Annotated in this window: 56 protein-coding genes, 1 tRNA gene and 1 other RNA gene (1 of these 58 running past the window's edge); 20 read left to right on the top strand and 38 right to left on the bottom strand. The window is 70.6% G+C overall.

The annotated features are described in order from the left end of the window. The 4 genes in view from ACE3TE_RS09310 to ACE3TE_RS09295 are tightly spaced (at most 28 nt apart) and all read left to right on the top strand, a layout consistent with a single transcriptional unit that may run on beyond the window. A protein-coding gene (locus ACE3TE_RS09310) for a penicillin-binding protein activator (RefSeq protein WP_374604308.1) crosses the window boundary here: on the top strand, positions 1-74 show its 3' portion. The gene continues 1,708 nt to the left of window position 1, outside the view; 74 of the gene's 1,782 nt are visible here — the last part of the coding sequence; its start codon lies beyond the left edge, outside the window; it ends in the stop codon at positions 72-74. Continuing rightward, positions 58-426: a YraN family protein gene (locus ACE3TE_RS09305; RefSeq protein WP_374604306.1), complete on the top strand. Its 369-nt coding sequence runs from the start codon at positions 58-60 to the stop codon at positions 424-426. The genes ACE3TE_RS09310 and ACE3TE_RS09305 overlap by 17 nt, the downstream gene beginning before the upstream one ends. A gap of 28 nt (positions 427-454) precedes the next feature. Beyond that, complete coding sequence (locus tag ACE3TE_RS09300) at positions 455-1,855, top strand: FAD-binding oxidoreductase (RefSeq protein ID WP_374604304.1); 1,401 nt, start codon at positions 455-457, stop codon at positions 1,853-1,855. After that, positions 1,855-2,457 (top strand): uracil-DNA glycosylase family protein, encoded by a 603-nt coding sequence (locus tag ACE3TE_RS09295; RefSeq protein ID WP_374604302.1) that lies wholly within the window; start codon positions 1,855-1,857, stop codon positions 2,455-2,457. The genes ACE3TE_RS09300 and ACE3TE_RS09295 overlap by 1 nt, the downstream gene beginning before the upstream one ends. Here the strand turns inward: ACE3TE_RS09295 and ACE3TE_RS09290 are convergent. The 11 genes from ACE3TE_RS09290 to creD all read right to left on the bottom strand — a co-directional run bounded on the left by ACE3TE_RS09290 (position 2,454) and on the right by creD (position 11,581). Then, positions 2,454-2,942, bottom strand: coding sequence for a phosphatidylglycerophosphatase A (locus ACE3TE_RS09290; RefSeq protein WP_374604300.1), 489 nt, complete (start codon positions 2,940-2,942; stop codon positions 2,454-2,456). The two genes, ACE3TE_RS09295 and ACE3TE_RS09290, sit on opposite strands and share 4 nt — an antisense overlap. Further along, a complete protein-coding gene (thiL, locus tag ACE3TE_RS09285; protein ID WP_374604298.1) occupies positions 2,939-3,901 on the bottom strand; it encodes a thiamine-phosphate kinase in 963 nt (320 codons plus the stop codon). Before thiL ends, ACE3TE_RS09290 begins: the two co-directional genes overlap by 4 nt. Next, positions 3,901-4,362, bottom strand: coding sequence for a transcription antitermination factor NusB (gene nusB / locus ACE3TE_RS09280; protein WP_374604297.1), 462 nt, complete (start codon positions 4,360-4,362; stop codon positions 3,901-3,903). The genes thiL and nusB overlap by 1 nt, the downstream gene beginning before the upstream one ends. Continuing rightward, a complete protein-coding gene (gene ribH / locus ACE3TE_RS09275) occupies positions 4,359-4,826 on the bottom strand; it encodes a 6,7-dimethyl-8-ribityllumazine synthase (RefSeq protein WP_374604295.1) in 468 nt (155 codons plus the stop codon). Before ribH ends, nusB begins: the two co-directional genes overlap by 4 nt. 101 nt (positions 4,827-4,927) lie before the next feature. After that, positions 4,928-6,025 carry a 3,4-dihydroxy-2-butanone-4-phosphate synthase gene (ribB, locus tag ACE3TE_RS09270; protein ID WP_374604293.1) on the bottom strand — a complete coding sequence of 366 codons (1,098 nt, stop codon included), beginning with the start codon at positions 6,023-6,025 and terminating at the stop codon, positions 4,928-4,930. Beyond that, on the bottom strand, positions 6,022-6,627 hold the full coding sequence (locus ACE3TE_RS09265; RefSeq protein WP_374604291.1) for a riboflavin synthase: 606 nt from the start codon (positions 6,625-6,627) through the stop codon (positions 6,022-6,024). Before ACE3TE_RS09265 ends, ribB begins: the two co-directional genes overlap by 4 nt. A gap of 147 nt (positions 6,628-6,774) precedes the next feature. Next, complete coding sequence (gene ribD / locus ACE3TE_RS09260) at positions 6,775-7,863, bottom strand: bifunctional diaminohydroxyphosphoribosylaminopyrimidine deaminase/5-amino-6-(5-phosphoribosylamino)uracil reductase RibD (RefSeq protein ID WP_374604289.1); 1,089 nt, start codon at positions 7,861-7,863, stop codon at positions 6,775-6,777. Further along, positions 7,860-8,339, bottom strand: a complete 480-nt coding sequence (locus tag ACE3TE_RS09255) for a GNAT family N-acetyltransferase (RefSeq protein WP_374604287.1) — start codon at positions 8,337-8,339, stop codon at positions 7,860-7,862. The genes ribD and ACE3TE_RS09255 overlap by 4 nt, the downstream gene beginning before the upstream one ends. Further along, the gene (nrdR, locus tag ACE3TE_RS09250; RefSeq protein ID WP_374604286.1) at positions 8,336-8,851 is read right to left on the bottom strand and encodes a transcriptional regulator NrdR; all 516 of its coding nucleotides are present in this window, start codon (positions 8,849-8,851) and stop codon (positions 8,336-8,338) included. The genes ACE3TE_RS09255 and nrdR overlap by 4 nt, the downstream gene beginning before the upstream one ends. A 10-nt stretch (positions 8,852-8,861) precedes the next feature. Next, the gene (gene glyA / locus ACE3TE_RS09245; protein ID WP_374604284.1) at positions 8,862-10,112 is read right to left on the bottom strand and encodes a serine hydroxymethyltransferase; all 1,251 of its coding nucleotides are present in this window, start codon (positions 10,110-10,112) and stop codon (positions 8,862-8,864) included. A gap of 110 nt (positions 10,113-10,222) precedes the next feature. After that, positions 10,223-11,581, bottom strand: a complete 1,359-nt coding sequence (gene creD, locus ACE3TE_RS09240; RefSeq protein WP_374604283.1) for a cell envelope integrity protein CreD — start codon at positions 11,579-11,581, stop codon at positions 10,223-10,225. A 188-nt stretch (positions 11,582-11,769) separates the two neighbouring features. Between creD and ettA the strand changes: the two genes are divergently transcribed. Beyond that, positions 11,770-13,434 carry an energy-dependent translational throttle protein EttA gene (ettA, locus tag ACE3TE_RS09235; protein WP_374604281.1) on the top strand — a complete coding sequence of 555 codons (1,665 nt, stop codon included), beginning with the start codon at positions 11,770-11,772 and terminating at the stop codon, positions 13,432-13,434. Positions 13,435-13,559: 125 nt separating this feature from the next. On the opposite strand, the gene ACE3TE_RS09230 is transcribed toward ettA, so the two are convergent. Genes ACE3TE_RS09230 through gspE form a run of 16 tightly spaced genes read right to left on the bottom strand, consistent with a single transcriptional unit; the run spans position 13,560 to position 28,592 of the window. Next, positions 13,560-14,465, bottom strand: coding sequence for a glycosyltransferase family 2 protein (locus tag ACE3TE_RS09230; protein ID WP_374604279.1), 906 nt, complete (start codon positions 14,463-14,465; stop codon positions 13,560-13,562). Next, positions 14,462-15,301, bottom strand: coding sequence for a class I SAM-dependent methyltransferase (locus ACE3TE_RS09225; protein ID WP_374604278.1), 840 nt, complete (start codon positions 15,299-15,301; stop codon positions 14,462-14,464). The genes ACE3TE_RS09230 and ACE3TE_RS09225 overlap by 4 nt, the downstream gene beginning before the upstream one ends. A gap of 9 nt (positions 15,302-15,310) precedes the next feature. Beyond that, complete coding sequence (locus ACE3TE_RS09220; RefSeq protein WP_374604276.1) at positions 15,311-16,168, bottom strand: glycosyltransferase family 2 protein; 858 nt, start codon at positions 16,166-16,168, stop codon at positions 15,311-15,313. Beyond that, the gene (locus ACE3TE_RS09215; RefSeq protein WP_374604275.1) at positions 16,165-17,355 is read right to left on the bottom strand and encodes an ABC transporter ATP-binding protein; all 1,191 of its coding nucleotides are present in this window, start codon (positions 17,353-17,355) and stop codon (positions 16,165-16,167) included. Before ACE3TE_RS09215 ends, ACE3TE_RS09220 begins: the two co-directional genes overlap by 4 nt. Then, positions 17,352-18,125 (bottom strand): ABC transporter permease, encoded by a 774-nt coding sequence (locus ACE3TE_RS09210; RefSeq protein ID WP_374604274.1) that lies wholly within the window; start codon positions 18,123-18,125, stop codon positions 17,352-17,354. Before ACE3TE_RS09210 ends, ACE3TE_RS09215 begins: the two co-directional genes overlap by 4 nt. 1 nt (position 18,126) lies before the next feature. Next, positions 18,127-20,346 carry a type II secretion system secretin GspD gene (gene gspD / locus ACE3TE_RS09205; RefSeq protein ID WP_374604272.1) on the bottom strand — a complete coding sequence of 740 codons (2,220 nt, stop codon included), beginning with the start codon at positions 20,344-20,346 and terminating at the stop codon, positions 18,127-18,129. A gap of 4 nt (positions 20,347-20,350) precedes the next feature. Continuing rightward, positions 20,351-21,037, bottom strand: coding sequence for a hypothetical protein (locus ACE3TE_RS09200; protein ID WP_374604270.1), 687 nt, complete (start codon positions 21,035-21,037; stop codon positions 20,351-20,353). 13 nt (positions 21,038-21,050) lie between these two features. Next, on the bottom strand, positions 21,051-21,644 hold the full coding sequence (gspM, locus tag ACE3TE_RS09195) for a type II secretion system protein GspM (RefSeq protein WP_374604268.1): 594 nt from the start codon (positions 21,642-21,644) through the stop codon (positions 21,051-21,053). Then, positions 21,628-22,761, bottom strand: a complete 1,134-nt coding sequence (locus ACE3TE_RS09190; protein WP_374604266.1) for a PilN domain-containing protein — start codon at positions 22,759-22,761, stop codon at positions 21,628-21,630. The genes gspM and ACE3TE_RS09190 overlap by 17 nt, the downstream gene beginning before the upstream one ends. Continuing rightward, on the bottom strand, positions 22,761-23,639 hold the full coding sequence (locus ACE3TE_RS09185; RefSeq protein ID WP_374604264.1) for a general secretion pathway protein GspK: 879 nt from the start codon (positions 23,637-23,639) through the stop codon (positions 22,761-22,763). The genes ACE3TE_RS09190 and ACE3TE_RS09185 overlap by 1 nt, the downstream gene beginning before the upstream one ends. Continuing rightward, on the bottom strand, positions 23,636-24,316 hold the full coding sequence (locus ACE3TE_RS09180; protein WP_374604262.1) for a prepilin-type N-terminal cleavage/methylation domain-containing protein: 681 nt from the start codon (positions 24,314-24,316) through the stop codon (positions 23,636-23,638). Before ACE3TE_RS09180 ends, ACE3TE_RS09185 begins: the two co-directional genes overlap by 4 nt. Then, positions 24,313-24,768 carry a prepilin-type N-terminal cleavage/methylation domain-containing protein gene (locus ACE3TE_RS09175; protein WP_374604260.1) on the bottom strand — a complete coding sequence of 152 codons (456 nt, stop codon included), beginning with the start codon at positions 24,766-24,768 and terminating at the stop codon, positions 24,313-24,315. Before ACE3TE_RS09175 ends, ACE3TE_RS09180 begins: the two co-directional genes overlap by 4 nt. Next, entirely contained in the window at positions 24,765-25,217 is a 453-nt protein-coding gene (locus ACE3TE_RS09170) for a GspH/FimT family pseudopilin (RefSeq protein ID WP_374604258.1), read from the bottom strand. The genes ACE3TE_RS09175 and ACE3TE_RS09170 overlap by 4 nt, the downstream gene beginning before the upstream one ends. 20 nt (positions 25,218-25,237) lie before the next feature. Further along, entirely contained in the window at positions 25,238-25,654 is a 417-nt protein-coding gene (gene gspG, locus ACE3TE_RS09165) for a type II secretion system major pseudopilin GspG (protein ID WP_374604256.1), read from the bottom strand. Positions 25,655-25,657: 3 nt separating this feature from the next. Next, complete coding sequence (locus ACE3TE_RS09160; protein ID WP_374604255.1) at positions 25,658-26,875, bottom strand: type II secretion system F family protein; 1,218 nt, start codon at positions 26,873-26,875, stop codon at positions 25,658-25,660. A gap of 4 nt (positions 26,876-26,879) precedes the next feature. After that, complete coding sequence (gene gspE, locus ACE3TE_RS09155; protein ID WP_374604253.1) at positions 26,880-28,592, bottom strand: type II secretion system ATPase GspE; 1,713 nt, start codon at positions 28,590-28,592, stop codon at positions 26,880-26,882. Between the two features lie 143 nt (positions 28,593-28,735). Between gspE and ACE3TE_RS09150 the strand changes: the two genes are divergently transcribed. From ACE3TE_RS09150 to ACE3TE_RS09140, 3 genes are all read left to right on the top strand, one after another. Continuing rightward, positions 28,736-29,797 carry a hypothetical protein gene (locus tag ACE3TE_RS09150; protein ID WP_374604251.1) on the top strand — a complete coding sequence of 354 codons (1,062 nt, stop codon included), beginning with the start codon at positions 28,736-28,738 and terminating at the stop codon, positions 29,795-29,797. Positions 29,798-29,964: 167 nt separating this feature from the next. Then, positions 29,965-30,834, top strand: coding sequence for a hypothetical protein (locus ACE3TE_RS09145; RefSeq protein ID WP_374604250.1), 870 nt, complete (start codon positions 29,965-29,967; stop codon positions 30,832-30,834). Between the two features lie 122 nt (positions 30,835-30,956). Next, positions 30,957-31,973, top strand: coding sequence for an NAD(P)-dependent alcohol dehydrogenase (locus tag ACE3TE_RS09140; RefSeq protein ID WP_374604248.1), 1,017 nt, complete (start codon positions 30,957-30,959; stop codon positions 31,971-31,973). A 58-nt stretch (positions 31,974-32,031) separates the two neighbouring features. Here the strand turns inward: ACE3TE_RS09140 and purL are convergent, their stop codons facing one another. From purL to xerD, 3 genes are all read right to left on the bottom strand, one after another. Continuing rightward, positions 32,032-35,886: a phosphoribosylformylglycinamidine synthase gene (gene purL, locus ACE3TE_RS09135; protein ID WP_374604247.1), complete on the bottom strand. Its 3,855-nt coding sequence runs from the start codon at positions 35,884-35,886 to the stop codon at positions 32,032-32,034. Positions 35,887-35,960: 74 nt separating this feature from the next. Then, positions 35,961-36,752 carry a DsbC family protein gene (locus tag ACE3TE_RS09130; RefSeq protein WP_374604245.1) on the bottom strand — a complete coding sequence of 264 codons (792 nt, stop codon included), beginning with the start codon at positions 36,750-36,752 and terminating at the stop codon, positions 35,961-35,963. Positions 36,753-36,835: 83 nt separating this feature from the next. Beyond that, the gene (gene xerD, locus ACE3TE_RS09125; RefSeq protein WP_374604243.1) at positions 36,836-37,789 is read right to left on the bottom strand and encodes a site-specific tyrosine recombinase XerD; all 954 of its coding nucleotides are present in this window, start codon (positions 37,787-37,789) and stop codon (positions 36,836-36,838) included. 45 nt (positions 37,790-37,834) lie between these two features. On the opposite strand from xerD, the gene ACE3TE_RS09120 reads away from it, so the two are divergent. Continuing rightward, on the top strand, positions 37,835-38,299 hold the full coding sequence (locus tag ACE3TE_RS09120) for an RDD family protein (RefSeq protein ID WP_374604241.1): 465 nt from the start codon (positions 37,835-37,837) through the stop codon (positions 38,297-38,299). 21 nt (positions 38,300-38,320) lie between these two features. Here the strand turns inward: ACE3TE_RS09120 and lptG are convergent, their stop codons facing one another. Together lptG and lptF are read right to left on the bottom strand one after the other, a co-directional pair. Further along, on the bottom strand, positions 38,321-39,421 hold the full coding sequence (gene lptG, locus ACE3TE_RS09115) for an LPS export ABC transporter permease LptG (protein ID WP_374604239.1): 1,101 nt from the start codon (positions 39,419-39,421) through the stop codon (positions 38,321-38,323). After that, complete coding sequence (gene lptF, locus ACE3TE_RS09110; RefSeq protein ID WP_374604237.1) at positions 39,418-40,497, bottom strand: LPS export ABC transporter permease LptF; 1,080 nt, start codon at positions 40,495-40,497, stop codon at positions 39,418-39,420. The genes lptG and lptF overlap by 4 nt, the downstream gene beginning before the upstream one ends. 72 nt (positions 40,498-40,569) lie before the next feature. On the opposite strand from lptF, the gene ACE3TE_RS09105 reads away from it, so the two are divergent. Together ACE3TE_RS09105 and ACE3TE_RS09100 are read left to right on the top strand one after the other, a co-directional pair. Continuing rightward, a complete protein-coding gene (locus ACE3TE_RS09105) occupies positions 40,570-42,045 on the top strand; it encodes a leucyl aminopeptidase (RefSeq protein WP_374604235.1) in 1,476 nt (491 codons plus the stop codon). A gap of 1 nt (position 42,046) precedes the next feature. Continuing rightward, a complete protein-coding gene (locus ACE3TE_RS09100) occupies positions 42,047-42,472 on the top strand; it encodes a DNA polymerase III subunit chi (RefSeq protein WP_374604233.1) in 426 nt (141 codons plus the stop codon). A 69-nt stretch (positions 42,473-42,541) separates the two neighbouring features. Here the strand turns inward: ACE3TE_RS09100 and ACE3TE_RS09095 are convergent, their stop codons facing one another. Then, a complete protein-coding gene (locus ACE3TE_RS09095; protein WP_374604231.1) occupies positions 42,542-43,855 on the bottom strand; it encodes an aminopeptidase P N-terminal domain-containing protein in 1,314 nt (437 codons plus the stop codon). Between the two features lie 7 nt (positions 43,856-43,862). Beyond that, the gene (locus tag ACE3TE_RS09090; protein ID WP_374604229.1) at positions 43,863-44,414 is read right to left on the bottom strand and encodes a UPF0149 family protein; all 552 of its coding nucleotides are present in this window, start codon (positions 44,412-44,414) and stop codon (positions 43,863-43,865) included. 122 nt (positions 44,415-44,536) lie between these two features. Here ACE3TE_RS09090 and ACE3TE_RS09085 point away from each other — a divergent pair, with 122 nt between their 5' ends. From ACE3TE_RS09085 to rpiA, 7 genes are all read left to right on the top strand, one after another. Then, positions 44,537-46,783, top strand: coding sequence for a putative bifunctional diguanylate cyclase/phosphodiesterase (locus tag ACE3TE_RS09085; RefSeq protein WP_374604227.1), 2,247 nt, complete (start codon positions 44,537-44,539; stop codon positions 46,781-46,783). 32 nt (positions 46,784-46,815) lie between these two features. Next, entirely contained in the window at positions 46,816-47,037 is a 222-nt protein-coding gene (locus tag ACE3TE_RS09080) for a TIGR02449 family protein (protein WP_188664449.1), read from the top strand. Continuing rightward, positions 47,034-47,327 carry a cell division protein ZapA gene (locus ACE3TE_RS09075; RefSeq protein ID WP_374604225.1) on the top strand — a complete coding sequence of 98 codons (294 nt, stop codon included), beginning with the start codon at positions 47,034-47,036 and terminating at the stop codon, positions 47,325-47,327. Before ACE3TE_RS09080 ends, ACE3TE_RS09075 begins: the two co-directional genes overlap by 4 nt. 41 nt (positions 47,328-47,368) lie before the next feature. Continuing rightward, positions 47,369-47,552, top strand: a non-coding RNA gene (ssrS, locus tag ACE3TE_RS09070) — 6S RNA. Between the two features lie 3 nt (positions 47,553-47,555). Further along, the gene (locus tag ACE3TE_RS09065) at positions 47,556-48,137 is read left to right on the top strand and encodes a 5-formyltetrahydrofolate cyclo-ligase (RefSeq protein ID WP_374604223.1); all 582 of its coding nucleotides are present in this window, start codon (positions 47,556-47,558) and stop codon (positions 48,135-48,137) included. Next, positions 48,137-48,616, top strand: coding sequence for an EVE domain-containing protein (locus ACE3TE_RS09060; RefSeq protein ID WP_374604221.1), 480 nt, complete (start codon positions 48,137-48,139; stop codon positions 48,614-48,616). Before ACE3TE_RS09065 ends, ACE3TE_RS09060 begins: the two co-directional genes overlap by 1 nt. After that, positions 48,617-49,276 carry a ribose-5-phosphate isomerase RpiA gene (rpiA, locus tag ACE3TE_RS09055; protein ID WP_374604220.1) on the top strand — a complete coding sequence of 220 codons (660 nt, stop codon included), beginning with the start codon at positions 48,617-48,619 and terminating at the stop codon, positions 49,274-49,276. It abuts the gene before it with no gap. A gap of 428 nt (positions 49,277-49,704) precedes the next feature. On the opposite strand, the gene ACE3TE_RS09050 is transcribed toward rpiA, so the two are convergent. From ACE3TE_RS09050 to rplM, 4 genes are all read right to left on the bottom strand, one after another. Further along, complete coding sequence (locus ACE3TE_RS09050) at positions 49,705-50,766, bottom strand: cyclic nucleotide-binding domain-containing protein (protein ID WP_374604218.1); 1,062 nt, start codon at positions 50,764-50,766, stop codon at positions 49,705-49,707. A gap of 103 nt (positions 50,767-50,869) precedes the next feature. Continuing rightward, positions 50,870-50,943, bottom strand: a tRNA-Gln gene (locus tag ACE3TE_RS09045). Between the two features lie 30 nt (positions 50,944-50,973). Beyond that, a complete protein-coding gene (rpsI, locus tag ACE3TE_RS09040; protein ID WP_374604216.1) occupies positions 50,974-51,366 on the bottom strand; it encodes a 30S ribosomal protein S9 in 393 nt (130 codons plus the stop codon). A gap of 9 nt (positions 51,367-51,375) precedes the next feature. Next, a complete protein-coding gene (gene rplM / locus ACE3TE_RS09035) occupies positions 51,376-51,807 on the bottom strand; it encodes a 50S ribosomal protein L13 (RefSeq protein ID WP_374604338.1) in 432 nt (143 codons plus the stop codon). 108 nt (positions 51,808-51,915) lie between these two features. Here rplM and ACE3TE_RS09030 point away from each other — a divergent pair, with 108 nt between their 5' ends. Together ACE3TE_RS09030 and coq7 are read left to right on the top strand one after the other, a co-directional pair. Beyond that, the gene (locus ACE3TE_RS09030; RefSeq protein WP_374604215.1) at positions 51,916-53,097 is read left to right on the top strand and encodes a (Fe-S)-binding protein; all 1,182 of its coding nucleotides are present in this window, start codon (positions 51,916-51,918) and stop codon (positions 53,095-53,097) included. Then, positions 53,094-53,738: a 2-polyprenyl-3-methyl-6-methoxy-1,4-benzoquinone monooxygenase gene (gene coq7, locus ACE3TE_RS09025; RefSeq protein WP_374604213.1), complete on the top strand. Its 645-nt coding sequence runs from the start codon at positions 53,094-53,096 to the stop codon at positions 53,736-53,738. The genes ACE3TE_RS09030 and coq7 overlap by 4 nt, the downstream gene beginning before the upstream one ends. Positions 53,739-53,828 lie beyond the last annotated feature (90 nt).

The following is a 53,828-nucleotide window of genomic DNA, read 5'->3' as shown; positions in this document are numbered from 1 at the left end:
GCCCGCGTCCGGCGCCCGATGGCGCGCTTTACCCCGACGACGGGGCCGCGGCGGCCGATGGCGGCACGCCCTGACCGGCGCGCCCGCGGCGACGCCGCCGAGGACGCGGCGCGCCAGCTGCTCGAGGGCGAGGGCCTGCGCACGCTGGCCCGGAACGTCAATTACCGCTTCGGCGAACTCGACCTGGTGATGCGCGAAGGCGACACGATCGTCTTCGTCGAAGTGCGCTACCGGCAGGATGATCGATTCGGCGGCGGCCTCGCCTCGGTCGACCGCCGCAAATGCCGCCGCATCGTGCTCGCCGCCCGCGCCTGGCTGGCCCGGCAGCCCGCGCTGGCGGACGCGCCCTGCCGCTTCGACATCGTCGCCGCCTCGCCCGCCGGCCTCGACTGGCACCGCGCGGCCTTCACGCTCGACGACCTGTGAACGCCGGCGTTTGCCCTACACTCGCGCGATGACCGGACTGCCCGCACCGCTGGCCGAGGAACTGCGGAACCTGCTGGGGCCGGACGGCCTGCTGGTCGACGAGGCCGAGCGGCTGGTCTACGGCTACGACAACTCGCGGCGGCAGGGTTTGCCGCTGGCGGTGGCGCTGCCGACCGATGCGGCGCAGGTGCAGGCCCTGGTCGGACTTTGCCGCGACCACGGCCTGCCGGTCGTCGCGCGCGGGCGCGGCACCAACACCACCGGCGCCACCGTGCCCGGCGAAGACGCGCTGGTGATCTCCTTCGAACGCATGGACCGGGTGCTGGCGATCCGGCCGGGCGATCGCGTGGCCGTGGTGCAGCCGGGCCTGCTCAACGGCGACCTGCAGGCCGCGCTGGCGCCGCACGGCCTGTTCTGGCCGCCCGACCCGACCAGTGCCGCGTTCAGCACCATTGGCGGCAACCTGGCCTGCAATGCCGGCGGCCCGCGCGCGGTGAAATACGGCGCCACCCGCGACAACGTCCTGGCGCTCAAGGCCGTCACCGGCACCGGCGCGCTGGTGGAGTTCGGCGCGGCGACGACCAAGGGCGCCAGCGGCTACGACCTCTCGCGCCTGCTGATCGGCTCGGAAGGCACGCTGGCGCTGATCGTCGAGGCCACGCTGAAACTGACGCCGGTGGCGACGCATCGTCGCGCGCTGCGCGCGCTGTACGCCGACGTCGAATCGGCCGCCGCCGCGGTCGCGCGCCTGATGGCCCAGCCGGTGACGCCGTCGATGCTGGAATTCATGGACGGCGACTGCGTGCGCCTGGCACGCGAGGTCGGCGGCGCCGACCTGCCCGCGGACGCCGGCGCGCTGCTGATGATCGAAGCCGACGGCGACGAGGCCGTGCTCGACGCAGCCGTCGCCGCGCTTGTGCAGGCTGCCGGCGGCCCCGGCTGCCTGTCGGTCGAAGCCGCGCCCGACGAGGCCGCGCGCGCGCGCCTGTGGGCCGCGCGCAAGGCGCTTTCGCCGGCGCTGCGCACGCTGGCGCCGGGCAAGATCAACGAAGACGTGGTGGTGCCGGTTTCGCGCATCCCGGCACTGGTGGCCGCGGTGCGGGCGGCGGCGCAGGCGCAGTCGCTGCCGATCGTGTGTTTCGGCCACGCCGGCAACGGCAACCTGCACGTCAATATCCTCTACGACCCTGCCGACGCCGGCCAATCCGCGCGCGCCGCGGCAGCGCTGGAATCGGTGTTCGACGCCGTCATCGCGCTCGGTGGCCTGGTGTCGGGCGAACACGGCATCGGCCTGGCCAAGCGCGACCTGCTGGCGCGGTCGCTCGACCAGGGCACGCTGGCGCTGATGCACGCGATCAAGTCGCAGTTCGATCCGGACGGCATCCTCAATCCGGGCAAGGTCCTGCCCGCGCCGGGCGGGAGCCCGTGATGGCCCGGCCGCGCAGCGAACTCGAACAGCTGCTGGGCGAGATCCGCGCCTGCCGGATCTGCGAAGCCAGCCTGCCGCTTGGCCCGCGGCCGGTGCTGCGCGCCAGCGACACGGCGAAGCTGCTCGTGGTCGGGCAGGCTCCCGGCACCCTGGTGCACGGCAGCGGCATTCCCTGGGACGACGCCAGCGGCGTGCGCCTGCGCGGCTGGCTGGGCCTGGACAAGGCCGTGTTCTACGACGAATCGAAGCTGGCGATCGTGCCGATGGGATTTTGTTACCCCGGCCGCGGCGCCTCCGGCGACCTGCCGCCGCGCCCCGAGTGCCGCGCCACCTGGCATCCGCGGCTGCTGCCGCTGCTGCCGCGGGTGGAGCTGGTGCTGGCGATCGGCCAGTACGCGCAGGCGTATTTCCTGGGCGATAGCCGCCGAAAGACGCTGACCGACACCGTGCAGGCCTGGCGCGACTACGCGCCGCGGATTTTCCCCCTGCCCCACCCCAGCCCGCGCAACACCGGCTGGTTCAAGCACAACCCCTGGTTCGACGCCGAGGTCGTTCCCGCGCTGCGCTCACGCGTTGCGTCGGTGATGGAAAGCCGGTCCTAGAAGAGCCACACCAGCAGCTGCAGCACGGCCAGGGCATACAGACCGGCCAGTGCGTCGTCGAGCATCGCGCCGAAACCGCCGTGCAGCTTGCGGTCGGCCCAGCTGACCGGCCAGGGCTTGGTGATGTCGAAGATCCGGAACAGCACCAGGCCCGCGAGCATCCACGGCCAGCCGGCCGGCGCCGCCAGCAGCGTGATCCAGACGCCGACGTATTCGTCCCAGACCACCAGGCCCGGGTCTTCGATCTTCGTCTCGTGGATGACCCAGTGCGCCGCCCACCAGCCCAGCGCGAAACCCGCGGCGACCACGGCCAGGTAGGCGGGCAGCGGCAGGTCCTTCATGAAAAACCACCAGGGCAGTAGAGCGACGACGCTGCCCACGGTGCCCGGTGCCTTCGGCGAGAAGCCGCTGCCGAAGCCCGAGGCGATCCAGCCCAGCGGGTGTTTCATCAGGCGGCGACGGGTGCCTTCGGGAAGCTGGTTCACGCGTGGCCGCCTTCGAAGTGCTGGTAACCGGTGGCCGGCAGCGTCCAGGCGCCGCCTTCGGGCGTGAGCAGGCGCAGGCCGGGTTCGGCCTCGACCTGGCCGACCACGGTCGCCGGCAGGTCCAGCGCCGCCAGGGCCTGCTCGATCTCCAGCGCGTTCGCGGCCGGGGCGGTGAAACACAGCTCGTAGTCGTCGCCGCCGCTGAGCTGGAGCTGCCAGCGGCGGTCTTCGTCGAAATGGTCGGCCAGGGTGCGCGAACACGGCAGCCGGCCCAGGTCGAGGCGGGCGCCGACGCCGCTGGCGGCGAGCACGTGGCCCAGGTCCGCGGCCAGGCCGTCGCTCAGGTCCACCGCGGCGCTGGCCAGGCCGCGCAGCGCCAGGCCGGCCTGCACGCGCGGCGTCGGGCGGTCCAGCCGGTAGCGCAGCTTGGCCGAGGCGGGACCGCGCTGGCGCCACTGCGCGAGGCCGCCGGCGGCGTCGCCCAGGGTACCGGTGACCCAGATGTCCTCGCCGGCGCGCGCGCCGCTGCGCAGCAGGGCCTGCCCGGCCGGCACCAGGCCGTGGGCGGTGACCGTCATCGCCAGCGGGCCGCGGGTGGTGTCGCCGCCGACCAGGGAGACGCCGTGTTCGTCGGCCAGTTCCAGGAAACCGTCCAGGAAATTTTCCAGCCAGGCCTCGTCGCCTTCGGGCAGGGTCAGCGCCAGCGTGCACCAGGCCGGCGCGGCGGCCATCGCGGCCAGGTCGCTCAGGTTCACCGCCAGGGCCTTGTAGCCGACGTCGGCGGGCGCGGTGCCGTCGGGGAAATGCACGCCGGCGACCAAGGTGTCGCAGGAGACTACGAGTTCATGGTCGGGCGGAACCGCCAGCACCGCCGCGTCGTCGCCGATGCCGCGGACCACGTCGTCACGCCGCGCCGCGCGTGCGCGGATGCGGTCGATCAGGGCGAACTCGCCCGGCATCAGGACCGGCGCGGCGCCTGGGCTTCGGCCGCGCGCCAGTCGGCGGCGGCGTGGTCGAGCACGCCGTTGACGAAGGTGTGGCCGTGTTCGGAGCCAAAGCGCTTGGTGGTTTCGATGGCCTCGTTGATCACCACGCGATAGGGCACGTCGATGCGGTGCCGCAGTTCGTAGGCGGCGATGCGCAACACCGCGCGTTCGATCGGGTCGACCTGGTCGATTTCGCGATCGAGGAACACCGACAGCGCATCGTCCAGCGAGGCCAGGTTGGCATGCACGCCGCGCACCAGGTCCTCGAAGTACTCGATATCGGCGACTTCCATGTCCTGCTCGTTGCGGAACTGGTCTAGCACCTTGGTGATGGCGGTGTCGGACATCTGCCAGGCGTAGACCGCCTGCAGCGCGCGGCGCCGGGCGCGCGAACGCGCCTGCGGGTCGACGCCGTCGAGTCGGGGATGTTTCATGCCAGTTTTCCAATCAGGTTGGCCATTTCGATCACCACCAGCGCGGCCTCTTCGCCCTTGTTGCCATGGGTGCCGTCGGCGCGCGCCTCGGCGTGGGCGTAATCGTCCACCGCCAGCACGCCGTTGGCGACCGGCACGCCGGTGTCCAGGGCGACGCGCATCAGGCCGCGCGCGCATTCATCGGCGACCTGTTCGAAGTGGCGGGTGTCGCCGCGCACGACGCAGCCCAGCGCGACCACGCCGGCGTAGCCCACCCGGTCGAGCGCATGCGCCGTGGCGACCGGGAGTTCCCAGGCGCCGGGAACCCGGATCAGGTCCAGGGCTTCTTCCGGCACCCCGTTGGCGCCGAAGGCACGGCGCGCGCCGTCGACCAGCGCATCGGTGATGCGCGGGTTCCAGCGGCTGGCGATGATCGCGTAGCGGGCGCCGGCAGGGCTGCGGACGTCGCCTTCGTAATGGGCCATGGGAAAGGGCTGGGCGTAAGGGCCGCCAGTTTACCGCGCCCGGGATGGGGACGGAGGTAATTTCCCCGGCCGCGGTCGGGAGGGCCTAAAGACGGAGGAAATTACCTCCGTCCCCCGTCGACGTATTCGATGACTTCCAGGCCGTAACCGGCCAGGCCGACCTGGCGACGCGGGGTGCCGAGCACCCGCAGCTTGCCCAGGCCCAGGTCGTGCAGGATCTGGGCGCCGGCGCCGTTGCGGCGCCATTCGCGCGCTCGCGGGGCGTCGGGGCTGGCGGTTTCGGTGATGCGGGCCAGCAGGTCGTCGGGCGTCAGCGGCTCGGACAGCACGACCACCACGCCCTCGCCCGCCGCCGCGACGGCGGCCAGCGCGTCGCCGGTGGCCACGCCGAAATCGGCGCGCCGCCAGTGCAGGGCGTCGGCCAGCGGGTTCTTGACGTGCACGCGCACCAGCGTGGGCGTGTCGGCGCGCGGCTGGCCCAGAACCAGGGCGTAGTGCAGGTCGCGGCTGAGGCGGTCGCGATAGGTGACCAGTCGGAAGTCGCCGTAGGCGGTCGGGATGTCGCGTTCGTCCACGCGCTCGACCGTGTGTTCGGTTTCCAGGCGGTGGCGGATGAGGTCTTCGATCGAGCCGATCTTCAGGCCGTGTTCGGCGGCGAATTGTTCCAGCTCGGGGCGGCGCGCCATCGAGCCGTCGGGATTGAGTATCTCGACCAGCACGCCGGCAGGCTCGAGGCCCGCCAGCAGCGCCAGGTCGCTGGCGGCCTCGGTGTGGCCGCTGCGGGTGAGCACGCCGCCGGGCTGGGCCATCAGCGGGAAGATGTGGCCGGGCTGGGTGAGGTCCTCGACCGCGGCATCGGGACGCACGGCGGTGCGGATGGTGTGTGCGCGGTCGTAGGCGCTGATGCCTGTGGTGACGCCTTCGGCAGCCTCGATGCTGACGGTGAAGTTGGTGTGGTATGGCGAGTTGTTGTCGCGCACCATCGGGCCCAGGCCCAGCTGGCGGCAGCGTTCGCGGGTGAGCGAGAGGCAGACCAGGCCGCGCGCGTGGGTGACCATGAAGTTGATGTCGGCCGGCTTGACCAGCTCGGCGGCCATGATCAGGTCGCCTTCGTTTTCGCGGTCCTCGTCGTCCACCACGACGACCATGCGGCCCTGGCGGATTTCTTCCAGCAGTTCGGGGACGGTGGCGAAGCTCATGCGTTTTCCTCGCGGGCGGCCAGAAGCCGCTCGACGTAGCGGGCGACGGTGTCGACCTCGAGATTGACGGCGCCGCCGACGGCGGTTTCGCCGAAGGCGGTGTGGTCCACGGTGTGCGGCACCAGGTTCACTTCGAAACCGGCGGCGTCGACGGCATTGACGGTGAGGCTGGTGCCATCGACCGCGATCGAGCCTTTCACCGCGACGTAGCGCAGCACCGAAGCCGGCGCGGCGAAGCGCCAGCGCTGGCTGCGGCCGTCTTCGCTGATGCTTTCGACGCGACCGACGGCATCGACATGGCCGGACACGAGATGACCGCCCAGCCGGTCGGTCGGCAGCAGCGAGCGCTCGAGGTTCACCGCGGCGCCGACCGGCAGCTTGCCGAGCGTGGTGAGCGACAGGGTTTCGTTGGACACATCGGCGTCCCAGCCCTCGCTATCGAAGGCGACGACGGTGAGGCAGCAGCCGTTGACGGCGATCGACTCGCCCAGGGCGATGTCGTCGTGCCCCAGCCCGCCCCAGCCAAACCGCAGCCGCTGGTCGCCACCGCGCTCCTCGCGCGCCAGCAGCCGGCCAACCGATTGGATCAATCCCGTGAACATGCCATCACCCGAAAACCGGCCTGCGCCGCGAGCCCGCCATTGTACGCGGGCCTGTCGGGGCCTCGCCCCGCAGGATGGAACGATATGTCTCTTGTGGGAGGGACTTCAGTCCCGAAAGGCATCGGGACTGAAGTCCCTCCCACGGGTTCACTGGCCCAGCAGCAGCCGCAGGTCGGGGCCGACCTGGCGGGTTTCGAGCAGGCGCAGGCCGATGCGGTCGGCCATTGACGCGGGGGTCACGCCGGCCAGCAGGGGGCGGCCGCGTTCGCCCAGCAGGACGGGCGCGACGTAGAGCAGCAGTTCGTCGACCAGGCCCGCGGCGACCAGGGCGCCGGAGAGCGTGGCGCCGGCTTCGACCTGCAGTTCGTTGACGCCGCGCTGGGCCAGCTGCGACAGCACGGCATTCAGGTCCAGGCCCGCGCCGGCCCGGCGCACCGCAAAGGCATCGACGTTGTCGCCGTAGTCGGGCACCACGTCGTCGCCGTGCACGGCCAGCGTCGGCGCGGCGCCGTCGGTGAGCAGCGCGGCGCCAGCCGGCAGCCGGCCGCGTTCGTCCAGCACCACGCGCAGCGGCGGCACGAAGGCCTCGTCGCCGGCCAGGCGCACCGTCAGCCGCGGGTCGTCGGCGAGCACGGTGCCGATGCCGGTCATGATCGCGCCCGAGCGGGCCCGCCAGCGCATCACATCGGCGCGCGAGGCCTCGGACGTGATCCACTTCGAAACGCCGTCCTCCAGCGCCGTGCGCCCGTCCAGGCTCATGCCCAGCTTCACCCGCACCCAGGGCCGGCCGCGTTCGATGCGCGAAATGAAGCCGCGGTTCTGGTGTCGCGCGGCGGCTTGCATCAGCCCGTGCTCGACCGTGATGCCGGCGGCGGCGAGCTTGGCGAACCCCTGCCCGGCGACCTGGTAGAACGGATCCCGGCACGCGGCCACGACGCGGGTGACGCCCGCGGCCACCAGCGCGTCGGCGCAGGGCGGCGTGCGGCCGTGGTGGGCACAGGGTTCAAGCGTGACGTAGGCCGTGGCACCCGCCGCCCGTCCGCTGGCCGCGCGCAGCGCCATCACCTCGGCGTGCGCTTCGCCGGCGCGTTCGTGCCAGCCTTCGCCCAGCACGCGACCGCCGTCGGCGATGACGCAGCCCACCACCGGATTGGGCTTGGTGGTGAAACAGCCGCGTTCGGCCAGCTGCAGCGCGCGGGCCATGTGGGCGTGGTCGTGGGCGCTGAAGGCGCTCATCCCGGCACGATGTCCATCAGGTGCACGGACCGGCCGCGCAGCGTCGCCGCGCCCTGGTCGCGCCAGCCGAGCGCGGCATAGAAGCCGGCGTGTTCGGGCGTGAACAGCCACAGGCGCGGCACCCGCTCGCTCGCGGCCAGCGCAACGCAGGCGCGCACCAGCGCCGCGCCGATGCCGTGGCCGCGCGAGGCCGGCCGTACGAACAGACTCGCCAACCAGGCATCGCCGACGCCGCGCAATTCCGGCGCGTCTTCGTCCACCAGGCTGACCGAACCGACCGCTTCCCCGTCCCGCATGGCGACGAGCGTGGTCGGCCGGCCGCGTCGCGTCGCGTGGTCTTCGAGTTCGGCGGTGGCCGTCGCGAGGTTCCAGTCGGCGGGGTCGTAGAAATGGCCCCAGTGCCCGAAATGCCAGCGCGCCAGCCTGGACGCCTGCCCGGGGCAGTCGGCCAGCGGCCGGATAGCGACACCCGTCATTTTTTGGCCTTGTCGACCGCGGCGTCGAGCAGGGGCAGCTGCAGGCCTTCGAGCCCGGGCAGGTCGCGTTCGAGCCGCTCGATTTCCTCGCGGAAGGCCTGCACGTCCTCGAACTTGCGGTACACCGACGCGAAGCGCACGTAGGCGACCTGGTCGAGTTTCTTGAGCTCGGCCATCACGAACTCGCCGACGCGCAGCGAGGGCAGTTCGCGTTCGCCGGTCAGGCGCAGCGCATGGATGACGCCGCGGACCGCGACGTCGATGTCCTCGGCCGACACCGGCCGCTTCTGCAGCGCACGGTCGAAGCTGACCCGCAGCTTGCGTTCGTCGAAGGCCTCGCGGCGGCCATCGCTCTTGACGATGGCCGGCAGCTTCAACTCCGCGTTCTCGAAGGTGTTGAAGCGTTCCCCGCAGGCCTCGCACTCGCGGCGGCGGCGGATGGTGCTGCCGTCGTCGGACACGCGCGAGTCGATCACGCGGGTGTCGGTGTGCTGGCAGAAGGGGCAATGCATCCGGATGCGGTCAGCCGTAGACCGGGAAGGCGCGGCACTGCTTGGTGACGTTCTCGCGCACGCCGGCGATCACGCTTTCATCCGCCGGCGCGTCGAGCACGTCGCAGATCCAGTTCGCCAGCGCCACGCACTCCGGTTCCCTGTAACCGCGGGTGGTGACCGCCGGCGTGCCGATGCGCAGGCCCGAGGTGACGAAGGGCGAACGCGGATCGCCGGGCACGGCGTTCTTGTTGACGGTGATGTGGGCGGCGCCCAGCGCCGCCTCCGCGTCCTTGCCGGTGACGTCGCGGCCGATCAGGTCGATCAGCATCAGGTGGTTTTCGGTGCCGCCGGAAACGATCTTGTAGCCGCGCGCCATCATCGCCTTGGCCATGGCCTGGGCGTTCTTCACGACCTGCTTCTGGTAGTCGGTGAATTCCGGCTCCAGCGCCTCCTTGAAGGCCACCGCCTTGGCGGCAATGACGTGCATCAGCGGGCCGCCCTGCGTACCCGGGAACACCAGCGACTGGAACTTCTTCTCCAGCGCTTCGTTGGCCTTGGCCAGGATGATGCCGCCGCGCGGGCCACGCAGGGTCTTGTGCGTGGTCGAGGTGACCACGTCGGCGAACGGCACCGGGTTCGGGTACACGCCCGCCGCGACCAGGCCGGCCACGTGCGCCATGTCGACGAAGAAATACGCACCGACGGATTTCGCGATCTCCGCCATGCGCGCCCAGTCCACCACCTGCGAATAGGCGCTGAAGCCGGCCACCACCATCTTCGGCTGGTGCTCGGTGGCCAGGCGCTGCACTTCGTCGTAGTCGATCAGGCCCTGCTCGTTGACGCCGTACTGCACGGCGTTGAAGAGCTTGCCGCTGAAGTTGACCTTGGCGCCGTGGGTCAGGTGGCCACCGTGCGCCAGCGACATGCCCAGGATGGTGTCGCCCGGCTGCAGCAGCGCCAGGTACACCGCGGCATTGGCCTGCGAACCCGAATGCGGCTGCACGTTGGCGTAGTCGGCGCCGAACAGCTGCTTCACGCGTTCGATCGCCAGCTTTTCGGCGATGTCGACGTATTCGCAGCCGCCGTAGTAGCGCTTGCCCGGGTAGCCCTCGGCGTACTTGTTGGTCAGCACGCTGCCCTGGGCTTCGAGCACGCGGGGGCTGGCGTAGTTTTCCGAGGCGATCAGTTCGACGTGGTCTTCCTGGCGCCGGGCTTCCTGGGCGACGGCCCGGGCCAGTTCGTCGTCGTAACCAGCGATCTGCATGTCCTTGGCAAACATCGGGGCGGGCTTCCTTGGGTGGGCTGCAATGCGGAAATTGTAGCCCCGATGGCTGTCCGCTGCCCCCACCCTGCCCTCCCCCGCAGGCGGGGTGGGGGCCGCGCCATGCCTCACCCCTTCCCCAGGCTGTGCCAGTCCACCCTGCGCGTCAGCCCCATCACCGCCGCCAGCGCCGCGAACAGCGCCCCGCTGCCCACCAGCAGCGCGTGGTCCTCCGAGCGCAGCAGCAGGTACAGCAGGCCATACAGCCCCGCCAGCCCGACCCCGAAGCCCAGGCCCCGCCCGCGGCCACCCAGCACCCCGGCCAGGTAGAAGCCCAGCAGCCCGCTGCAGGCCAGCGCCGCCGCGGCGTAAGCCGGCCCGAAGCCGATGTGCTCCGACAGCGACAGCAGCAGCAGGTAGAACATCGCCATCGCCAGCCCGGCCAGGCCGTACTGCACGAAATGCACGGGACGTGACGCCAGGGCCTCCACGAGGAACACCGCGCCGAACACCAGCCCCAGGAACAGCAGCGCGTACTTGATCGCCCGGTCGGTCATCAGGTAGCGGTCCACCGGCTCCACCAGCCGCAGCCCGAAAGCGCCCTCGAAGATGCCCGAACAGGCCCCGGCCGTCGGCGCGCAGGACGCCAGGGCCTGTGAAACCCGGCTCGACAGCCGCGAAACGGCCCATTCGGCACTGAATCCCGCCTCGCCGACCTCCCGCTGGTCCGGCAGGTGGTGGCCCTCGAAACCCGGATGCGGCCAGTCGCCCGACAGGCGCACGCTGGTTTCGCCACCCACCGGCACCCAGGCCAGCGAACCGGTGCCGGCCAGCTCCAGGGCGACGTCGAAGGCCAGCTCGCCCTCCAGCGCCGCCAGCGGCACCGCCGCGTGCAGGCCCTCGCCGAGCCAGGCCACCCGGGCCCCCGGCTCCATCGCCACGGTCTTGCCATCGAGTGCGATGCTGATCTTGCGTACGCCGCGGTTGTCGCCCAGCCCCAGCACCAGCCAGGCCCGCAGGGGCCGGAGTTCACCGGCGTCCACCGGCGGCGGCACATGGCGAAACCGGCCGCGCAGGGCCTGGCTGGCGTGGAAAACCGGCACGCTGAACAGGCTGCGGCCGCGGCGCTCGGTGCGCAGGCTGCCCTGCACGTCCAGCCGCTCCGGGGCCACCAGGTAGTGGAAGGGCTGCACCGAGTCCTCGGTTTCCTGGCTCATGTGGCCGTCGCGGTTCACCACGCGCCGCTGCCGGGTGCGGTGTTCGGCCTCGACCAGCAGCAGCGGGCCGACCAGGACCTGTTCGCCGGCGGTGGCCCGGGCGATCTCGGCCGCGACCTCCTGCCCGCGCTGCTGCCGCTCGGAAACCAACCCGCTGAGCATCATCAGCGGCACCAGCAGAAGCAAAAGCAGCAGGCCCACCAGGGCCAGTTTCCATCCGATGCGCATGGCGCGATCCCCGTCCTGACCGCCCAGCGCGGCCAGGGCCATGGAAACAGCCGGATCGGGCGACGGAACGGCAGGGAAATGGCAAAACGCGGGCGGTTCAGGCCGGGCGCCGTTTCAGCGATAATGGCGGCCCCTCCGATTCACGGACCGGCTGCGCCCCCAGGCGCGGCCCCACCCCCGCCCGGCCCCGCGCGAACCGCGCGCCGGCGCGGCAAGACCCTGGAAGCCCCATGTCGCAATACATCTACACCATGATCGGCGTCAGCAAGACCGTGCCGCCGAAGAAGCAGATCATCAAGGACATCTCGCTGTCCTTCTTCCCCGGCGCCAAGATCGGCCTGCTGGGCCTGAACGGCTCGGGCAAGACCACGGTGCTGCGCATCATGGCCGGCGTGGACACCGATTTCACCGGCGAAGCGCGTCCGCAGCCGGGCATCAAGGTCGGCTACCTGGAGCAGGAGCCCAAGCTCAATCCCGAGCACACCGTGCGCCAGGCGGTGGAAGAAGGCGTCGGCGACATCCTGCAGGCCCAGCAGCGCCTGGACGAGGTGTACGCGGCCTACGCCGAAGAAGACGCCGACTTCGACAAGCTGGCCAAGGAACAGGAGCGCCTGGAGGCGATCCTGGCTTCAGGCGACGCGCACACGCTGGAGCAGCAGCTCGAGGTCGCCGCCGACGCCCTGCGCCTGCCGCCCTGGGACGCGATCGTCGGCCCGCTGTCGGGCGGTGAGAAGCGCCGCGTGGCGCTGTGCCGCCTGCTGCTGTCCAAGCCCGACATGCTGCTGCTCGACGAACCCACCAACCACCTCGACGCCGAGTCGGTGGAGTGGCTGGAACAGTTCCTGGCGCGCTACCCGGGCACCGTGGTGGCGGTCACCCATGACCGCTACTTCCTGGACAACGCCGCCGAGTGGATCCTGGAACTCGACCGCGGCCGCGGCATTCCCTGGAAGGGCAACTACAGCGAATGGCTGCAGCAGAAGTCCGAGCGCCTCAAGCAGGAAGAGTCGCAGGAGAAGGCCCGCCAGAAGGCGCTGCAGCGCGAACTCGAATGGTCGCGGCAGAACGCCAAGGGCGGCCGCAGCAAGGGCAAGGCGCGCCTGCAGCGCCTCGAGGACCTGCAGTCGGTCGAATACCAGAAGCGCAACGAGACCAACGAGATCTTCATCCCGCCGGGTGAGCGCCTGGGCAACAACGTCATCGAGTTCAAGAACGTCTCGAAGAGCTACGGCGACCGGCTGCTGTTCGAGGACCTGAGCTTCACGGTGCCCAACGGCGCGATCATCGGCATCATCGGCCCGAACGGCGCCGGCAAGTCGACGCTCTTCCGCATGCTTGCCGGGCAAGAAAAGCCGGACAAGGGCGAGGTCATCATCGGCCCGACGGTGAAGCTGGCCTACGTGGACCAGTCGCGCGATTCGCTCGACGCCGACAAGAACGTCTGGCAGGCGGTGTCGGGCGGTTCGGACATCCTCACGATCAACGGCGTGGAGATCCAGTCCCGCGCCTACATCGGCCGCTTCAACTTCAAGGGCCAGGACCAGCAGAAGCTGGTGGGCACGCTGTCGGGCGGTGAACGCGGCCGCCTGCACATGGCGTCCACCCTGCTGCAGGGCGGCAACGTGCTGCTGCTCGACGAACCGTCGAACGACCTGGACATCGAAACCCTGCGTGCGCTGGAAGACGCGCTGCTGGAGTTCCCGGGCTGCGCGCTGGTCATCTCGCATGACCGCTGGTTCCTCGACCGCATCGCGACGCACATCCTCGCGTTCGAAGGCGATTCGCACGTCGAGTTCTACCAGGGCAACTACCGCGAATACGAAGAAGACAAGAAGCGCCGCCTCGGCGACGAAGCCGCCGGCCCGCATCGCCTGCGCTTCAAGGCCCTCAAGTAAGCGTCTGTGGGAGGGACTTCAGTCCCGATTGCCCCAACCGGAAAACGGCGCCCCCAGGCGCCGTTTTCTTTCGCTCCACCCCTGTAGGAGCGCCTTCAGGCGCGAATCTTTTGCTTCGCCCCCGATTAATGCGCGGCTGGAGGCCTTGCCGCACGCCGTCGCCAGGCCTGCCCGGCCAGCGCCAGCGGCAGGTGCAGCCACAGCGCGACGAACAGCAGCGGCTGCAGCCAGGCCGGCGTGTCGGTGGCTTCGAACTTGCGGAAGTAGCGCCACATGCCGCGGTGCTTCTGCCACTCCACCCAGGCCGGCCGGCGGCGGCTGGACACGCCGCGCAGGTGGGTCACGACCAGGTCGTTCGCCACCAGCACCTCGTAGCCGGCCTGGCGCACGCGGCGGCACAGGTCCAGGTCTTCGGCGTGCAGGCGATAAGCTTCGTCGAAGCCGCCGATGCGCACGAACAGCACCGACGGCAGGAACATCAGCGCGCCCGACACCGCATCCACCGGCTGCACGGCCAGCCCCGGGTCGCGGCCCAGGAACAGGTTGTCGCGGCGCCCCAGCGAGAAGAGCTGCTCGCGCAGCGAGGGGTCGCTGCGGCGCGAAGCCGGGTCGGGTTCGCCGGTCTCGTCGCGGTGTTCGACGCCCAGCAGGCCGGCGCCGGCGCGGGCCATCGCCACGTCCACCAGCCGGACCAGGGTGTCGCGCTCGACGAAGGCATCGGGATTGACGAAGGCGATCCAGGGCTGGGCAATCGCGGTGGCGCCCTGGTTGCAGGCCGCGGCGAAGCCCCGGTTCTCCGGGTTCCGCACCAGGCCCAGGCGCGGGTCGCGCGCGGCCAGGCGCGCGACGATCGCGCAGGTGTCGTCGGTCGAGGCGTTGTCGACGACCATCACCCGCATCACGTCCCGGGTCGCCAGCAGCGACGCCAGGCAGCGTTCGATCGTGCTGGCGCTGGCATGCGTCACCACAACCACGCCGATGTCGCGGGCGCCGAAGTCCGGCGCCTCCCAGGTAGCGGCCGGCGCGTTCATTCCCGGCCCCGCAGGCGGGCCATTTCGGCCTCGAGGTGGGCGATGTGGGCGGCGGCGGCGCGGTTGCGGCGCACTTCGTCGCGGTAGTCGGCGTAGACGCTTTCGGCCAGGTCGCCGTGAAGCGACAGCGCGGGCAGCGAAGCCAGGGCCTCCGGCTCGCGGGCGCAAGCGGCCAGCAGGTACATCGGGGCGTAGGCAAGGCCGGCTTGCAGGCCCTCGGGCGTTGCCGTGCTGGCTTCGAAGGGGCCGTGGCCGCCCAGGTCCCACAGCACCGACTGGAACAGCAGCTTCTGGCCGAAAAGGCGCCGGTGCGGGAAGCGCGGCGCCAGCAGCGCCTCGAACTCGTCGCGGTAGAGCTCGCGCACGTGGTGCGGGTTCACTTCGCCGGTGAGGTCGGTGTAGACGCGCTTGTCGGGCGTGGACACCAGCAGCAGGCCGCCGGGGGCCAGCAGGCGGGCGAAGCCGTCGAGCAGCGCTTCCTGCGCCTGCACGTGCTCGAGGGTTTCGAAGCTCAGGACCAGGTCGAAGCTGGCATCGGGCAAGGCGCCCAGCGCGGTGGCGTCGGCCTGTTCGAAAACCAGGCCGGGGACGCCGGCATAGCGCCGGCGGGCGTGTTCGATGGTTTCGACATCGGCGTCCAGGCCCAGCACGCGACCGCCGGCGCGGGCCATCAGGGCGCTGCCATAGCCCTCGCCGCAGGCGGCGTCGAGCACGCGCCGGCCGGCGGCCAGCGGGCGCGCCAGGGCGTAGCGGTGCCAGTGTTCGTAGGCGATCTCGCGGCCACGCTCGGGCGTGTAGCGTTCGCCGGTGAACGGCAGGACGGGCTGTTCGGACATGCGCAGATGCTAGCCGAACAGGTCGCGCTGCGGGCCGGAGCGCGCGAGCTTTTCGAGGTTTTCCTGCAGCCGCTGCCGGTGCGCGCGCAGCGGGTCGGCCATGATGAAGCGCGCCACGCGTTCGTTGTAGTCGGGCCAGCGGGCCAGCAGGCGGGCCAGGTTGTCGCCGTTGGGGGCGATGCCCAGCGGCCCGAAGGAGGCGCTGCCCTGGTGCACCACGTAGGCGGTTTCGCACAGGACGTTGCGCCAGCCCATCGCGGCGGCGCGCAGGCAGAAGTCGTTTTCCTCGCCATAGCCCAGGCCGAAGGTGGCGGCGTCGAAGCCGCCCAGCTGGCGCAGCGCGGCGCGGCGCAGGTACATGCAGAAGCCGACCGCGGTGGGCAGTTCGGGCAGGTCGGGGTCGGTGGTCAGCGCCGCGGCCTCGGCCAGGGTGTCGGGGTGTTCGGGCACCGGGTTGGCTTCGCAGAACCGGGGGAAGCTGCAGATCTCGGCGTTGTTGGACCAGGGCGTTATGGTCGCGATGCGCGGGTCGCGTCCGGCGCAGCGGGCGATCTGCTGCAGCCAACCGGCCGTGGTGACGGTGTCGGAATTGAGCAGCACGACGTCGGCGTCGCCGGTTTCGTCGAAGGCGGCGTTGCAGTTGGCGGGGAAACCCAGGTTGGTTTCCCGGCGCACGTAGTCGGCGTCGAGCGCGCTGCGCCCGCACCAGCCGCGGGCCATGGGTTCGATGCGCGGGTCGGTGGAGGCGTCGTCGGCCAGCAGCACCCGGGTCCCGGCCGGCAGCGTGCGGTCGAGCGAGGCCAGGCAGGCGTCGAGCGCCTCGAGCGCGTTGTGGATGGGCACGATGACGGTGGGCAGCGGGCTCATGGATTCCCCCAGCGATGCGGCAGGCGCACGACGCCGAATTCGCGCGACTCGCCGCGCACCACGAGGTCGCGCTCGCGCTGGTCGAACAGGCGCAGGCCCTCGGCATCCAGCGCGCCTGCCTTCAGCCGGTATCGCCCCGGCAGCAGCGGCAGCGCGTCGAAGCGGATCCGGAAGCTGAAGCGGCCGTCGCCCAGCGACTGCGGCGCGACACCCTCCATTTCCGAGGTGACGCCGTAGAGCGGCGTGCCATCGGCATGCGCGAGGCCAAGCATCGCCACCGGGGCGCGACCGTCGCGGCTGTGCAGCACCAGTTCGCAGTCCAGCGTCTCCCCCTGCCCCAGCGTCACCGGCCCGTCGCCGTCCTCGCCCTGCACGCGGAAGCCTTCGAGGCTGATCTCGCCGGGCAACCGCGGCTGGCCGGCGGCTTCGTCGGCGACCTCGACGGCCGACTTTGCGGCCTGCGCGGCCTCGTAGGCCTGGCTGACCTCGAACACGTCGCCGTGGGCCTGCAGCTTGCCGCCATGCAGCCACAGCGCGCGCCGGCACAGCTTGCGCACGTGGTAGAGCGAGTGCGAGACCAGCAGCAGCGTGCCGCCGCCGGCCAGGTAATCGTCGAGCCAGCGGATGCACTTGCGCTGGAAGGCTTCGTCGCCGACCGCCAGCACCTCGTCGGTGACCAGCAGGGCCGGCCGGACGGTGGCGATCACCGCGAAGCCCAGCCGCACCACCATGCCCGACGAATAGTGTTTGACCGGCTCGTCGAGATAATCACCGATGTCGGCGAAGGCCTCGATTTCCGGAAGCTTCTCGGCCAACGCACGCGCATCGAGGCCATGCAGGGCCGCGGCCAGGCGCACGTTGTCGCGACCGCTCAGTTCCGGGTGGAAGCCGGCGCCCAGTTCCAGCAGCGCACCGATGCGGCCGCGCGTGCGCACGCTGCCCGAGGTCGGCGTCAGCACGCCGGTCACCAGCTTGAGCAGGGTGGACTTGCCGGCGCCGTTCTCGCCGATGATCGCCAACGATTCGCCCGGCATCACGCTGAACGTGATGTCCTCGAGCACGCTGGCATGGCGCCGCGCCGGCCGGCCGCGCACCACGTCCCACAGCGCCGCCAGCCGGTCGCCGCGATGGCCCAGCACCGGGTAGCGCTTGCTCAGCCCGCGCACCTCGACCAGCGGCGTGCTCACAGGAAATCCTCGAGGTGCGCCCGGCCGCGGCGCATCAGCCACTGCGCCAGCACCAGCAGCGCTCCGGCGGCCGCGGCGCAGGCCGCCAGCGCCGGCCAGTCCACCGGTGCGCCGGACAGGCCGGCCCGGATGGTCTCCACCGGCACCGTCATCGGGTTGAGCACCAGCCACGGCGCCACCGTGCCCGGCAGCAGGGACCGGTCGTACAGGATCGGGGTAAGGAAGAAGCCCAGCACCAGCAGCTGGCCGGTCAGCGCGGCGATGTCGCGCAGGAAAACCTGCAGCACCGCCAGCAGCCGCGCCAGCGCCAGCGCCAGCACCGCCACCACGCCCAGGCCCGCGGCCAGCGCCGGCAGGCCTTTCCAGTCCATCGGCACGCCCCACAGCCACAGCGCCAGCAGCACGATCGCGAAGCCCGCCAGCTCGATCAGCGCGGCGGCGGCGACCCGGGTGTCGACGTACAGGCCATGCGGCACCACGACCTTGCCGATCAGCGCGGCGTTGTCGGTCAGCGCGGTGACGCCGCGGTTGACCGCGGTGGCGAGCAGGTTCCAGGGCCACAGGCCCAGCGCCAGGAAGGCCGCGTACGGCAGCTCGTCGCCGCCCATCGCGCGGGCGGGCAGCAGTGCGCCGAACACCCAGGCCAGCACCGCCAGCTGCAGCAGCGGCAGCAGCAGCAGCCAGGCGGCGCCGAGCAGGCTGCCGCGATAGCGTTCCTCGAGTTCCCGGCGCAGCAGCTCGCGGAAGACGGCGCGGACGGCCGGACCCATGTCAGCGGTCGTCGGTTTCCACGCGCAGCGGATCCAGCGCGCGGAACCGCTCGCCGTATTCGTCGGTCAGGCGACGGGCTTCGTTCGGGTCGCGGATCACGCGCGGGGTGACCAGGATGATCACTTCCGTGCGCGTGCTGTTCTGGCTGCGGGTGCCGAACAGGCCACCGATCACCGGCAGCCGGCTCAGTCCGGGCACGCCGGAGCTGCCCTTGCTGTTGTTGTCGGTGATCAGGCCGGCCAGCATCACGGTCTCGCCGCTCTGGATGGCCGCCTCGGTGATGAGGCTGCGCTTGTTGATGGGCACGTTGCCGGTCGGGTCTTCCGGGCGGGCCGCGCCGGGCGAGCTGACTTCCTGGTCGATTTCCATGAACACGGTGCCGTCGCGGCTGATGCGCGGCGTCACGGTGAGGATCACGCCGGTGTCGAGGTACTGCACCTGGGTGTAGGTGCCGGTGCCCGTGCCGGGGTTGTCGCCGACGATCGGATTGAAGCTGGTGCTGTTGACCGGGATCTTGGTGCCGACGTCGAGCTTGGCTTCGGCGTTGTTGCGCACCACCACCGACGGCGTCGACAGCACGCGCACGTCGGACACGCTGTCGAGCGCGGTGACCACCGCTGCCGCGTTGCGGCCCAGGAAGGTCCAGGCCAGGCCGGTGCCGGCGTCACCCTGCGGGCCGATGCTGCCGGCGATGTCACCCCAGATGCTGCGGCCCTGGGCGTTGCCGAAATCCTCGGGCACGGCGTTCTCGAAGAACCAGTTCACGCCGTAGCTGAGCTTGCCCTGCAGCTCGACCTCGACGACCTGCGCCTCGATGTGCACCTGCAGCGGCATCGTGTCCAAGCGCTCGATCGTGCGGCGGATCGACTCCCACTGCGCCGGGGTGGCGCGCACCAGCAGGGCGTTGGATTCTTCGACGGCGCTCACCGAAACGTCGTCGGACGAACCGACGGCGATGCCGTCGCCGCCGGTACCCGCACGCGCGCGGCCACCGGCCTGCCCCTGCTGGGCCAGACGCTCGTTGGCCTTGTTGCGCGCGCCCGGATCGGCGGCGTCAGGGGCCGGGGTATTGATCGAACGCACCTGCACCGGCTCCAGGCCCGGCATCAGCGAGGGCGGGCCGCCGGCGTTGCCGCCCTGGGACGCGGAGTAGCTGCCGCCGAACACCTGGCTGAGCTGCTCGGCCAGGTCGGTGGCCTTCATGTACAGCACTTCGTAGGTGTACAGGCGCGCGCCCTCGCCGCCGCCGGCGTCCAGGCGTTCGATCCAGGTACGGGCCTCGGTGAGGTAACGTGGCTGCGGCGTGATTACCAGCACCGCGTTCTGGCCCTGCAGCGGCATGAAGCGGAACATGCCCGACACCGGCGTATTGCCCTCGGCGCCGAAGATCGCCTCGAGTTCGGTGACCACGTCGTCGGCCTGCGCCGACAGCAACGGGAAGACGCCCACCGACATGCCCGACAGCCAGTCGACGTCGAAGATCTCGACGGTGCGCAGGTAGTTCTGCAGCTCGGCGCGGGTGCCGGCCAGCACGATCAGGTTGCGGGCCGGATCGGTGCTGACGACCGCGTTCGGACGCGCGTAGGGTTCAAGCACCTTCTTCATCTCGTTGGCGGAGATGAACTGCAGCGGCACGGCGCGCACCTCGTAACCGCGCGCATTGCCGGCGCCGCCGGTGCGCGGCGACAGGTTGCCGGCGATGGCCTGTTCGGTCGGCAGCACGTTGTAGCGGCCGTCGAGCCAGACCAGGCGGGCGTTGTTCCAGCCCAGCACCATCTCCAGCAGGCCCAGGGCCTGGGCGGCGTTGACCGGTCGCGGCGTCGCCAGGGTCACCTGGCCCTGCACGCCCGGGGCGATGACGTAGTTCTGCTGCAGCAGGTCGCCCAGGATCACCTTCACCACGGCGTGCACGGGTTCGCCTTCGAAGTTGAAGGTGGCCTCGCCGGGCATGTCCAGCGACGGCGGCGGCGCCGACGCGACGCGCTCGTTGATGACGCGGCCGCTGCCCGGGGTCAGGCGCGCCGCAAGCGGGTCGGGCGCGGTTTCGCCGGCGGTTTCGCCTTCGGCCGCGGGCGCGGTGGCGTCCCGGCTGACGACGGGTACGCCGGCCATCGGGTCGGCGCCGCGGCGGACCACCGGCGAGGCCGGCGTGGCGCAGCCGGCCAGGAACACCAGCAGGGCCAGCACGACGAGGGGGGCGGGACGGAGTCGGAATGTCATCTGGCTACTCTACCTTCTGGCCTTCCCGCGAGGACTGCTCGCGCATTTGCGCGCGGCGGGCCTCGATGCGGCGGCGGATTGCTTCGACTTGCTGTTCTTCGGTCATGGCTTCGGCGTCCTTGCCCGGGGCGGCGGCCTGGGCCGGCGCCTCCTGGGCCGCCGGGGGCGGGGCCGGCTGGCCGTTGCCGGCGCCGGGCATCGCCGGACGCGGCGGACGCGCGTCGCCGCTGCCGTCGTAGACCCGCAGGTCCAGCCGGCGCTGGCCTTCCGGGCCGCTGAACACCGCGGCCCGCGGTTCCAGCGACACCAGGCGCCAGCCGGTGCCTTCGAGCAGTTCGCCCTCGCGCACGCGCTGGCTGCGCTGGCCGTCGGGCGACTGCAGCATGGCGGCGCGGAACGGCCCGACGATCAGGACGCCGGTGAGGTTCATGTCCAGCGGGGCATCGCCTTCGCCGGCGTCGGTGACTTCCGCCGGCCGCCGGCTGGCGTTGAGCAGGGGCCGCTGGCCGACCTCCGCATACTGGGTCGGCGGACCGAGCCGCGGCTCGATCTGCGACAGCTCCACCTGCGGCAGCGGCGGCGCCAGGGCCGCATTGTCGGGGTGCGGACCAAAGTTGGCGCCCAGGCCCGCCAGCGCCAGCGCCAGCAGGGCCACCGACCAGGCCGCCAGCGCCGCGGGCAGGACGTTCACGGGGCGAAGGGAATCAAGCACCGTTCACCCCCGGGACCGCGAGCAGGTAGCCGTACAGGGTGAAGCTGACGTCCAGCGTGCCGGTTTCCTTGGCCGCGCCCAGGTAACTGGCCCGCGAAAGCAGCTCCAGGTTTTCCACGAACAACTGCGGGCTGCCGCTTTCGAGTTCGTGCAGCACCGCGGCGAGCTCGGGCATGCCGCAGCGCAGGCGCACCTGCACGGCGGCGCGCACGAAGGCTTCGTCGCTGCGGTCCTCGGTCGGCGTGCGGGCGGTGATCTGGCAGCGCGACGTCTGCGGGCCGGCCTGCGAGACCACCGATTCCAGTCGCTGCACCAGCGCCGCGGTCGCGAGCTGGCGGTTGGCTTCCGGCAGGTAGGCGGTGTTGCCGGCCTCGAAGGCCTGCACGCGCGCGAGCTCGGCTTCCAGCGCGGGGCGCTGGGCGATTTCCATGCGCAGGGCGAGCTGTTCGTCGCGCAGGCGGGCGATCTCGTCGCCCATCGCCAGCATCGGCGCGGTGAACCACCAGTGCACCAGCACCAGGTAGGCGACCAGCACCAGGGCCAGGCCGGCAAGCAGCCAGCGCGCGCGGTCAACGGCCGGAGTCATCGCCATCCTCCCCTTCGCTGCCGGCGACCTGCGCGGTCAGGGTGAAGCGGTCGCGGCCGCTGCGCGGGTCGGCCTGCACGGCGCCGGTCAGGGCCGGCCCGACCAGCAGCGGCGAGTCCTGCAGCAGGCCCACCAGCGCCGGCGCCGCGCGGCTCTGGCCGATCATCACGATGCGGCCCTCGTCGATCGTGAGCTTGTCGACCGCGGTGTCGTCGGGAATCCGCCGGGTCAGTTCGTCCAGCAATTCCAGCATGGTCGGGCTGGCGGCCCGGCGACCGGCCAGGAAATTTGCCGCGTCGACCTTGGCGACCAGCTGGTTGCGCGCCAGGCGGACGTCGCGCACCTGCAGGTTCGCGGTTTCGACCTCGGCCCGCAGCGTGGCGAGGGCCTCGCTGCGGTTGTAGCGCACCAGCACCAGCGCCATCACCAGGGCCAGGCCGGCGATCGCCAGCAGCGTCAGGTTGCGCCGGCGCGAGGGATCGCTGCCGCGCGCGCGCTGCGCGGGCGCCAGCAGGTTCACGCCCAGCGTGCCACCATCGCGGTCGCGCACGTCCACGCCGGCCAGGCCGGCCGCCAGCGGGCCGATGGCCTGCAGCTCCTGGTCCAGGCGCACGCGCGGCAGCACCAGCAGTTCGACCTTCACGGTCTGGCTGGCGGCGTCGCGGCCGGTGACGCGGCCTTCGAAGCTGACCTGGTCGGGGGTGAACGGCGTCTGCCGGTCGATCTCGTGCACCAGCACGTCGCGCAGCCGCGCTTCGGCGGCGGCCGGGAGGCTCAGGCTGCGGCGCAGCACCGCTCCGGCCGGCAGCACCAGCCAGGCCGGCGACGGCGATACGGCGGCCCGGCCGGCCAGTTCCCGCAGCAGCATCGGGTCGTCGACCGGGACCTCGCCCAGCACGCGCTCCTGGCCCGGGGTTTCGGCGGTGATGCGCAGGTGGCCGTCGGCGTGGTCAAACAGCAGGCGTCCGGTCTCGCCCTGCAGCAGCGGTCGCACCGACGCGGGCAGCACGCTGCGCCAGGCCGCCAAAATATTGCGGCCCCACGAAGACGCCGGCGTGCGCGCCAGGCGCACGCGCAGGGTTTCCATGGTGGTGTGCAGTCGGTCGGCAGCAGGCATCAGTCGGGTTCCCCTACCCGCCAGGCCAGCGGTGCGTAGAGCTGGCCGAAGCCCGCCGGATCGCCCATGCGCAGGGTGCCGGTGACTTCGACCGCCAGGCCGTCGGTTCGGACGGCACGGCTGGCGACACTATACGTGCCCGACCCAGCCACGGCGAGGGTGGTGCCGCGCGGTCCCACCGGAATCGGCAGGCCCGGCTGCCAGGCCTCGCGCTGCGCCACCCAGGCCGCGGCTTCCTCCGGCGTCAGGCCCAGCGCGACCAGGACCGGGACCTGCGCGAAACCCGCCTGCGGCCGCGGCGTCGCGGTGAAAACGGTGACGTGGGGTTCCATCGCCCGGAAGGTGGCGTCGTCCATGCCCAGCACCTGGCGCAGTTCGGACACGGTGTTGAAGACCTGGTCCTTGGCGCCGTAGGGCAGCCCGGCCGCCGCGTAGTCGCGGTCCTCGGCGCCGCCGCCGACGGCGAGCAGGCTGTCCGGGTCGCGCCAGTCCTGGATCGCGCCGCCCAGCGCCTGCGCGCGGTCCGGCGCGACGCCCAGCGCGACCAGGAAGTTGGCAAGCAGCCCCGCGTCCGCGGCGTTGAGGTCGAGCTTGCCCGACTCGTCCTGCACGCGGACCTGGATCTCGTAACCGCCGTAGGCGAAGGCGTAGGGCCGGCCGTCCGGCAGCCAGCGCTGGTTCGGGTCGGCGTTGCCCAGTTTCAGGGCGGCGACTTCGATGCCGGCCTCCGCCGCCAACTGCCCGCCGACGCGGTGGCGCAGCGCGCTGTCCTGCAGCGCCTCGATGCGGGCGGTGAACGCGAACGCCGCCACCAGCCCGGTCAGAAGCAGCAGCCACCAGATCACCAGCAGCAGGGCGGCACCGCGCTGGCGGATCATCGTCCCGGCTCCGCCGGCGGCACTTCGGAGGACGTCGGCCCGCCCACGGCGAAGCCCGGCGGACGCGACGCGCCCAGCCGAGGCGCCACGACGAACGCCGGCCAGCGCGCGCGCGGCTCCCTGAACTGCAGCTCCAGCCGCACCAGCCGGGGCACCTGTTCGACGTTTTCCCAGCGGTCCTGCCAATCGTCCGGCGTGCCGTCGTCGCGTAGCGATCGCACCGAGAACGAGGCCTCGGTAATGCCGTCCAGCAGCACCTGCGGCTTGCGGTCGTCTTCCTCCAAAGGGCCTTCGGACGTAAGCAGCGCGTGTTCGAACTCCAGCCGGATGCCCTGCCCGCCGCGCACCAGCCGCAGCGTCTGCACGTGCGGGCCGCCGTGTGACAGGTAGCCTGGCATCGCGGATACGAAACGCAGCTCGTCCGCGCTGGCTTCGAAGACCGGCGCCGGTTCGCCGGGGTTCGTCACCGCCATCGGCAGCAGCAGGGCGCCTTCGAGCTGGCGGCGCAGGAATCCCTGCACGCCGCGCAGGCGTTCGGCGCGACGCGCCTCCTCCTCGGCCACCGTGGTCGCGCGGGTGGCGTTGCTGACCGCCGCGAAGGCAAGCGCCAGCCCCGCCGCCAGCAGGGCCGTGGCCATCAGCACTTCGATCAGGCTGAAACCGCGCGTCGTCTTCACGGCGAGGCGTCCAGCGGCGACAGCGGGTAGCGCGTGCGCAGGCTGGCGAAGCGCAGTTCGCGCTGGTACTCGTCCTGGCCCCAGCGCACGTCCAGCTGCAGCTGGTAGAGCACCGGCGCCGCCGCCTGCACGCGCCCGGCCAGTTCGACGGTTTCCAGCCCCTGCAGGTTTTCCGATGCGGGCGCCGGGTCGGGCACCTCGCTCACCTCCAGGGTCCAGCGGTAGCGGCCGTCGGCGGATTCGCCGCGGGTGCTGCCGGGTTCGATCGGGCCGAGCACGCCGACCTCGGCCAGCAGGCTTTCGGCCAGCAGCGTCGCGCCCGTGGCATCGTCGGCCTGGCGCACCTGGGCCAGCCCCCCGCCCAGGATGGCGACCAAAATTCCCAGCGCCACCGCCAGCAGCACGAAGGAGATCATCACTTCGATCAGGCTGAAGCCGCGCTGGGTTTTCATGGCGTGCCTTCGCCGCGCTGCAGGCTGACTTCGCCGGTGAGCCAGGCCACGTCCACGCGCCAGGCCGCGCCGTCGCGGCGCAGCACGATGCGGCCGCCGGTGGCGGCGCCTTCCGGGAAAAAGCGGATCGCCGCCTCGGTGCGCGCCGGCTGTTCCTGCCGGGCGGCGGTGGCGATCAGTTCGATGTCGGAAGCGATCGTGCCCTGGCGGTCGCCGACCGAGCGCCAGGCATGGGACTGCACGTCGATCACGAAGGCTTGCGGGCGCCCGGTGGCGATGGCCTGGGCGCGGGTGAAACGCAGCTCACCCGCCACCTCCCGCGCCGCATCGCGCAGTTCCCGCCCGGGCAGGGCCCGCGACATCACCATCGCGCCGATGCCGGCCAGCGCGGCCACCAGCGCGACCACCACCAGCAGTTCGATCAGGGACAGGCCGCGCTCGGTTTTCATCGGTCGCGGGGCCCGCCGGGTCAGGGCTTCCTGATGTCGGCGTTGACGCTTTCGCCGCCGGCCTGCTGGTCGGCGCCGAGGCTCACCAGCTCATACGGACCGGCGCTGCCGGGGCGGCGGAATTCGATCGCCGTGCCCCAGGGATCCTTCAGCTCTTCGGCTTTGGCATAGGGACCCAGCCAGTTGGACTGGCCCGGCGCGGTGACCAGCTGGTCCAGCGAATCGGGCAGCCGGCCGGTGTCCATGCGGTACTGGTCGACCTTGCCGGCCAGGGTGATCAGCTGGCTTTCGGCGATCTTGACGTTGGCGCGGTCCTGGCCGCCCATCACGCGGCTGGTGATCAGGGCCAGGACGCCGCCGATCAGCACGATGACGATCATCAGTTCGATCAGGCTCATGCCGCGCTGGCGACGGGAGAAGTTCGGGTTTGCTCGCATGGGTCAGCCTATGGCGTTGGTCAGGTCGTAGATCGGCAGCAGCACGGACAGGATGATCACCGCGACGACGGCCGTCATGAAAATGGTGAGCGCCGGCACCAGGGCCGCCATCAGGCGGTCAAGCGCATTGCCGGTTTCCCGGTCGAAGGTGTCGGCGACCTTGAGCAGCATGGTATCGAGTTCGCCCGACTCCTCGCCGACCTGGATCATCTGCACCGCCAGTCGGGGAAAGACCTTCTGGCGGCCCAGCGCATAGCCCAGGCCGCTGCCGGTCTTGACCTCCTCGGCGGCCGCCTCGACCGCGGCGGCCAGCACGCGGTTGGACAGCACCGGGCGGGAAAGGTTCAGCGCCGACAGCAGGGGCACGCCGTTGCGCACCAGGGTGCCGAGGGTGCGCGCCAGCCGCGCGGTGTCCATGCGCGCGGCCAGGTCGCCGACGTAGCGCAGTCGGAGCAGGCGGGCGTCGAGCGCCAGCCGCGCCTGCGGTCGGCGCAGCTGCGAGGCCAGCAGCACGCCCCCGGCGACGGCGGCCAGCGCCAGCAGCCACCACCAGGCGCGCACGAACAGGCTGGCCTGCAGTACGGCCTCGGAATACCAGGGCAGCTCCGCGTTCATGCTTTCGAACAGGGTCTGGAACTGAGGCACCACCACGGCCATCAGGAAACCAACCGAAGCGACCACCATCACCACCAGGATCACCGGGTAGATCAGCGCGTTGACCACCCGGCCACGCAGGCTGGCGCTGCGTTCGAGGTAGTCGGCGAGCCGGCGCAGCGACTCGTGCACGTTGCCGCCCGCCTCGCCGGCGCGGACGAGGTTGACGTACAGCCGGGAGAACGCGCCGTGCTGCTGTTCCAGCGCGGTCGACAGCGGTGCACCCGCGCGCACGGCTTCGCGGATGCGTTCGATCACGCGGCGGGCGGCCGCGCCTTCGGGCAGGTCGAGCAGGATGCCCAGCGCGCGGTCCAGCGGCTGGCCGGCGCCCAGCAGCGTGGCCAGCTGCTGGGTGAACTGCAGCACCTGTTCGTCGCCGAACTCCTTGCGGCGGAACAGGTTCAGCCAGCCCTCGCCGGCACCGGCGGCGTCGCTGCGCCGCGCATCCACCGGCAGGTAGCCCTGCTCCTGCAGGCGCACCACCACCTCGTCGGCGCTGGCGGCCTCCATGTGGCCTTCCAGGGTTTCGCCGGCGGTGGACAGGGCCTTGTAGCGGAACAGCGGCATCGGCTCAGGCTTCCTGGGTGACGCGCAGGACTTCCTCGATGGTCGTCAGGCCCTGCATGGCCTTGAGCAGGCCATCTTCGTACATGGTGCGCATGCCGCGGGCGCGGGCGGCGTCCTCGAGCTCGCCCATGCCGGCGTGCTGCATCACCAGGCGGCGCAGCTCGTCGTCCATGACCAGGAATTCCATGATCGTGGTGCGGCCCAGGTAGCCGGTGGGCGTGAGCGCGGACGGCTTCGGGCGGTAAAGGTAAATCGTTCCTTCGGGCTGGAACCTTCGCAGGCCGAATTCTTCGATCACCTCAGGCAGCGCTTCGTATCTTTCCGCATGCGTCGGTTCGATGCGGCGCACCAGGCGCTGGGCCAGGATGCCGTTCACCGTTGAGGTGAGCAGGTAGTCCTCGACGCCCATGTCCATCATGCGGGTGATGCCGCCGGCGGCGTTGTTGGTGTGCAGCGTCGACAGCACCAGGTGGCCGGTGAGCGCGGACTGGATGGCGATGCGCGAGGTTTCCAGGTCGCGCATTTCGCCGATCATGATGATGTCCGGGTCCTGGCGCACGATGCTGCGCAGGGCCTGGGCGAAGTCCAGGCCGATCTGCGGCTTGGCCTGGATCTGGTTGATGCCCTCGATCTGGTATTCGACCGGGTCCTCGACGGTGATGATCTTCACGTCGGGGGTGTTGAGCTGGCTCAGCGCCGCGTACAGCGTGGTGGTCTTGCCCGAACCGGTGGGGCCGGTGACCAGCAGGATGCCGTGCGGCTGTTCGAGCACCTTGACGAACTTGTCGAGGAATTCGTCGGTGAAACCCAGGGCCTTGAAGTCCAGCACCACCGACTCGCGGTCGAGCAGGCGCATGACCACGGATTCACCGTGGGCCGTGGGCACGGACGAAACCCGCAGGTCGAGCTCCTTGCCCTGCACCCGCACCATGATGCGGCCGTCCTGCGGCAGCCGGCGCTCGGCGATGTTGAGCTTGGCCATGATCTTGATGCGCGAGATCACCGCGGCGGTGAGGTTGGCCGGCGGCGATTCGGCTTCCTCGAGCACGCCGTCGACGCGGTAGCGCACCTTCAGCCGGTTCTCGAAGGGTTCGATGTGGATGTCCGAGGCGCGCAGCTCGACCGCGCGCTGGATGACCAGGTTGACCAGGCGGATGACCGGGGCTTCGCTGGCCAGGTCGCGCAGCTGCTCGACGTCGGCCTCGTCGCCGGCGGCATCGTCGCCCAGGTTCTCGACGATGGTGCCCATGGCCGAACGGCCGGAGCCGTAATAACGCTCGATCAGGTCGGCGATCTCGGCGCGCAGGCCGACCGAGATCCGGACCTTGCGGCCGGTGGCCAGCGCGACCGCCTGGCCGGCATAGGGGTCCTGCGGCTCGGCCACCAGCAGGTCGACGTGGGCGTCGTCCTCGCCGACCGGGCAGGCCGCGACCTGCTTGAGGAAGCGCGGGGAAAGCTGCACGCCCGGCGGCGGCGATTCCGGGCAGTCCTTGGTGGACAGCATCGGCAGGCCCATCACCTCGGCCGAGGTCTCGGCCATGTCGCGCTCGGACACCATGCCCAGGCGGACCAGCAGGGCAACCAGGGAGCCGCCAGCCTCGGCGTGCAGGCGCTGGGCGCGGGCCAGGTCGACGTCGCGGAGCCGGCCCCGTTCGGCCAGCGCGGCGGCGATGGCTGAATCAGTGTCGAGTTCGCTTTTCTGCGGCTGTGCAATCAAGGGCTTGCCCGGCGGTTGGGGGATCGCGGGGGGAAACTGTAGCAGTTTCCCGGAACCCGACGACCCTGTGACGGCCGGCACACCGGGCGCATACTGGTTATGGACAATTGTCCGGCAACCCATGTTCCCAAAGGGGGGAATCCATGAACCGTTCCAAGCGTGCCCTGGCTGCCGCGTGCGCAGCCGTGTTCTGTGTTTCAACCGGCCTGGCCTCGGCCGCGTCGGTACCGTCCAGCCAGTCGATCGCCACCGGCTTCGGCTCCACCACCTGGTACGTCAGCGACCAGGGCGGCACCGGCGCCGGCCCCTTCAGCGGCAGCTGCAGCGGCGGCCCGGGCCTGGTCATCACCGATGCCAGCGGCCCGACCGGCGCCAGCGACGCCTACGACCACGCCTGGGTGATCTTCGTCAACGGCGTGCCCTACAGCGTCGGCCCGACCGTCGACCTCACCGGCACCACGTATACCGGTCCGGCCAGCCTGATGTCGGGGCTGAACGTTTCGGTGCAGTACCACTTCGTTCCCGGCGACGCCGTCGCGCGCATCCTGGTGACGCTGCAGAACCCGGGCGCGTCGGCCGTGGCCGTTCCCGTCCAGGTCAGCAACAACTGGGGTTCGGACAGCACCACGACCATCCGGGCGACCTCGTCGGGCGATGCCGTGGTCGGCACCGACGACCGCTGGATCATCACCAGCGACAGCTACGGCCCGAGCGACCCGGTCAACCTGTCGGTGATGTACGGCGAAGGCGCCGGCGTGGTGCCCGCGGCCTACACCACCACCGTGTTCGGTTGCGCCGGCGCCGAAGGCCTGGGCACCACCTTCAACATGAACGTGCCCGCCGGCCAGACCCAGCGCCTGATGATGTTCGCCGGCCTCGGCGGCGTGATGGAAAACAACAACACCGTGCTGTCCGCGCAGGCCAGCGCCAGCTTCTTCGCCAGCCTCGACAGCCTGGATCCGGCCTGGATCGTCGGCGTGGGCCAGGCCGAGCTCGACAGCATCGTCAACTGGGGCCCGGCGGCGCCGGCCTTCAGCAGCTGCGCGGGAGAAGGGTATGTCGGCGACCAGTTCAAGCTCTGCCAGGTCATCTGCAGCTCGTCCCTGACCGGCAAGCCGATCACCCCGCTGATCCGCCTGTGGACCAGCACCTACGGGGCTGATCCGCTGTGCCCGTCGGCGACGGCGCCGCTGCTGGTCAACTAAGGCCGGCTACCACCAGCAACCCGGGCGGGCCAGTCTGCGGACTGGCCCGCTTGCCATCCGCCGCCCGAGACGGCCGATTCCGACGCCAGCCCCCGTTTAACCAGGGACAGGCGCACCCAGCGCGCCTCGGAACCACCAGCTTTCCCAACTGCTCCCGGAGTCACACCATGAACAAATTCAGCACCCTGACCAAGACCGCGCTCACCCTCGCCCTGCTGGCCGCCGGCTCGGCAGCCTCGGCGGCAGTGGTGGGTCATTACGAAACCTGCTCGGCCACCGGCAACCCCAACGCCGTCGCCCCGATCACCACCGCCGGCCACACGCCGGTCGCCGTCGATATCCCGGACGCCGCCACGCTGGCCGGCCTGGACATGCTTTTCGTCACCAACTGCAGCAACAGCGGCGTCGGCGCCGAATACACGGCCAACCTGGCCAACATTTCGGCAGCCGTGAACGCGGGCATGACCCTGGTCGTGCACGATCGCTGGGTCGATGGAGGCGCGGGTCTCGTGCCGGGCTCGGCGGGCATCAGCTTCAACCGAAACTTCGACGATGGCGCCAATATCGACTTCCCGGCGGGCTCACCGATCCTCTCGGGCCCCGGTGGCACCCTGACTGACGCATCAATGGACGGCGGCAACTACTCCAATCACGGTTTCGTAGACTCCACGACGCTGCCGGCAGGCGCCGAAGTCGTGGCGCATCGCACGCTGGCGACCGAGGCCGTCACCGTGGCCTACCCGTTCGGCGCGGGCACCGTGGTGTATTCCACGATCCCGCTCGACGCCTATCTTGGGGGGAGTAACCTGTCGATGAGTACGATTTACATGCCGAATGTCGTCGACGCGTTTATCGGCAACACCTTCGCCGGCTGCGCGGGCGAGGGCTTCGTCGGCGACCAGCTCAAGCTGTGCAAGGTGATCTGCGAATCGCCGCTCACCGGCAAGCCGATCACTCCGCTGATCCGCCTGTGGATGAACGTCTACGGCTCCGCGCCGCCGTGCTCGGCCGCGCTGATGCCGGCGCTGGTCCGGTAAACCCGCTTCCCCGCTGCAAACCAACGGGCCAGTCTTCGGACTGGCCCGTTTTCATTCCGGCGATGCGCCCCCGGGCGTATCGTGACCGTTCGATAGCCGACTGCAGGAAGGGAGAAACAACCATGGGCACGATCCGCGCCTGGGCCGCACCGAAAGCCGGTGCGCCGCTTGAAAGCTTCAGCTACGACCCGGGCCCGCTGGGGGCCGAAGACGTCGAGATCGCCGTGGACCATTGCGGCGTCTGCCATTCGGACCTGTCGATGCTCGACAACGAATGGGGTTTCAGCGCCTACCCCTTCGTGCCCGGCCACGAAGCGATCGGGCGCGTGGTGGCGATGGGTCCGCAGGCCAAGGGCGTGGCCATCGGCCAGCGCGTGGGCCTGGGCTGGAACGCCGGCAGCTGCCTGCACTGCGACCCCTGCCTGGGCGGCCGCCAGCACCTGTGCCAGAGCCTGCAGCCCACCCTCGCCGGCCGCCACGGCGCCTTCGCCGAACGCGTGCGCGCGCACTGGGTCTGGGCCATGCCCCTGCCCGAAGGCCTGGACCCGCGCGAGGCCGGTCCGCTGCTGTGCGGCGGCATCACCGTGTTCGCGCCGCTGCGCGAGTTCGACATCCGCCCGACCTCGCGCGTGGCGGTGGTCGGCATCGGCGGCCTGGGCCACATGGCGCTGAAGTTCTGCAAGGCCTGGGGCTGCGAGGTCACCGCCTTCACCACCAGCGCGTCCAAGGCCGAGGAGGCGCGCGCCTTCGGCGCCCACCACGTGGTCCCGACGGGTGACGCCGAGGCGCTGGCGGGGCTGGCGGGGCGCTTCGACCTGATCATCGACACGGTGAACGTGTCGCTCGATTGGGACGGATTGCTCGGGGCGCTGGCGCCGGGCGGGCGGCTGCACGTGGTCGGCGCGGTGCTTGAGCCGATCAAGCTGGGCGCGTTCTCGCTGATCATGGGCCAGAAATCGGTCTCGGGTTCGCCGACCGGGTCGCGCGGCGCCATCGACGCCATGCTCGGCTTCGCGGCGCGGCACCAGGTGCTGCCGAAGACCGAACATTTCCCGATGTCGAAGGTGAACGAGGCGCTGGACCACCTGCGCGCCGGCAAGGCGCGCTACCGGATCGTGCTCGACGCCGACTTCGGCTGAGGCCGGAAACAGGAAGCCCCGCGCAAGGCGGGGCTTCCCGACGGCGCGGGTGCCGGCCTCAGCCGACCCAGGCGCGGGCGTTGCGGAACAAACGCATCCAGGGCGAATCCTCGCCCCAGCCGGCCGGGTGCCAGCTCATCTGCAGCGTGCGGAACACGCGCTCGGGGTGCGGCATCATCAGCGTGGCGCGGCCGTCGCGGCTGGTCAGGCCGGTGATGCCGGCCGGCGAGCCGTTCGGATTGGCCGGATAGGCTTCGGTGACGGCGCCGCTGTTGTCGACGAAGCGCAGGGCCACCGCCGCCTGGTCCTGGTGGCCGGGCTGGTCGAAGCGGGCCTGGCCTTCGCCGTGGGCCACCACGACCGGAATGCGCGAACCGGCCATGCCCGCCAGCAGGATCGACGGCGAGTCCAGCACTTCCACCAGCGCCAGGCGGGCTTCGTACTGTTCGCTGCGGTTGCGCAGGAAACGCGGCCAGTGTTCGGCGCCGGGCACCAGGCCCTTGAGCTGGGCCAGCATCTGGCAGCCGTTGCAGACGCCCAGGCTGAAGCTGTCGGCGCGCTCGAAGAAACGCGCGAACTGCTCGCGCAGGCCGGGGCGTTCAAGGATGGACGTGGCCCAGCCGCGGCCGGCACCCAGCACGTCGCCGTAGCTGAAGCCGCCGCAGGCCGCGAGGCCCTTGAAGTCTTCCAGGCGGTGCCGGCCTTCGATGAGGTCGGTCATGTGCACGTCGATGGCGCTGAAGCCGGCGCGGTCGAAGGCCGCCGCCATTTCCACCTGGCCGTTGACGCCCTGCTCGCGCAGCACCGCGATGCGCGGGCGCACGCCGGTGTGGATGTAAGGCGCGGCGATGTCGTCGGCGGGGTCGAACGAAAGCTGCGGCGACAGCCCCGGGTCGGCGAAGTCCAGGCGCGCGGCGCGTTCGCCGTCGGCACCGGCGGGATCGTCACGCAGCGACTGGATGGCGTGGGTCACCGACCACCAGGCGCCGAACAGCTGCTGCCAGCCCCATTCGGCCAGCAGTTCGCGGCCCTGGTTCACGCGCACCACCGGCGCCGTGGTCGGCTTGCCGATGCGCTGGGCGCAGTGGGTGAGGTCGTGGCGGTTGACCAGGTCGGCGAAGGCCACGCGGTCTTCGCTGGCGATCTGCACGACCGCACCGAGTTCTTCGTTGAACAGCGCGGCGAAGGCGTCCTCGCCCCAGCCCTCGAGGTTCAGTTCCAGGCCGCAGTGGCCGGCAAAGGCCATCTCGCACAGCGCCGCGAAGGCGCCGCCGTCGGAGCGGTCGTGGTAGGCCAGCAGCAGGTCGTTGGCGCGCGCGGCCTGGATCAGTTCGAAGAACGAACGCAGGCGATCGGGTTCGTCCAGGTCCGGGCAGGCGCCGCCGAACGCGCCGTGCACCTGGGCCAGGATCGAACCGCCCATGCGGCGCTGGCCGGCGCCCAGGCCGATCAGCCAGATTTCCGAATCGGCGCTGCGGTCGAGCACCGGCAGCAGCTGCCTGCGTGCGTCGGCGACGCGGGCAAAGGCGCTGATGACCAGCGACACCGGCGACACGGCCTTCTGCGGGCCGTCGTCGGCCTGCCACTGCGCCTGCATCGACAGCGAGTCCTTGCCGACCGGGATCGACAGGTCCAGCTCCGGGCACAGTTCCATGCCCACGGCCTTGACCGCCTCGAACAGCGCCGCGTCTTCGCCCGGGAACGAGGCCGCCGCCATCCAGTTGGCCGAAAGCTTCACTTCCTCGAGCGAGGCCACCGGCGCCGCCGCGAGGTTGGTGATGGCTTCGCCCACCGCCATGCGCGCCGAAGCGGCGGCATCGATGAGCGCCAGCGGCGTGCGTTCGCCCATGGCCATGGCTTCGCCGGCGACGCCGTTGAAGTCGGTGAGGGTGATCGCGACGTCGGCCAGCGGCAGCTGCCAGGGCCCGACCATCTGGTCGCGCGAACACAGGCCGCCGACGCTGCGGTCGCCGATGGTGACCAGGAAATTCTTGGAAGCCACCGTCGGATGCGCCAGCACGCGCAGGCCGGCTTCGTGCAGGTCGAGCTTGCCGGTGTCCAGGCGCGGCCAGCGCGGGGCCGGTTCGCGCTGGGTGTCGCGAAGCATCTTCGGCGAGTTGCCGAACAGCACGTCCATCGGCAGGTCGATCGGCGTGCTGCCGTCGGGCGCGCGCAGCACCAGGCGCTCTTCGGCGGTGGCATGGCCGACGACGGCGAACACCGCGCGCTCGCGCCGGCAGATGGCCTCGAAGTCGGCCACTCGGTCGGCGGAAACGCCGAGCACGTAGCGCTCCTGGGCTTCGTTCGACCACAGCTGCATCGGCGACAGCGAGGGATCGTCGCTGGGGATCTTCGCCATTTCGATGACGCCGCCGACGTTGGAGTCGTGCAGCAGTTCCGGAATGGCGTTGGACAGACCGCCGGCGCCGACGTCGTGCGCGGTCAGGATCGGGTTGCGTTCGCCCTGGGCGAAGCAGCGGTCGATCACTTCCTGGCAGCGGCGCTGCATTTCCGGGTTGTCGCGCTGCACCGAGGCGAAGTCGAGGTCTTCCGAACTCTGGCCGGACGCGACCGACGAAGCCGCACCGCCGCCCAGGCCGATCAGCATCGCCGGCCCGCCCAGCACCACCACGGCGTCACCCGGGCGCAGGCCCAGCTTGGTGACCTGCGAAGGATCGATCGCGCCGAGGCCGCCGGCCAGCATGATCGGCTTGTCATAGGCGCGCACCAGACCCGGTTGGTCGGTGGCCTGCTCGAAGCTGCGGAAATAACCGGCCAGCGCGGGGCGGCCGAATTCATTGTTGAACGCGGCGGCGCCGATCGGGCCGTCGGTCATGATTTCCAGCGCGGTCGCCATGCGCGGATTGAGCGGACGCTCCTGTTCCCAGGGCTGCGGCAGCGAAGGAATGCGCAGGTGCGAGACCGAAAAACCGGTGAGGCCGGCCTTGGGCTTGCCGCCGCGCCCGGTTGCACCCTCGTCGCGGATCTCGCCGCCAGCGCCGGTGGCGGCGCCCGGGAAGGGCGAGATGGCGGTCGGGTGGTTGTGGGTTTCGACCTTGATCGCGAAGGCCGAGTCCATCGGCGCGCTGTGGCCGTATTCGCCGCTGCCGGCCTCGGCGCGGAAGCGCGCGCCCGGATGGCCCTGCACCACCGCGGCGTTGTCGCTGTAGGCGGTCAGCGTGAGCTGCGGGCTGCGCGCGTGGGTGTTCTTGATCATCCGGAACAGGGACAGCGGCTGTTTCTCGCCGTCGATGACCCAGTCGGCGTTGAAGATCTTGTGCCGGCAGTGTTCGGAGTTGGCCTGCGCGAACATCATCAGTTCGGCGTCGGACGGATCGCGGCCCAGTTCGCCGTAGCGGCGCTGCAGGTAGGCGATTTCATCGTCCGACAGCGCCAGGCCCAGGCGCTGGTTGGCGGCGGCGAGCCCGTCCAGGGCAATGCGCTCGACCTGGCCCGGCTCGCCGGCGACGAACAGCGCCGACGCGTCTTCGCGCGAAGCCAGCAGGGACTGGGTCATCGGGTCGTGCAGGATGCGCGCCAGCTTCGGCCAGCGCGGGTCATCCGCGGCTGGCAGGCCCTCCAGGTCGAGGCGGGTGCCGCGCTCGACCCGCTTCACCGACAAGCCGGCGCCGCGCAGGATTTCGGTGGCCTTGCTGGCCCAGGGCGACATCGTGCCCAGGCGAGGCACGACGAAGCGCGGGCTGGCGCCGGGCGCCGGCGCCTCGAAGGACACGCAGCCCTCCAGGATGCGGCCCAGCGCCGCGGTGTCCGGGCTGGCGCCGGCCTCGGGCTCGATGAAGTACGCGAACCAGGCGCCGGTGAGCCGGAGCCCGGGCACGAGCTGCTGGAGGCGGGCCTGGAGACGTTCGTGCCGGAAAGGCGACAGGGCCGGCAGGCCCTCGAGGACGATCATGTCCGCACGTTTTCCTGGGGAAGCGGGCCGCCGATTGTAAACCAAGGCCGGGCCCGGGGTCCGGCCCCGGGGGGTCAGCGGGCCGGCGGGGCGCTGACCTGTTCCAGGCGGGCCAGCATTTCGGCCGGCGGCACATAGCCGCCCAGCTGGGTGCCGTCGGCGGCGTAGATGGCCGGGGTGCCGTCCAGGCCCACGCGGCGGCCCAGGTCGAAGTCCTTGGTGACCGGGTTGCTGCAGTTGCCCTCAGGCAGGTCCTTGCCGGCCTTGGCCTCGGTGAGCGCCTTGCGGCGATCCGGGGCGCACCAGACGTTGACGGCCTTCTGGAACGACTCCGAACCGATGCCCGCGCGCGGGTAGAACAGGTAGTTCACGGTGATGCCGAGGCGGTTGTACTCGTCGATTTCGGTGTGCATGCGCCGGCAGTAGCCGCAGTCGATGTCGGTGAAGACGGTCACTTCGTACTTGGGCTGTGCCGCCTCGAAGCGGATGCCGGCGTCGTCGCCGATAGCCGCCAGCATGCCGCTGCGCAGCTTCGCTTCGCTGGCCTGGGTGAGGCTTTCGCGGCTGGCGATGTCGATCAGCGAGCCCTGCAGCAGCTGCTTGCCGTCCTGGGAGACGTAGATGATGCGCGCGCCCATCGCGACCTCGAGGAAACCCGGGATCGGCGACGGCGCGACGCCGTCGACCTTCATGCCCGGGGCCAGGGTCTGCAGCGCCGCTTCGATGCGTTCGCGCGTGGCGGCATCGTCGGTGGCCGGCGCGGCGGCCTTGGCCGTGGCCTTGCCGGCGGTGGCCGCCGGGGATTCGGCGGCGCAGGCGGCCAGGGAGAACGAGAAGGCCAGGGCAATCAGGGTCGGACGGATCATCAGGCTTGGTTCCTTGCGGCGTTGCGGGTCCGACCCGCGGGGGGCCGGAAAGTTCAGCGATTCTCGCACAGGGCGGGGCCGGTTCAGGCGCGTGGATGGTGCTGCTGGTGCAGGCGCTTGAGGCCTTCACGCGCGACCAGGGTGTAGATCTGGGTGGTCGAGAGCGAACTGTGGCCCAGCAGCATCTGCAGGGTGCGCAGGTCGGCGCCGTGGTTGAGCAGATGGGTCGCGAAGCTATGCCGCAGCCCGTGCGGGCTGACCCGCGCCGGGTCGATGCCCGACAGCACGGCCAGGCGTTTGACGACGTTCCAGAACTGCTGGCGGCTCAGTGCCTCGCCGCCGCGCCCCAGGAAAAGCGGCGCCGCCGCCCTGCCCCCGGCCAGCGCCGGCCGGGCCTGGTCGAGGTAGGTCTGCAGCCAGTGCTGGGCCTCTTCGCCCAGCGGGACCAGGCGGTCCTTGCCGCCCTTGCCGGTGACGCGCAGCACGCCCTGGCGCAGGTTCACGGCCATCGCCGGCAAGTTGACCAGTTCGCTCACGCGCAGGCCGGTGGCGTACATCAGTTCGACCATCGCGCGGTCGCGCAGGCCGGCCGGCGTGCCGGTGTCCGGGGCCTGGATCAGCGCCTCCACTTCGCTTTCCGAAAGCGCCTTGGGCAGGCTGCGGCGCAGCCTGGGCGGGTCCAGCCGGGCGGTCGGGTCTTCGTCGCGCAGGCCCAGGCGCGCCTGCTGGGCGAAGTAGGCGCGCAGCGCCGACAGCAGCCGGGCGTTGCTGCGCGCGGCGTAGCCGGCGTCGGTGCGGTAAGCCAGGTAGTCGAACAGGCCCTGGCGGTCGACGGCGGCCAGGCTTTGCCCGCGCGCGGCCAGCCAGCGGGCCAGGCCTTCGAGGTCGCGGCGGTAGCTGTCCAGGGTCAGCCGGGCCAGGCCGCTTTCGGCCCAGGCGCGGTCGAGGAAACCGGTGATCGCGCGCTGGTCGGCGTCCGAGGCCGGCGGCAGGGACTGGGCGCGGGCGCGACGATCGGCGGGACGGCTGGCGGGCATGGCCGCAGCTTAACGACCACCATCGGCCCCGGCTATGCTGTCGCGATGCCTGACTCCCCTTCCCCGCCGGCCGCCGCGAGCGCCCGCCCGGCCCACCTGGGCTGGCGCCTGTTTGCCCTGGTCTACGACTTCTTCCCGGCGCTGGCGCTGTGGTTCGCCACCAGCGCCGCGGTGCTGCTGGTGCGCGGCGGCGAGCCGGTGGAACCCGGCAGCCTGGCCTCGTGGCTGGAGCTGGCCCTGCTCTGGGGCGTAACCGGCTTTTACGCGGTGTTCTCGTGGTACCGCGGCGGCCAGACCCTGGGCATGCGGCCCTGGCGGCTGAAGGTGCTGCAGGCCGACGGCCGGAGCCCGTCGCTGCGCGCGCTTGTGCTGCGTTATGCGGTGGCGACGCTGTCGCTGCTGGCCGGTGGCCTGGGCCTGCTGTGGTGCCTGGTCGACCGCGAACGCCGCGGCTGGCACGACCTGGCCAGCGGCACGCTGCTGGTGCGGCTCGACGCCCCGCCGCGCTGAGCGCGCAAGGCGTTGGCCGGGCTACTCGCGCCGCCCGAACAATCCCCAGCACACGATCATCAGCGCCACCGGCGGCAGCAGGTAAGCCAGGCGCGCATCGAAGCGATAGACGTCCGACAGGCTGACCACCAGGCGCTGCGCCAGCAGGTAGCCGATGCCGATGACGATGGCGACGAAAAGCCGCTTGCCGAACCCGCCCGAACGCAGCGAACCGAAGGCGAAGGGCAGCGCCGCCAGGCACAGCACGACCACGTTGAGCGGATAGAACCAGCGCGCCCAGTAGGCGTTCTCGAAGGCCTTGGCGTCCAGGCCGTTGCGCTCGAGGTAGCTGATGTTGCGCTGCAGTTCCGCGCTGGACAGGTAGCGCGGCCGCTTGATCGCCGATGAAACGACCTCGTCGCCGAGCGTGGTGGCCCAGGCCTCGGTTTCGTGCTCTTCGACTTCCACCGAACGCGGCCCGAAGCGGCTTCGGCGGACATCCTTGAGCAGCCACTGGCCACCGCGGTGTTCCGCCGACTGCGCCTGGGCCAGCGCCAGCAGGCGACCGTCTTCGTCGAATTCGTAAAGGCGCACGCCCTGCAGTTCGGTCCAGGTTTCGCCCTGTTCCTCGCGACGCTGGCCGTCGCGGGCGTTGAGGAAGAGGTTGCCCTCCCGGGCCCACAGGCCGGAGACACGCGCCATCGACACGTCGCCGGTCTTCGCGGAATTCACGACCACCTGCGCCTGCTGTTCGCCGGCCGGCGCGGCGGTTTCGGCATTGAGCATCATCAGAATCGCGAGCAGGCCGCTCGAACCCAGCGCACCCAGGCCGATGCGCAGCCGCGAGATGCCGACCGCCCGCAGCGCCGTCAGTTCGGAGCGCGCCGCCAGGCCACCCAGGCCCAGCACGGTGCCGATCAGCGCAGTGGTGGGGAAAAGTTCATAGGCGCGCCGCGGCAGCGTGTACAACGTGTACAGCAAGGCGTGGCTGAGCGTGTAGCCGCCCTCGCCCACTTCGTCGAGTTCGCGGACCATCGCATTGAGCAGGTCGAAGCCCAGCAGCACCGCCCAGGTGGCCAGGGTTGCCACCAGCACGGCGCGCGCCAGGTAGACGTCGATGCGGCCGGGCAGCGGACGGCTCATGCCGGCACCCGCCGGCGCGACACCCGGCCGTCGGTGATGAAGAGCCAGGCCGCCAGCAGCGCCATCGGCAGCAGTAGCCACCACATGCCCAGCCACGCCGGCAGGGTTCCCGTCGCCAGCCAGCCCTTGCCCAGCACCAGCAGGACCATCGCGTTGATGTAGATCAGCAGCGCCGCGAGCATGCGGCCGTAGCGGGCCTGGCGGGGTTCGCCGCGCCCCAGCGGCAGGGCCAGCACGCCCAGCACCAGCACCAGGATCGGGGTGGCGACCCGCCAGTGCAGCTCGGCGCGGGCGGCGGCGCCGTCGGAAGGCCAAAGCGCCAGGGTCGGCACGGCGTCGAGCTCGTCGTCGTCGACGTCGGGCTCGCGGTCGGGCACCTGCAGTTCGTTTTCCTTGAACCGCATCATCCGGAAATCGCGCACGGACGGATCGCCCTCGACGCGGAACCCGTCGCGCAGCAGCAGGTAGCGGCCGCGCTCGCCTTCGAGGATCAGCTCGCCCTCACGCGCGGTGATGACGTCCAGCCGGCCTTCGCGTTCGGTCTGCACGAACATGCGGCCAAAACGCGAACCTTCGGTGTCGATGTCGCCGACGTAGAGGATGCCGGCCTTGCCGGGCAGTTCGATGAAACGCCCGGCCTCGAGGCCCGCGACCAGGAAGGAGCGGTTGGCGTCCTCGATCATGCGCTGCGCCAGGCGGGCCCCGGCGGGGGCCGCCCACAGGGACGCGAGGGCGACCACCAGCGCCAAGGGCAGCGCCACCGCCAGCAGCGGCCGCCACAGCTGGCGCGGACCCAGGCCCACCGACGACAGCACGGCCATCTCGCTGTCGCCATACAGGCGGCCGATGGCCATCAGCAGGCCCACGAACAGCGCCAGCGGCAGCAGCAGCGGCAGCACCTGGATCGACCTCAGCCCCATCTGCGACAGCAGCAGGGCAGCCGGCACCTTGCCGCCCGCGATTTCGGCCATCAGGTCCACCAGCAGGCCACCCAGGCCGACCAGCAGCAGCACCAGGGCCACGGCTGCCACGCTCTGGGCGAACTGGCGCAGCAGGTAACGCTCGATCAGCAGCATTCAGGGGCGCCGGGCTGGAAGGGGGGTGGGCTTGCTAGAATCGCGGTTTGTGAATTGTAACGGTGATCGTCCATGAGCCTCGAATTTCGCCTGAACCGCCCCGAACCCACCAATGCCGACGTTGATTGCGTCGTGGTGGGCCTGTTCGCCGATGGCAGCCTGTCGAAATCGGGCCAGGCCATCGACAAGGCGGCCGGCGGCCGGCTGGCAGCGCTGGCCGCCCGCGGCGACCTCTCGGGCAAGACCGGCTGCACCGCGCTGCTGCACGACCTCGACGGCGTGAAGGCACCGCGCGTGCTGGTGGTCGGCCTGGGCGAGAGCGGAAAGTTCGGCGCGGCGCAGTACCAGAAGGCGGTCACCGACGCCGTGCGCGCGCTGCGCACCGGGCCCGCGCGCCACGTGCTGCTGACGCTGTCCGAACTGCCGGTGGCCGGTCGCGACGCGGGCTGGGCCGTGCGCCAGGCCGTGGTTTCGGCCGACCACGCCGCCTACGCCTACACCGCCACCCGCAAGCCCAAGAACGGCGACGACGGCCTCGGCTCGGTCGAGGTCAGCGGTGACGCCGCGCTGCAGGCCGACTTCGAACGCGGCCAGGCCATCGCCGCCGGCGTGGAGCTCGCGCGCGAACTGGGCAACCTGCCGCCGAACATCTGCAATCCCGGCTACCTCGCCGAGACCGCGCACCGCATCGCGAAGGAAAACGAAGCCGTCAGCGCCGAGATCCTCGAGCGCGCCGACATGGAAAAGCTGGGCATGGGCTCGCTGCTGGCGGTGGCCCGCGGCTCGGCCAACCCGCCGCGTTTGGTGGTGCTGCGCTACAACGGCGCCGGCGACGCCAAGCCCTACGCGCTGGTCGGCAAGGGCATCACCTTCGACTCGGGCGGCATCAACCTCAAGGTCCAGGGCGGCATCGAGGAAATGAAGTTCGACATGTGCGGCGCCGCCAGCGTTTTCGGCGCCTTCCTGTCGGTCGCGAAGATGAAGCTGCCGCTGAACCTGGTGATGGTGGTGCCGGCGGTGGAAAACATGGTCGACGCCGATTCCTACCGCCCCAGCGACGTCATCACGTCCATGTCCGGCAAGACCATCGAGGTCGGCAACACCGACGCCGAGGGCCGCCTGATCCTGTGCGACGCGCTGACCTACGTGCAGCGCTACGAGCCGCAGGCCATCGTCGACGTCGCCACGCTCACCGGCGCCTGCGTGATCGCCCTGGGCAAACACGCCGCCGGCCTGATGAGCAAGCACGACGACCTGGCCGACGAACTGCTGGCCGCGGGCGAGAACGTGCACGACCGCGCCTGGCGCCTGCCGCTGTGGGACGACTACCAGAGCCAGCTCGAGTCCGGCTTCGCCGACGTCTACAACATCGGCGGCAAGGCGGCGGGCACGATCACGGCGGGCTGCTTCCTGTCGCGCTTCACCGAAGGCCAGCGCTGGGCGCACATCGACATCGCCGGCGTGTCCAACACCGAAGGCCGCAAGGGCCTGGCCACCGGCCGTCCGGTCGGGCTGCTGACGCAGTGGCTGGTGGACCGGGCCGGCTGAGGTGCCACGCGCCGATTTCTATCTGATCGGCAAGCCGCGCTTCCGCGAGCAGCCGCTGCTGCTGGTCTGCGAACTGGCCCGCAAGGCCGTGCACGCGGGCCAGCCGCTGCTCGTACTGGCCGCCTCGGCCGAACAGGCCGAGGCCCTGGACGACCTGATGTGGTCTTTCGACCCCGACGAATTCCTGCCGCACCAGATCGCCGGCATGGACGAGGACGAAGACGAGGTGGAGGTGCTGATCGCCCCGCCCGAACAGTCGCCGGCGCTGCGCCCGCTGGTGCTGAACCTGCGCGACGCGCCGGTGCCCGCCGGCTTCGAGCGCGTGCTCGAGGTCGTGCCTGCGGACCCCTCGGCCCGCGCGCCCCTGCGCGAGCGCTGGAAGCATTACCAGTCGCTGGGAGTCGAACTGAACAAGTTCGACATGTAGGAGCGCCTTCAGGCGCGAATTTCTTCTTTGCCGAAGGCAAAGGCAAAAGATTCGCGCCTGAAGGCGCTCCTACAGGCGCGAAGCGAGCACGGCCTCCACGGCGTCGGCGTCCTTGGGCACGCCGTCGGTCAGCACTTCGTGGCCGGACTTGGTGATGGCGACGTCGTCTTCGATGCGGATGCCGATGCCCTGCCACTTCGCCGGCACGCCCTTGCTGCCCGGCGCGATGTACAGGCCCGGCTCGATCGTGAAGACCATGCCCGGCTCGAGCTCGCGGTAATCGCCGGCGACCTTGTATTCGCCGACGTCGTGCACGTCCAGGCCGATCCAGTGGCCGGTCTTGTGCATGTAGAAGCGCCGGTAGGCGCCCGACTGCAGCGCGGTCTTCAGGCTGCCCTTGAGCAGGCCCAGCGACAGCAGGCCTTCGGTCAGCACTTCCACCGCCGCCTCGTGGCCGAGGATCCAGGGCCGGCCGGGCCGGGCCTGCTCGAGCGCGGCGTGCTGCGCGTCGAGCACGATGTCGTAAAGCGCGCGCTGCTCCTTCGAATAGCGCCCGTTCACCGGCCAGGTGCGGGTGATGTCGGAGGCGTAACCCGCGTATTCGGCACCGGCGTCGCACAGCAGCAGGTCGCCGTCGGCCAGCGGCGCCTTGTTCGCGCGGTAATGCAGCACGCAGCCGTTGGCGCCGGCGCCGACGATCGGTTCGTAGGCGGCGACCGCGTCGTGGCGGCGCCAGGTGTACTGCAGCGCCGCCTCCACTTCGTATTCGTGGCCACCCAGCCGCGTGGCGCGCATGGCCGCCAGCTGGGCTTCGCAGGCGATGGCCGCTGAGCGCCGCATCAGCCTGAGCTCGGCGGCGCTCTTGAACAGGCGCAGCTCATGCAGCAGGTGGCCCAGTTCGAGGAATTCGTGCGGCGGCTGCGCGCCGTGCCGCACCTGGGAACGCACGCGGTTCACCCAGCCGATCAGCTTGAGGTCGAACTCGGTGTCGCGGCCGAAGTGGTAATAGACGCGCGAACGGCCTTCCAGCAGGCCGGGCAGGATCTCGTCGAGGTCGGTGATCGGGTAGGCATCGTCCATGCCGTAGGCTTCCACCGCGCCCTCGGGCCCGGCGCGCGGGCCGTCCCAGGCTTCGCGTTCGGGGTCGCGTTCGCGGCAGAACAGCAGCACCTCGCCGTGCGCCCGGCCCGGCACCAGCACCAGCACCGCCTCGGGCTCGGGAAAGCCGCTCAGGTACCAGAAATCGCTGTCCTGGCGGTAGGGATAATGCGTGTCGTGGCTGCGCACGCGCTCGGGCGAGGCCGGCAGGATCAGGATGGCGTCCTCGTCCGCCATGCGCATGAGCTGCTTGCGGCGACGCGCGAATTCGGCGGCTTTGATCATGGCCGGCTCAGTTGAGCTTGCGACGGTGCCGGGGACCGAGCACGCAGTCGCTGTGAAGAAGCAGCACGGCGACGCGTACGAATTCCGCCACTTCCTCCAGCGCCTCGGCGTCGGCCTCGGGCTCTTCGTAGCTCAGGTCGCTGGCGGCGATGCGGGCCATGTCGGCCAGGGCTTCCTGGGAGTCTTCGGAAAGCGGCGGGTTGGCGCCCGAGGCCATGCCGAAACCGCCCAGGAAGCCGCGGCACCAGGCCAGCAGGCCGTCGCCGCGTTCATCCACGGGCTGGCCGTCGGCCGGCAGCAGCAGTTCGAAGCCGAAATCGGGGGATTCGAGCTGGGCGGCGCTGGCCCGGTAGAGCTGGTCGAGCGCCCCGTCGGGCTCGGGAGGCGACAGCAGCGGGTCGGCCATGACCGCCGCGAACCAGCCCTTGCGGTCGTGCGCGCCCCCGCCGGCCAGGAAGCCGCACAGCGACCCGTGCAGCTCTGACGCGGCCAGCGAGGCCTCCAGGGCCTCCAGTTCGGCGGCCACGAGGGCGTGGGCGGGGAGCTGGGCTTGGGTCATCGAATCGGCCTGGTCGGAGTTGCCGGCATTCTAGCAAGGGCGCTGCCGCTGCTTGTGGCGCTGTGGGTGCCCCCCTACACTCGGCGAGGTAAAGGGGAAAACCCAGGGGACCACCGGTCGCAATGGCGCTGAATGCAAATGGGACGGTGCTGGCCCAGGCCGGCGGCCTGGTGCTCGGTGGCATCGTGCAGTGGGTGCTGCTCGCGATCGCGCTGTTCCTGTGCTGGCTGCTCTGGCGGGTCTGGAGCCACCGCCGGCGCCAGGAAACCTCCCTGCTCGGCGAGATCCACGAACGCGAGGAGCGCCTGAACCTGGCCCTGTGGGGTTCCGGCGACGAGTTCTGGGACTGGAACATCCGCGAGAACAGCCTTTACCGCCTGGGCGCGAATCAGCTGCTCGGCCACGGCAGCCGCGACCAGATGAGCACCGACGACTGGCGCACCCAGTCCATCCACCCGGAAGACCTGCCGCGGGTGCAGAAGCTGCTTCAGGAGCACATCGTCGGCCACACCGAGGTTTTCGAGTCCGAACACCGCATCCGCAACGCCCGCGGCGAGTGGGTCTGGGTGCGCTCGCGCGGCAAGGTGGTCGAACGCGACAGCGCCGGCAGCCCGCTGCGCATGGCCGGCACGGCGCGCGACATCACCGCCATCCGCCGCGCCGAGCGCGAACGCCGCGTCGCGCTGGAAGTGCTGCGCAGCATGAGCGAAGCCGTGGCGGTGATCGACCTCGACTTCCGCTTCATCTCGGTGAACCCGGCCTTCTCGCGCATCACCGGCTACAGCGAAGAGGAAGTGATCGGCCAGAACAGCCGCCTGCTCGATTCGAGCCAGCACAGCGCCGAGTTCTACCGCCGCGTGCGCGACGTGCTCGAGCGCACCGGCCACTGGGCCGGCGAAATGTGGCAGCGGCGCAAGGACGGCGAGGAGTTCCTGGGCTGGATCGAGATGAGCGAGGTGCGCGACGCCCTGGGCCTGCGCAGCCATTTCGTGGCGGTGGTGAACGACATCACCGACAAGAAGCGCGCCGAGCAGGAGCTGCGCTACCTGGCCAACTACGACACCCTCACCGGCCTGCCCAACCGCGCCCTGCTATCCGAACGCCTGGGCCGCGCGATCGTGCGCGCGCGCCGGCAGGAGACCCGGGTAGCGGTGCTGTTCCTGGACCTCGACCGCTTCAAGGACATCAACGATTCACTCGGCCACGCCGCCGGCGACCGCCTGCTCAAGGCGGCGGCCACGCGCCTGCAGGCCACGGTCGGGGCCTCGGACACGGTCGCCCGCCTGGGCGGCGACGAGTTCACGGTGGTGCTCGAGGACGTCGAATCGGTCCCGGCCGTCGAGCGCATGGCGCGCGAGATCCTCACCGCGTTCACGATGCCGCTGGAAGTGGACGAGCGCCACGACGTCTCGATCACGCCGTCGCTGGGCATCAGCCTCTACCCCGACCACGCCCTGGTGCCGACCGACCTGCTCAAGTTCGCCGACACCGCCATGTACCAGGCCAAGGCCGAGGGCCGGAACACCTACCAGATCTACAACGAGACCATGGACGCCGAATCGCGCCGGCGCGCGACGGTGCTGGCTTCGCTGCGCAAGGCGCTCGACCGCGGCGAGTTCCGGCTGGTGTACCAGCCGCGCATGGCCCTGGCCGACGGCCGCATCACCGGCGTCGAGTCGCTGCTGCGCTGGCACAGCGCCGAGCTCGGCGAGATCCCGCCCACCGTGTTCGTGCCGCTGGCCGAGGAATCGGGCCTGATCCTGCAGATCGGCGACTGGGTGCTCAACGAGGCGCTGCAGACGCTCAAGCGCTGGCGCGCGCACGGCCTGAACGAGATCTCGATCGGCATCAACGTCTCGGTGCTGCAGCTGCTGCGCGGCAACCTGCCCGAACAGCTGCGCCACCTGATCCAGGACCTCGGCGTGCCTTCGAACCGCATCGAGCTGGAAGTCACCGAGTCGATGGTGATGCAGAACGCCGAGCAGACCACCCACGTGCTCAACGAGCTGCGCAAGCTCGGCATCACGCTGGCGATCGACGACTTCGGCACCGGCTATTCGTCGCTGGTCTACCTCAAGCGACTGCCGATCGACACGCTCAAGATCGACAAGGAATTCATCGGCGACCTCACCCGCGATCCCGACGACGAGGCGATCACCGCCACGGTCATCACGATGGGTCATTCGCTCGGCCTGAACGTGATCGCCGAGGGCGTGGAAAGCGAGCAGCAGCTGAGCTACCTGCGCGAACAGGGCTGCGACGAGATCCAGGGCTTCTGGCTGTCGCCGCCGCTCGATTCGCACCGCTGCCTGGCCTTCATCCGCAGCTGGCAGCCCGGCACCGTGGCCGCCATCCCCGCGCCTTATTGACCCCGTCCCGAGGCCCGCCCAAGATGTCCGCGATGAGCGCCAACGACCCGATCGCCCAGCTGCAGGCCCTTGCCGAGCGCTTCGAGCGCCTGGCCGAACAGCACCGGCGCCTGCTCGACGAAAACCGCAGCCTGCGCCAGGGCCAGGAACAGCTGGTGTCCGAACGCGCCGCCCTGCTCAACAAGAACGAACAGGCCCGGTCCCGGGTCGAGGCCATGATCGCGCGCCTGAAGTCGCTGGAGCACAACGCGTGAGCGAGCCGGTCAACGTCAAGATCCTCGACCGCGAGTACACCGTCGGCGTGGAACCGGGCGAGCGCGAGGGCCTGACCGCCGCCGCCCACCTGCTCGATGCCCGCATGCGCGAAATCCGCGGCGGCAACCGCATGGCCGCCATCGACCGCGTCGCGGTGCTGGCGGCGCTGAACCTGGCCCACGAACTGCTGCAGCTGCGCGGCCAGTCCGAACAGCGCGACCAGGCCCTGAACCAGACCCTGGGCGAACTCAACCGCAAGCTCGACGGCCTGTTCGACACGGCACGCTGACGTTCACGCTTTCCGGCAAAGCCGGGCATATAATTCCCGCCAGTCCTCTGCCGTGTCCGACAGCGTGCCTAACATTCGCCTTGTCCCATAAACACGACCCGGGAATCTGGCCCAAAGTGGTGCGCATGTCCGCCCTGTTGCGGAAAGCCTGAAGCGATGGTCCGGGTACCCACTTGATCCCAGGGATCAAGGTCGTTTCGCACGCATCGGCATGGTGGAGGCTATTTCTTGAACACGACGCGCCCCGAACTTCGCAGGCAACTGCAGGCCCGGCGCGCGGCGCTGCCCCCGGGCGAGCGCCTGGCGGCCGCCGACGCGGTGGCACGCCACCTTTCCGACCAGCCCGACCTTCGTGAACCCGGCTACGTCGCCGGCTACTGGGCCGTGGGCGGTGAAGTTCCCCTGCACGCGGTGCAGCTGCGCCTGGCCCCGGCCCAGGTCTGGTGCCTGCCGGTGCTGCAGGCCGATGGCAGCCTGCGCTTCGCCCCCTGGCGTGCCGGCGACCCGCTGGTGAACAACCGTTTCGGCATCCCCGAGCCCGAGGTTGAGCCCGCCTCCACGCTGGCACCCGAGGCCATGTCCGTGGTGCTGCTGCCGCTGGTGGGCTTCGACCGCGCCGGCAACCGGCTGGGCATGGGCGGCGGTTATTACGACCGCAGTTTCGCCTTCCGGCGCGGCGTCACGGCGCCACCGCACCTGGTCGGCGTGGCCTACGCCTGCCAGGAAATCCCGGCGCTGGATGCCGAAGACTGGGACGTGCCGCTCGACGCCGTCGCCACCGAGTCCGACTGGCTGGCATTCGGGCGATAATGGCCGCCATGAAACACTGGCTGATGAAGTCCGAACCCGACGAATTTTCGATCGACGCGCTCGAACGCGTCGGCACCGAGCCCTGGAGCGGCGTGCGCAACTACCAGGCGCGCAACTACATGCTCAAGGAGATGAAGGTCGGCGACCCGATCCTCTTCTACCACTCCAACTGCGCCGTGCCCGGCGTCGTCGGCATCGCGCGCGTGGCCTCGGAGCCCTACCCGGACCCGACCCAGTTCGAAGCCGGCTCGGATTACCACGACCCGAAGAGCAAGCCCGAAGAGCCGCGCTGGTGGCTGGTGGACGTCGGTTTCGAACGCAAGTTCGACGGCACCGTGTCGCTGGAGGCGATGAAGGCCGAGGCGGAGAAGTTCGGCGATTTCGCGCTGCTTCGGCGCGGCAACCGGCTGTCGGTGATGCCGGTCGGCGCGGCGCAGTACAAGCGCATCCTTTCGATGGCAAAGGCCGGAGGCCAGTAGATGTCCCGCGACGAACAGAAAAAACTGGCCGCAGAAAAGGCCCTGGAATACGTCGAGGACGGCATGGTCGTCGGCGTCGGAACGGGCTCGACGGTGGCGTTTTTCATCGACGGCCTGGCCCGCATGAAAGGCCGGATCGAGGGCGCGGTATCCAGCTCGGAACAGAGCACGCGCCAGCTGGAGTCGCACGGCATCCCGGTGTTCGACCTGAACGCCGTCGGGCCGCTGAAGCTGTACGTGGACGGCGCCGACGAATGCGACCCGTACAACCGGCTGATCAAGGGCGGCGGCGCGGCGCTGACGCGCGAGAAGATCATCGCGCAGGCCAGCGACCGCTTCATCTGCATCATCGACGCGGCCAAGCAGGTGGAACTGCTGGGCGAGTTCCCGGTGCCGGTGGAGGTCATCCCGATGGCGCGCAGCCTGGTGGCGCGGGCAATCGCCGCGATGGACGGGCACCCGATCTGGCGCGAGGGCGTGGTCACCGACAACGGCAACTGGATCCTGGACGTGCACCACTGGCGCATCGCCGACCCGGTGGGCCTGGAAGCCAGGCTCAACCAGATCCCGGGCGTGGTCACCTGCGGCCTGTTCGCGGCCCGCGGCGCCGACGACGTCATCATCGGCGGCCAGGTCCGCCCCCTTCGCCGCCCCGCCTGACCCCGCACCTGTAGGAGCGCCTTCAGGCGCGATGCTTTTCGTCTTGGCCTTTGGCCAAGCAGGGCGACTGCACGCTACCTCCTCGAAGGAATCCGGTTGCCGGCGGGCAAGCAAGGACGGCGAGCCCGGCTGAGCTTGCCAGTCCCGCAAGCCAGAAAAGCCCGACAAGCACCGGGCATTTTCAAGGTCTCGCGAAAGCTGCTTTCCCCTCGGCCATGACGTGCTGTTGGGGAGGTGTCGCGCCTTCGCCCCGGCCGACGGATCGGAGACATGGATGTCGACGACGAGGCCCCATGGATGGGTTCACGCCGTGTCGGACGGGGCGAAGGCGCGGCGCCTCCACCCGCGAATGTCGTGAGTGGCGCTTTGCTTGGCCGAAGGCCAAGGGCAGGAGATTCGCGCCTGAAGGCGCTCCTACAGGCGCAGGGTCAGGCGACGGGGGTGCTGGCGGCGAGCATGCGGAGCATCGCGCCGAGGCCGCCGTGCAGGGCGCTGACTTCGTAGCCCAGGCGCTTGAGGACGAAGGCCGCGGCGGCCGAGCGTTCGCCCGTGTTGCAGTAGACCACCACGCGCGCGCCCGGCGACAGCACGTTGTCGACGTCCTCGCGCAGCCGGTACAGCGGCACGTTCACCGAGCCGTCGATCGCACGCTGTGCGTGCTCTTCCGGCATCCGCACGTCCAGCAGCACCGCACCCGCCTGCACCTGCCGGGCCGCATCCGCCGGCAGCACCCACGACAGCATCGGCGGCTTCAGCACCGCCTCGAAGGCCTCGCGCGAGAGCCGCATCAGCTGGCCGCCCTGCATCATCCGAACCGTCGCGTTGCGCGGCAGGTTCGACAGCAGTGCGTCCTCGCCGAAGGTGTCGCCTTCGCGCAGGTAGGCCACCACCTGCGGGGCCCCGTCGAGGTATTTCGATACCGACGCGGTGCCCGAGCGCACCACGTAGAAATAGTCCGCCGGGTCGCCCTCGCGCATCACGATTTCGCTGGGCTTGACCGTCACCGGCTCGAACATCTGGAACATCTTCTCGATGTTGCCGGTCGGCAGCCGCGCGAAGGCCGGCGCCCGCAGCAGGCGGAACACCCAGTCGTTCCCGCCCGGGGCGCTGCCGAAGTGGCGATAGTTCTCGTCGCGGCTGAGCTGGTCCCAGGTGATCAGCTTTTCCAGGTAACGCCGGTCCACGCGCATCACCCTGGCCCTGGACGACATCACCTTGGCCGTGAACCGGCGCGGGATCGCGTCGTTGAGCGAATACCGTCCGTGCGGGGCCGAGGCGATGTGGGCCACGTTCCGCCCGTCCGGATAGATGCAGCGCAGCTCGCCCTCGAGCAGGTAGATCGTGTCTTCGTCCAGGTCGCCGGCTTCGAAGACGTTGTCGCCCCGCTCGTAGTCCGACACCAGGGCCTCGCGGGCCAGCTGGTCCCGGGTTTCCTGGCGCAGGGATTCCAGCGGGAACAGGCGGGCGAGTTCGGTGGCGGGAACGGGCATGGGACAGGCTCCGGGAGCGAATGCATCCGAGTCTATCGCCGGGTGGGGTTGGAGGGGTAGTCGTGTAATGAAAAGGGCCCCCTTTCGGGAGCCCTCTTCATTTTGGCTGGGGGACTAGGATTCGAACCTAGATAGGCAGAGTCAGAGTCTGCAGTCCTACCATTAGACGATCCCCCAATTCCGGGACCGCGCCAGTTTACGAAGTTATTAGCGCTTCGAGAACTGGGTGGCGCGGCGGGCCTTGTGCAGGCCGACCTTCTTGCGCTCGACCTCGCGGGCGTCGCGGGTCATCAGGCCGGCCTTGCGCAGCTCCGGCTTCAGCGTGTCGTTGTACTCGACCAGCGCGCGGGCGATGCCCAGGCGGATGGCGCCGGCCTGGCCGGTGATGCCACCGCCCTCGACCGTGACGGTGAAGTCGAACTTGTCGGCCATGTCGCTGACCACGAGCGGCTGGCGCACGATCATGCGCGAGGTCTCGCGACCGAAGAACTCGTCGACCGGACGGCCGTTGACGACGATCTTGCCGCTGCCCGAGCGCATGAAGACGCGGGCGGTGGAGGACTTGCGACGGCCGGTGCCGTAGTTCTGCTGGGTAGCCATAAAGTTGCCTTAAGCCTTGAAGTCCAGCGCCTGCGGCTGCTGGGCGGAGTGCGGATGCTCGGAGCCCTTGTACACCTTGAGCTTGCGGAACATGGCGCGACCGAGCGGATTCTTGGGCAGCATGCCCTTGACGCCGATCTCGATCACCCGCTCCGGGTGCGCGTCGAGCGCCTGGCCGAGGGACTCGGTCTTCAGGTTGCCGACGTAGCCGGTGAAGCGGTGGTACTTCTTGTCCTGCAGCTTGTTGCCGGTGACGTGGATCTTCTCGGCATTGATCACGACGAGGTAATCGCCGGTATCGACGTGCGGGGTGTATTCCGGCTTGTGCTTGCCGCGCAGACGGCGCGCGAGTTCCGAGCACAGGCGACCAAGGGTCTTGCCGCTGGCATCGACAACATACCAGTCCTGCTTGACGGTCTCCGGCTTGGCGCTGACGGTCATGGACTTCATGACGGCTCCAAATGAGAAATCGGGGTTGAAAGAAGCGGAATGATAGCCGCCCTTTGGCCTGTGTGCAAGCCCGTTTTAACCCCGTGTTAGCATCGCCGCATGCCCGCCACGCCGCCCCTGGCCCGCCCTTCCCCGCCCGGGGCGCCGGGCGCCGCGCCCCTGCTGGCGCTGGCAGACCAGTGCGTGCAGTGCGGATTGTGCCTGCCGCACTGCCCCACTTACCAGCTCGACCGCAGCGAAGCCGAGTCCCCCCGGGGCCGGATCGCCTACATGCGCGCGGTGGCCTCCGGCCAGTTGGTCGCAGGACCGGTCGGCGATGCCCACCTGGACCATTGCCTGGGCTGCCGCCGCTGCGAAGCCGCCTGCCCGGCCGGCGTGCGCTACGGCGAACTGCTGGAGGGCGCCCGCGCCCTGCAGGCCGCCCGGACGCCACCGTCGCCGCGGATTCGCGCCGCGCTGGCGCTGCTGGCCCGGCCGCGGCTGCTTTCCTTCCTAGTCGCGCTGCAGCGGCCGCTGGCCCGGATCCTGCCGCGCCGCTGGCGCGCGGCGCTGCCGCCCCCGCCCGCGCCGCAAACGCCCCTGGAAAAGAAGGCCGGGCCCGTCCAGGCCCCGGCCGGGGCCCCGGTGGTGGCCCTGTTCACCGGCTGCATCGCCCGCCCGCACGAGGCGGGCACCCGCGACGCCCTGTCTCGCCTGCTGGCCGCCGCCGGCATTGCCAGCGTGGTGCCATCGGGCCAGGGCTGCTGCGGCGCGGCCGCGGCCCATGCCGGCGATGCCGGCGGCGCGTCCCGGCTGGCGCTGGCAAACCGGAATGCCTTCGCCGGCCAGGAACGCGTCTTGTGTTCGACCTCGGGCTGCCACGACACGCTGTCGCGCAGCCTGCAGGGCGCGGCCCGGGTGGAAGACCCGCTGGTGCTGCTCGACCAGGCCGGCGACCGGCTGCGTTTCCGGCCCGCCGCGCGCCGCGTGGCCCTGCACCTGCCCTGCACCCAGCGCAGCGTGGTGCGCTCCGACGCCGCCCTGCGCCGCCTGTTGGCAAGGGTTCCCGGACTGGACCTGGTGGAATTGCCCGACACCGGCTGCTGCGGCGCCGCCGGCCTGCACCAGCTGGCCGAACCGGCCCGCGCCGAGGCTTTCCGGGCGCCGCTACTGAAGGCCCTGGCCGACTCCGGTGCCAGCGAGCTGCTGTCGGCGAACATCGGCTGCCGGCTGCACCTGGCCACCGGGACTACAATGAACGTCCGCCACCCCATCGACTTCCTGGCCGAGCACCTGGCATGAGCATTCCCCGCCACTTCAGCCCCCTGGACCGCCTGATCATCGAGTTCCAGCACGCGCTGGGCACCAGCCTGGGCCAGGCCCGCGCGGAACGGCCGAACCCGGCCGGCAGCCTCCCGGACCCGGAACTGGCCGAACCCGACCGACGCCATGCGGCCGGCCTGATGCGCATCAACCACACCGGCGAGGTCTGCGCGCAGGCCCTGTACCTGGGCCAGGCCGCGGTGGCCCGCGATGAAGCCACCCGCCAGCACCTGCAGCACGCCGCCCAGGAAGAAACCGACCACCTGGCCTGGTGCGGCGACCGCCTGGCCGAACTCGACAGCCGGCCCAGCGTGTTCAACCCGCTCTGGTACGCCGGCAGCTACGCCATCGGCCTGGCCGCCGGCCTGCGCGGCGATGGCTGGAACCTCGGATTCGTGGTCGAAACCGAACGCCAGGTCGAGGCCCACCTGGAAGAACACCTGCAGACCCTGCCGCCCGGCGACGAACGCAGCCGCGCGATCCTGCGCACGATGAAGGCCGACGAAGCCCGCCACGCCGACAACGCCGAACAGGCCGGCGCCCGCGTGCTGCCGCAGCCGATCCCGACCCTGATGGCGCTCTCTTCACGCCTGATGAAGGCCGTCGCGTACCGCGCGTAAATGGCCCCCTGAGTCAGGGGGCGATCCGCGCGAAGCGTGAAAAAGGGGACGGGTGCAACAAGAAGGCCCGGGTGGCGCCTCGCCAAGTGC

This window comes from Arenimonas sp. (assembly GCF_041919775.1).
In the GTDB taxonomy this organism is placed as follows: Bacteria; Pseudomonadota; Gammaproteobacteria; order Xanthomonadales; family Xanthomonadaceae; genus Arenimonas.
This window is presented reverse-complemented; position numbering and strand designations above follow the sequence as displayed.

What these genes read in the sequence shown, in the direction of transcription:
- ACE3TE_RS09305 (WP_374604306.1), top strand. Translation starts at nt 58, where the DNA reads ATGGCGGCACGCCCTGACCGGCGCGCCCGCGGCGACGCCGCCGAGGAC.
- ACE3TE_RS09300 (WP_374604304.1), top strand. Translation starts at nt 455, where the DNA reads ATGACCGGACTGCCCGCACCGCTGGCCGAGGAACTGCGGAACCTGCTG.
- ACE3TE_RS09295 (WP_374604302.1), top strand. Translation starts at nt 1,855, where the DNA reads ATGGCCCGGCCGCGCAGCGAACTCGAACAGCTGCTGGGCGAGATCCGC.
- thiL (WP_374604298.1), bottom strand. Translation starts at nt 3,901, where the DNA reads ATGCCGGGCGAGTTCGCCCTGATCGACCGCATCCGCGCACGCGCGGCG.
- nusB (WP_374604297.1), bottom strand. Translation starts at nt 4,362, where the DNA reads ATGAAACATCCCCGACTCGACGGCGTCGACCCGCAGGCGCGTTCGCGC.
- ribH (WP_374604295.1), bottom strand. Translation starts at nt 4,826, where the DNA reads ATGGCCCATTACGAAGGCGACGTCCGCAGCCCTGCCGGCGCCCGCTAC.
- ribB (WP_374604293.1), bottom strand. Translation starts at nt 6,025, where the DNA reads ATGAGCTTCGCCACCGTCCCCGAACTGCTGGAAGAAATCCGCCAGGGC.
- ACE3TE_RS09265 (WP_374604291.1), bottom strand. Translation starts at nt 6,627, where the DNA reads ATGTTCACGGGATTGATCCAATCGGTTGGCCGGCTGCTGGCGCGCGAG.
- ribD (WP_374604289.1), bottom strand. Translation starts at nt 7,863, where the DNA reads ATGAGCGCCTTCAGCGCCCACGACCACGCCCACATGGCCCGCGCGCTG.
- ACE3TE_RS09255 (WP_374604287.1), bottom strand. Translation starts at nt 8,339, where the DNA reads ATGACGGGTGTCGCTATCCGGCCGCTGGCCGACTGCCCCGGGCAGGCG.
- nrdR (WP_374604286.1), bottom strand. Translation starts at nt 8,851, where the DNA reads ATGCATTGCCCCTTCTGCCAGCACACCGACACCCGCGTGATCGACTCG.
- glyA (WP_374604284.1), bottom strand. Translation starts at nt 10,112, where the DNA reads ATGTTTGCCAAGGACATGCAGATCGCTGGTTACGACGACGAACTGGCC.
- creD (WP_374604283.1), bottom strand. Translation starts at nt 11,581, where the DNA reads ATGGCCCTGGCCGCGCTGGGCGGTCAGGACGGGGATCGCGCCATGCGC.
- ettA (WP_374604281.1), top strand. Translation starts at nt 11,770, where the DNA reads ATGTCGCAATACATCTACACCATGATCGGCGTCAGCAAGACCGTGCCG.
- ACE3TE_RS09230 (WP_374604279.1), bottom strand. Translation starts at nt 14,465, where the DNA reads ATGAACGCGCCGGCCGCTACCTGGGAGGCGCCGGACTTCGGCGCCCGC.
- ACE3TE_RS09225 (WP_374604278.1), bottom strand. Translation starts at nt 15,301, where the DNA reads ATGTCCGAACAGCCCGTCCTGCCGTTCACCGGCGAACGCTACACGCCC.
- ACE3TE_RS09220 (WP_374604276.1), bottom strand. Translation starts at nt 16,168, where the DNA reads ATGAGCCCGCTGCCCACCGTCATCGTGCCCATCCACAACGCGCTCGAG.
- ACE3TE_RS09210 (WP_374604274.1), bottom strand. Translation starts at nt 18,125, where the DNA reads ATGGGTCCGGCCGTCCGCGCCGTCTTCCGCGAGCTGCTGCGCCGGGAA.
- gspD (WP_374604272.1), bottom strand. Translation starts at nt 20,346, where the DNA reads ATGACATTCCGACTCCGTCCCGCCCCCCTCGTCGTGCTGGCCCTGCTG.
- gspM (WP_374604268.1), bottom strand. Translation starts at nt 21,644, where the DNA reads ATGACTCCGGCCGTTGACCGCGCGCGCTGGCTGCTTGCCGGCCTGGCC.
- ACE3TE_RS09190 (WP_374604266.1), bottom strand. Translation starts at nt 22,761, where the DNA reads ATGCCTGCTGCCGACCGACTGCACACCACCATGGAAACCCTGCGCGTG.
- ACE3TE_RS09185 (WP_374604264.1), bottom strand. Translation starts at nt 23,639, where the DNA reads ATGATCCGCCAGCGCGGTGCCGCCCTGCTGCTGGTGATCTGGTGGCTG.
- ACE3TE_RS09175 (WP_374604260.1), bottom strand. Translation starts at nt 24,768, where the DNA reads ATGAAAACCCAGCGCGGCTTCAGCCTGATCGAAGTGATGATCTCCTTC.
- ACE3TE_RS09170 (WP_374604258.1), bottom strand. Translation starts at nt 25,217, where the DNA reads ATGAAAACCGAGCGCGGCCTGTCCCTGATCGAACTGCTGGTGGTGGTC.
- gspG (WP_374604256.1), bottom strand. Translation starts at nt 25,654, where the DNA reads ATGCGAGCAAACCCGAACTTCTCCCGTCGCCAGCGCGGCATGAGCCTG.
- ACE3TE_RS09160 (WP_374604255.1), bottom strand. Translation starts at nt 26,875, where the DNA reads ATGCCGCTGTTCCGCTACAAGGCCCTGTCCACCGCCGGCGAAACCCTG.
- ACE3TE_RS09150 (WP_374604251.1), top strand. Translation starts at nt 28,736, where the DNA reads ATGAACCGTTCCAAGCGTGCCCTGGCTGCCGCGTGCGCAGCCGTGTTC.
- ACE3TE_RS09145 (WP_374604250.1), top strand. Translation starts at nt 29,965, where the DNA reads ATGAACAAATTCAGCACCCTGACCAAGACCGCGCTCACCCTCGCCCTG.
- ACE3TE_RS09140 (WP_374604248.1), top strand. Translation starts at nt 30,957, where the DNA reads ATGGGCACGATCCGCGCCTGGGCCGCACCGAAAGCCGGTGCGCCGCTT.
- purL (WP_374604247.1), bottom strand. Translation starts at nt 35,886, where the DNA reads ATGATCGTCCTCGAGGGCCTGCCGGCCCTGTCGCCTTTCCGGCACGAA.
- ACE3TE_RS09130 (WP_374604245.1), bottom strand. Translation starts at nt 36,752, where the DNA reads ATGATCCGTCCGACCCTGATTGCCCTGGCCTTCTCGTTCTCCCTGGCC.
- xerD (WP_374604243.1), bottom strand. Translation starts at nt 37,789, where the DNA reads ATGCCCGCCAGCCGTCCCGCCGATCGTCGCGCCCGCGCCCAGTCCCTG.
- ACE3TE_RS09120 (WP_374604241.1), top strand. Translation starts at nt 37,835, where the DNA reads ATGCCTGACTCCCCTTCCCCGCCGGCCGCCGCGAGCGCCCGCCCGGCC.
- lptG (WP_374604239.1), bottom strand. Translation starts at nt 39,421, where the DNA reads ATGAGCCGTCCGCTGCCCGGCCGCATCGACGTCTACCTGGCGCGCGCC.
- lptF (WP_374604237.1), bottom strand. Translation starts at nt 40,497, where the DNA reads ATGCTGCTGATCGAGCGTTACCTGCTGCGCCAGTTCGCCCAGAGCGTG.
- ACE3TE_RS09105 (WP_374604235.1), top strand. Translation starts at nt 40,570, where the DNA reads ATGAGCCTCGAATTTCGCCTGAACCGCCCCGAACCCACCAATGCCGAC.
- ACE3TE_RS09095 (WP_374604231.1), bottom strand. Translation starts at nt 43,855, where the DNA reads ATGATCAAAGCCGCCGAATTCGCGCGTCGCCGCAAGCAGCTCATGCGC.
- ACE3TE_RS09090 (WP_374604229.1), bottom strand. Translation starts at nt 44,414, where the DNA reads ATGACCCAAGCCCAGCTCCCCGCCCACGCCCTCGTGGCCGCCGAACTG.
- ACE3TE_RS09085 (WP_374604227.1), top strand. Translation starts at nt 44,537, where the DNA reads ATGGCGCTGAATGCAAATGGGACGGTGCTGGCCCAGGCCGGCGGCCTG.
- ACE3TE_RS09080 (WP_188664449.1), top strand. Translation starts at nt 46,816, where the DNA reads ATGAGCGCCAACGACCCGATCGCCCAGCTGCAGGCCCTTGCCGAGCGC.
- ACE3TE_RS09060 (WP_374604221.1), top strand. Translation starts at nt 48,137, where the DNA reads ATGGCCGCCATGAAACACTGGCTGATGAAGTCCGAACCCGACGAATTT.
- rpiA (WP_374604220.1), top strand. Translation starts at nt 48,617, where the DNA reads ATGTCCCGCGACGAACAGAAAAAACTGGCCGCAGAAAAGGCCCTGGAA.
- ACE3TE_RS09050 (WP_374604218.1), bottom strand. Translation starts at nt 50,766, where the DNA reads ATGCCCGTTCCCGCCACCGAACTCGCCCGCCTGTTCCCGCTGGAATCC.
- rpsI (WP_374604216.1), bottom strand. Translation starts at nt 51,366, where the DNA reads ATGGCTACCCAGCAGAACTACGGCACCGGCCGTCGCAAGTCCTCCACC.
- rplM (WP_374604338.1), bottom strand. Translation starts at nt 51,807, where the DNA reads ATGACCGTCAGCGCCAAGCCGGAGACCGTCAAGCAGGACTGGTATGTT.
- ACE3TE_RS09030 (WP_374604215.1), top strand. Translation starts at nt 51,916, where the DNA reads ATGCCCGCCACGCCGCCCCTGGCCCGCCCTTCCCCGCCCGGGGCGCCG.
- coq7 (WP_374604213.1), top strand. Translation starts at nt 53,094, where the DNA reads ATGAGCATTCCCCGCCACTTCAGCCCCCTGGACCGCCTGATCATCGAG.